This is a genomic window from Actinoplanes sp. TBRC 11911, from assembly GCF_012933445.1.
In the GTDB taxonomy this organism is placed as follows: domain Bacteria; phylum Actinomycetota; class Actinomycetes; order Mycobacteriales; family Micromonosporaceae; genus Actinoplanes.
This window is the reverse complement of sequence record NZ_JABBNC010000045.1, coordinates 1-57,033: the sequence shown is the minus strand read 5'-3', so window position 1 is coordinate 57,033 and position 57,033 is coordinate 1. Positions and strand designations below refer to the sequence as shown.

Below are 57,033 nucleotides of genomic sequence, written 5' to 3'. Positions count from 1 at the left end.
CCTGGCCGTCTGGAACGAGACCGACCCGGCGGCGCGCCGGGCCGCGATCGACGACGTCTTCGCGGACGGGGTGCGCTATGTCGACCCGCTCGCCGCGGTCGAGGGCCGGGACGCCCTGGACGGGCTGATCGGCGCGGTGCAGCAGCAGTTCCCCGGGCTGACCTTCGCGCCGGGCGGGCCGGTCGACGGGCATCACGAGCAGGCGCGCTTCACCTGGAACCTGGGCCCGGCCGGCGCGGAGCCGCTGGTGGTGGGCTTCGACGTGGCGTCGGTGGACGGCGACGGCCGCATCCGCGAGGTGCTCGGCTTCATCGACAAGGCACCGGCGGCCTAGCCCAAAAATGTCATACCCCCTCGGCAGAATGAACCTCTATCCGATGAGGACCATGGGGAGGCCCTGATGGTGGAGATTCTGCCCGGCGTGGGCGTGCCGGCGGCGAGGGTGGGCGAGCATCGCGACGAGGTGGAGCGGCGGATCGGCAAGCCGCTCCACCCGGGCCGAGATAGCCGGGCGGTGTATGACCAGACACCGCTGCTGGTGCTGACCTACGCCGAGGACGAAACGGTCGAGGTGGTCGAGCTGGCCTATTCGGCCGACGGGGGCGAGCAGGTCTTCTTCGACGGCGTCCAGCTGACGTACCGCTTCCTGGACGAGGTGGTGGCCGACCTGGCCGCGCGCGGCTACGGCTACGAGCCGACCGACATCGGCTATCGCTTCGAGCCCGGCTTCGTCGTCTTCTCGATGGGTTCGCTGTGGACGGGCGAGTTGCTGCCGGACGCTTCCGAGGACGACGACGACCGCCCGATCTGCGAGGGCGTGGCGGTCGCCCCGTACGAGTATTTCCGAGAACCGTCCGACGAGGAGATAGAGGCGTATATCGAGGCGCGCCCCGTCCGTCAGGAGCGGAGGTGACGCACTCGACCGGCCACCTGTAGGACGACGGCACCGGCGACGAACCGCAGGGCCGGTGTGCGGCGGGGCTTCGGGCTTGAAGCGCCGTCGTAGCGCATCGCGGCTTCGCGCTCGGCCAGTTCGAGCGCGGCCAGGCGGGGCAGGGCGTCGCGGGCGAGCAGGTCTCGCGCGAGATCCCAGCCGTCGCGCAGTGAGCCCTGCGTCGGACGCGTCGCCGCCCACTCGGCGAACATCGTGTGCCAGCCGTCGCCGAGCCCCGCCGCCAGCATGGGCCACTGCCGCGAGACCTCACCGGCCCGCTTGCGCAACAGGGCCACGCGCGCGGCCTCAAAGCGAAAGGCATCAAATCCATCCGGTACGGGATTTCGGGAGGTGAGCGCTTCGACGAGGCCGGCTTGGCGGGTGGCCAGGCTCCCCGGCCCACCGCCGGGCTGTCCTGCATGGCCCGGCGGGCGGGCCGCCGTGTTCGGGCTGGCTTCGGCCGCGGTTGCCGACGGCATGCCGGTGGCCGCGGCGCCGACCGTGGGGCGGGCGTTCACGCGGTCACCCTCGGGGAGCCGGCCGCGGCGGCGATCGCGTCCAGCTCGGCGGTCAAGGCGCGGGCGGGTGGGTAGTCGCCGTCGCGTTCCAGCAGCAGGGCCGGTGGGCGGTGGCGGGCGCAGAGCTCGGTCACCAGGTCGAGGACCGGCTGCGGGACCGGGCTGGTGTGGGTGTCGTGGTAGAGGCCGCCGTGCTCGGCGCCGCCGGCCACGTGGACGTAGGCGACGCGGTCCAGCGGGAGGCTGTCGAGCAGGGTGAGCGGGTCGGTGCCGCGGTTGCGGGCGTTCGCGTAGACGTTGGCGATGTCCAGCAGCAGGCCGGCGCCGGTGCGGTCGAGGATCTCGGTGATGAAGCGGGCCTCGTCGAGTTCGTCGTCCGGCCAGTCGAACAGCGCGGCGATCGGCTCCAAGGCGATCGGCACCGGCAGCTCGGCCTGGACGCGCTTCACGTTGGCGACCATCGCGTCCACGGCCTCCCAGCTGCGCGGCAGCGGGAGCAGGTGGCCGGCCTCGATGCCGGCCGCGCGAACGAAGGCGATGTGCTCGCTGACCAGCGGCGCGTGCAGGCGCTCCGCGGCCGCGGCCAGCTGGCGGACCCGCGCGGGCTCGACCGGGTCGGCGCCGCCCAGCGAGAGGCGCACGCCGTGCGGAACCACGGTCACCCCGCGGTCCAGCAGCGCGGCCAGCCCTGCGGGCAGGTCACCGTCGGCGTGCACCGACTCGGCCACGACCTCGGTGAACCGCAGGCCCGGCAGCCCCGCGACGAAACCGGCGATCTCGGGCCGCCAGCCGATCCCCACGCCGTAGCCAGAAACAGCGTTCGCTACCGCCTCAGCCACCGCAACCTCCCCCGCCGCAGCCCCCGCCCCCGCCGCAGCTTCCCGTGCTGCAGCCGGAGGCGCTTCCCGTTGCGCCGGCGGTCGCGCCGCCGTCGCCGTAGCCGTAGGCGGCCACGCGCGTCACCTCGGCCTCGGCGGCGAACGCTGGGTCGATCGCGTAGAGCGACGCCGAACCGAACAGCGCCACGCCCATCGCCGAGCCGGCGACGCCGTACGTGGCGTACGCGGGAGATTGGCTTGGTTTGAGGTGGTCGTGGCTCCGGCGCAGCGTGCGTAACGCGCGGACGGCCGAATTCGTGGCCCGGCGCTTGACCCGGAGCAGGGCGATCGTGATGACCACCGACACCACCAGGCAGACGAAGAGATAGCCGACCGGCTTGTCGTTGGCCACCCCGATGACCAGGCGGGCCGCGCCGATCAGCGTCACCGCGCCGGCGACGAAGCCCCAGATGCGGGCCTCGCGCCGCTGAGCGGGGCTCACCGTCAGGCCGAGCCGCTCCAAGCCGTCGCGTATCTGGTCGAGCGCGGAGACCACCATGAAGTCGTCGTGGAGCTCGCGGGCCCGCACGCCGCGCCGGGCCGCGTTGTCGAGGGCGTTGTCGAGCGCTGTCGCGCCGGGCGGAAGCGGGCCGGTCTCGACCAGCGTGCCGCCCGGCCCGGTGCCGATCGTTCCCGCGGTGCGTAAGCCACCCATCGCGGCGTACACGGCCAGCCGCTCGCCGCCGCTCAGGTAGGCGACCTGCTGCGGGTTGAGGTTGTCGACGTGTACGTCTCGAGGCCCGCGGAACAGGATCCGGCGGTGGATCGCGGCCAGCACCACGATCGCCGCCATGGTGCCGATGTAGTAGGCGAGGAAGGTCGTGCCGGGGATGCCCCACGTGTTCGTCATGGGCTTGCCTCCCATGCTCGTCGCGGCTCTGGCCTCATTGTGCAGACGCGCGCAACGCCGCGGGATCAGCCGCGACGAACTGCTTCCTCCACCAGATCGAGGACGCGGCTCAGCTCACCGGCCGGGCGGCCGGTGGCCAGGTGCAGCACCAGACCGTCGTAGGCCAGCTCGAGGAACTGGGTCAGCACCTCGACCGGCACGTCGTCGCGGAGCACGCCGGCCTCGCGCTGGCGCTGCAACCGGTCGCGGGTGGCGTCGGCGATGGCCGCCGAGCGTTCCGCCCAGCGTTTGGCGAACGCCGCATCGGTGCGCAGGCGCCGCGACACCTCGAGCTGGCTGCCGAGCCAGCCGGCCGTGTCGCCGTCGCTGCCGCCGGCCCGGTCCAGCAGGTCCCGCATCACCTGCACGAGGCCGTTGCGGGCCACCGTCTCGACCATCGCGGCCGCGTCATCCTCGGCGACGGCCAGGAACAGCGATTCCTTGTCACGAAAATGGTGGAAAATCGCGCCGCGGGACAGCCCCGTCGCGTCCTCGAGGCGGCGGACCGTGGCACCCTCGTAGCCGAACCGCGCGAAGCAGTCGCGGGCGGCCGCGAGGATTTCGTGGCGTCGCGCTTCTAGCTGGTCCTGGCTTACTCTCGGCACGCCTGGATGGTGTCACGCAGGGCCTTCTCCTTGCAATCCGTACGTACGTCTTGTCAACGGTGTGTGGCATCACGCCCGGATGGTGCGTAATTCCACATCCCGCGCGCAATTGGGGACACTCCCGGACTGTTCGGTAGCCGGGTCGGTCACGTAAAGTGCCCGGGTGCCCCTCATCCTTACGGCTCTTGACGACACCCTGTTGGACCGCAGCGGTGCGTTCAGGCTGTGGGCAAAGGGGTTCCTCGAGGAACTCGGGGCACCACCGGATGATCTGAATTGGTTACTCTCCGTCGATGCGGATGGCCTCACGCCCCGTTGGGACCTCGCCGATCTGATTCGCGAGCGCTACCAGCTGTCCAACCCGTCGATCGACATCCTGGACGAGCTGCGCGAGGGCCCGTTGGCGTACGAGAAACTCGACCCGCTCGTGGGATGCGCCCTGCAGATCGCCGGTGACGCCGGGTTCGTCCCGGTGGTGGTGACCAACGGGCCGGTCGCGGTGGAGGAGACGCGGATCCGCCGCACCGGGCTCGATCAGTACGTCGCCGACTGGGTGATCTCGGAGCAGGCCGGGGTGAGCAAGCCCAACCCGCGGATCTTCGCGATGGCCGCGCAGCGGGTGCGGATGCGGCTCGGCGGCGCCTGGGTGGTCGGCGACAGCCCGGAGGCGGACATCGGCGGCGCGGCCGCGATGGGCCTGCCCAGCGTGTGGCTGCATCGCGGCCGGGACTGGATCGACGACCGGTTCGCGCCGACCCGCGTGGTGGGCAACGTGATCCAGGGTCTGTCCGCCATCATGGCGGCTCGTTAATTCGGTTGCGCCGGCCGGGCGACCTCCGGCACAGTGCGGAGAGTTCCGGCGAAAGAAGGAGGTGTGGGAGACATGGCTGTCTTGGTGATGCGTGCTGCCCAGACCTTGATTCCTTCTTTCTCCGAGGAGAACCTCCAGTGCGCGAGCACGACTCTTTCGGCTCCGGAACGATGCGCCGCGGCCGACGCAAGTTCGACGACGACGAACCTGACTTCGTAAAGCGCGGGCGGCTCGAGCCGCACCTGAGCGAAGATCCCGACCTGCCCGAGACCGGCGACGCCTGGTCCACCTGGGACGGCGCCGAGCACGGTCCCGAGCCCCGGCCCGAGTGGGTCCGCACCGAGCACGGCGCGGTCGACACCGAGCTGGGCATGCTCAAGACCGGCAAGGAAGCCGACGTCTATCTGGTCCGGCGCGCGGTGGCGGACACCGGCAAGGTGAGCATGCTGGCCGCCAAGCGTTATCGCGACGGCGACCACCGGCTCTTCCACCGCGACGCCGGTTATCTGGAAGGGCGCCGGGTGCGCCGATCGCGCGAGATGCGGGCGATGACCAACCGCACCTCGTTCGGCAAGGAGCTGATCGCCGGCCAGTGGGCGGCCGCCGAGTTCGGCGCGCTGTCCCACCTGTGGGAGGTGGGCCGGCAGAGCGGGCTCATCCGCGTGCCGTACCCGGTGCAGCTGCGCGGTACCGAGGTGATGCTGGAGTTCATCGGCGACTGGGAGACCGGCGAGGCGGCGCCACGGCTCGCCCAGGTGCGGGCGGACAAGGACACGCTGGCCGACCTGTGGCGGCAGATGACCGACGCGCTGTCGGTGCTGGCCCGGTCCCAGGTGGCGCACGGCGACCTGTCGCCCTACAACACGCTGGTGCACGAGGGGAAACTCGTGCTCATCGACCTTCCGCAGATCGTCGACGTCATCGCGAACCCGCAGGGCGCCGACTTCATCGCCCGGGACGTGCGCAACGTCGCAGCCTGGTTCGCCGCGCGCGGCCTGGACGTGGACGCGGACGCGCTGCTGGCGAGGCTGCTCTACGAGGCAGGCCTGCGGTGAACGACTTAAACGATGGGCACGGGCCGCGCTGCGGCCCGTGCCGGGTCACTGCAGGTAACCCTCGACCTCACCGACGCTGTGGGCCTGCTCGGAGTTCGGGTCGTTGCCCGCGGTGCGAGCGGCCCGGCGCCGGCGTAGCAGGTCCCAGCACTGGTCGAGGGCCTCTTCGAGATCCTTGAGCCGGGCGTGCTCGTCCTTCGAGGAGATCGTCCCGTCGCTCAGCTGCTGGCGCAGCCCATGCTCCTCGTTGACTAAGTCGTGGATGCGGCTCAGCACACTGTTGTCGTCCATAACCGCAGCCTATTCATCAGCCGGGGGCGGGGCGCGGCCGGAGTCTTGATCGTGGTGTGACGGTGGCGATACCCGCTCGCGTCGTGCCCGGATCATGATGCCTGCGGCGCCCCGGCGGGCGGGCCCCCTGGCCTGCGGTGTCGCGGATGTTGTCTACCGAGTGTGATGTCAGGGTTGCGCGAGTCCGAGCCTAGAAGTACGCATGTGTGCGGATGTGACTGGTCGTTTGCGGATGGCAACCTTTGCGGCGAGAGAAGCGCTCGCGCTGTGGTGTTCGGCCCGGTGCGCGCAGTCCGCGGGTGGAGCCCGGTCGGCCGCAAGGCCGGAACGGTACGCCGCGACGCCGGGGGGCGGCGTCGAGGGGTGCCGAAGCGACGGTGGGGCGTTGCTGGGGCCGCGGACTTTGGGTCGTCGAGGGAGTGGGGGCTTCCGACGACGACAGACGGGCACCGCCCGGATGCCCGCCAGCGTCCGGGCGGTGCCGTCACTCACTGTGTCGGATTCATGTCTTACCTAGCGTGGTCATGTTCAATTACTGTGCATAGACTCGCGCCCATGGAGGCTCAGCTCGACGAGACTGGCGGCATCATCGATCAGCTTGCCGAGGCGACCGTCGAGCGGTTGCACGCCCTTGACTCGTCCACATATCGCCTGCTCAGCATGGCTGCGGTGCTGGGTGAAACGTTTGAAGTGCACGATCTCGCGACGGTGCTGGGACGGCCCGCGTCCAGCATGGTGGACTCACTGGCAGAGGCGCACGCCGCCGAAATCCTGATCGAGACCAGCGACGGGCATCTCACGTTCCGTGGTCGAATCCTGTGGGACGCGCTGATCAACGAGTTGTCCTCGTCACTTCGGACCGCGCTGCACCGCCAGTTCGCCGAGGCGCTCGCCCACCGCGGTGCGGACTTCTGCAAGGTCGCCGACCAACTGCGGGCCGCGCCCGGACCGACCGAGCCGTGGGTGGTGCGCTGGCTGTCCGCGGTACCGGAACAGACGCTGAGCCGGATCGCCGAGCCGGCCGCCGATCTGCTGGAGTCGGCGGTGGAGAGCCCGGCCCTGCCGGCCTCGGACCGCGATGAGCTGATCTTCCGGCTGATGAAGGTGCTGCACAACCTGGACCGCGACACGGGGGCCGACGAGCTGGCCGTCGAGATGCTGCGGGACTCGGCCGACGCGCGGTACCGCGGGCGCGCCTGGCTGATCCGGATCGTCACCGCGAACCGGCAGCAGCGCCTCGACGAGTCGGTCGCCCTCGCGACGGCGTCGCTGGCCGATCCCGTTCTCCTACCCGGCACCCGTGCCCTGATCCGGGCACGCGCGGCCGCGGCGCTGACCAAGCAGGACGAGCTCGCGCGCGGCCGGGCCGAGGCGGCCCGGGCACTGACCGAGGCCGAGGAGGCCGGCGACGCGCTGGCCGCCGGTCACGCGCGGCTGGTTCTCTCGCACATCGACCGGGAGCCGGCGGCGGCGATCGCTCATCTGGACGCGGGCCTGGCCGCACTCGGCGCGAACGACGACCCGGACCTGCGGATGCTGCTGCTCGACAACCGGCTGGCGGCGCTGAACAACCTGGGCCGGGCCGAAGAGTTCCGGGCCACCGCGCACCAGGCGCCCGCCCTGGCCCGGCACGGCACTCCGAACCGGACGAGCCGCCTGCTCTTCGCGGCGGCGATGGGCAGCTACGACTTCGGCTGGTGGGACGAGGCGCTGCGGTACCTGGAGCAGATCCCCGAGGACATCCCCGGAGCGCCGAAGATCGGCCGGCACGGGCTGGCCGCGATGATCCACGCCCACCGCGAGCAGTGGGACGAGGTCGCGTGGCACCTCGCGATCACCAACAAGATCCCGGTCGTGTCCACCGACGCGCGGATCTGGTCCGGCTACATGGTGGCCGCCGACGCGATGCGCGCGGTCACCGACGGCGACCTGCGCAAGGCCGCCGACCTGCTGTCGATCTGGCTGAACCCGCCGACGCCGTTCGACGGCCGCGAGCGCTTCATGTGGCTGCCGCCGCTAGTGCGGGTGGCGCGCACGCTCGGCGACACCGAACTGGCCGAGTCCGTCGCGGTGACCGCCGAGGAGGACGCCCGCAAGCCGGACGCGCCGGTCATGCAGCGGGCGGCGGGCCGGTTCGGGCGTGCCCAGCTCACCGGCGACACGGGCGAGCTGCTGGCGCTGGCCAAACTGTACGGCGACCACCACTGGCTGCACCTGCGGGCGTTCGCGATCGAGGAGGCGGCCGTGCACTACGCCGCCGCCGGGCAGGCCGACGCCGCGCGGGCCGCGTTCAACGACGCGGTCCGCGGCTACTCCGCCCTGGGCGCGACCTGGGACGTGCGCCGCGTGGATGCCCGGTTGCGCCCGCTCGGCATCCGCCGCGGCAGCCGCACGCTGGACCAGCGCGCCGAGTCCGGCTGGGAGGCACTGACGCCGGCCGAGCGCCGGGTCGCCGAGCTGGTCGCCACCGGCCGCTCCAACCCGGACGTGGCCAGCCTGCTGTTCCTGTCGCCGCGCACGGTCCAGACCCACGTCACGCACATCCTGCGCAAGCTGGGCTACTCGTCCCGCACCGACCTGATCAGGGACGCCGGCCGCAGATAAGCGAGGAGTGTGTTGCCGCGTTGATGAGTTCAGGCTTCGGACGCCGCCGGCGAAGCCGTCGTCGGTCGCAGCCTGAACTCATCAACTCTCCGCGGCGCACACGCGATCGAGCGCGGCTAGCTCAGCATCTTCCGGAGGACGAACTGAAGGATGCCGCCGTGGCGGTAGTAGTCCGCCTCGCCGGGGGTGTCGATCCGGACGACGGCGTCGAACTCGACCCCGGTGTCCGTGGTGACCTTGACGGTGCGCGGGGTGTCGCCGTCGTTCAGCGCGGTGACCCCGGTGACCGCGAACGTCTCCGTGCCGGTCAGGCCCAGCGACTCGGCGCTCTGGCCCGGCGGGAACTGCAGCGGCAGCACGCCCATGCCGATCAGGTTCGACCGGTGGATCCGCTCGTAGCTCTCGGCGATGACCGCGCGGACGCCCAGCAGCATCGTGCCCTTGGCCGCCCAGTCCCGCGACGAGCCCGAGCCGTACTCCTTGCCGGCCAGGATGACCAGCGGAACACCGGCCTCCTGGTACGCCACCGAGGCGTCGTAGATCGTGGTCTGGTCGCCGCTGAGGTGGTTGACCGTGAAGCCGCCCTCGACGCCCGGCACGAGCTGGTTCCGCAGCCGGATGTTGGCGAACGTGCCGCGGATCATGACCTCGTGGTTGCCGCGCCGCGAGCCGTAGCTGTTGAACTCGTGCCGCGCGACGCCGTGCTCGGCCAGGTATTTACCGGCGGGGGAGTCCGGTTTGATCGAGCTGGCCGGTGAGATGTGGTCGGTGGTGACGGAGTCGCCCAGCTTGGCGAGCACCCGCGCGCCGGCGATGTCGGACACCGGCGCCGGCGACGCCGCCATGCCCTCGAAGTACGGGGGCTTCCGCACGTACGTCGAGTCGTCGGCCCAGGCGAACGTGTCACCGGTCGGGGTGGGCAGCGACCGCCACTGCTCGTCGCCCGCGAAGACGTCCGAGTAGGCCGAGCTGAAGCCGGTCGCGCCGATCGTCGAGGCGATGACGTCGTCGATCTCCTTGGCGCTCGGCCAGATGTCGGTCAGGAAGACCGGCTTGCCGTCCGACCCGGTGCCCAGCGGCTCGGTCGTGATGTCCAGGTCCATCGTGCCGGCCAGCGCGTACGCCACGACGAGCGGCGGCGACGCCAGGTAGTTCATCTTGACGTCCGGGTTGATCCGGCCCTCGAAGTTGCGGTTGCCGGAGAGCACGCTGACCGCGGTCAGGTCGTTCTCGTTGACCGCCGCGGAGATCGCCTCGGGCAGCGGCCCGGAGTTGCCGATGCAGGTGGTGCAGCCGTACCCGACCAGGTTGAAGCCCAGCTTGTCCAGATAAGGCGTCAGACCCGCGCGGTCGTAGTAGTCCATGACGACCTTCGAACCCGGCGCCAGCGTCGTCTTCACCCACGGCTTGCGCGACAGCCCGCGCTCGACCGCGTTCCGCGCGAGCAGCGCCGCGCCGATCATGACCTGCGGGTTCGACGTGTTCGTGCAGGACGTGATGGCGGCGATGACGACCGCGCCGTGGTCCAGCTCGAACTCGACCCCGTCGTCACCGGTCACCCGGATCGGCTTGGACGCGCGGCCGTTCGACCCCTCGGCGGCGCTGGGCACGTGGCGCGGCTTGTCCGAGTCGTCCTGCACGTCGTTGGCCGGGGCGTCGGACGCCGGGAACGACTCGGCGCTCGCCTCGTCCGCGTGGCCCTCGACGTCGACGTAGTTGACCAGCACGTCGCGGAACATCGGCTTCGCGGCGTTCAGCGGCACCCGGTCCTGCGGGCGCTTCGGCCCGGCCAGCGACGGCACGATCGTCGACAGGTCCAGTTCGAGCTTTTCCGAGTAGTTCGGCTCGGCCGCCGGGTCCAGCCACAGGCCCTGCCGCTTCGCGTACGCCTCGACGAGCGCGACCTGCTGCTCGGTGCGGCCGGTCAGCTTGAGGTACTTGATGGTCTCGTCGTCGATCGGGAAGATCGCGACGGTCGAGCCGTACTCCGGCGACATGTTGCCGATCGTGGCCCGGTTCGCCAGCGGGACCGCGCTGACGCCGGGCCCGTAGAACTCGACGAACTTGCTGACCACGCCGTGCTCGCGCAGCATCTCGGTGATCGTCAGCACCAGGTCGGTGGCGGTGGTGCCGGCCGGCATCTCGCCGGACAGCTTGAAGCCGACGACCCGGGGGATGAGCATGCTGACCGGCTGGCCCAGCATCGCGGCCTCGGCCTCGATGCCGCCCACGCCCCAGCCGAGCACGCCCAGGCCGTTGACCATGGTGGTGTGCGAGTCGGTGCCGACGACCGTGTCCGGATAGGCCTGCCCGTTGCGCTCCATGATGGTGCGCGCCAGATACTCGATGTTGACCTGGTGCACGATGCCGGTGCCGGGCGGGACCACCTTGAACTCGTTGAACGCGGTCTGGCCCCAGCGCAGGAATTGATACCGCTCGCGGTTGCGCTGGTATTCCAGCTCGACGTTGCGGGCGAACGCGTCCTCGCGGCCGAACAGGTCGGCGATCACCGAGTGGTCGATGACCAGCTCGGCCGGCGCCAGCGGGTTGACCTTCGAAGCGTCGCCGCCGAGCTCGCGGACCGCCTCGCGCATGGTGGCCAGGTCGACCACGCAGGGCACGCCGGTGAAGTCCTGCATCAGCACGCGCGCCGGGGTGAACTGGATCTCCACGCTCGGGTCGGCGCTCGGATCCCAGCCGCCGAGCGCGCGGATGTGGTCGGCGGTGATGTTGGCGCCGTCCTCCGTGCGGAGCAGGTTCTCCAGGAGGATCTTCAGGGAGTAGGGCAGCCGGTCGTGCCCCTCGACCTTGTCGATCGTGAAAATCTCGTAGCTCGCGTCTGCGACGGAAAGCTCACTCTTCGCACCAAAGGTGTCGAGGCTGGCCACGTCATCTCCTTCACACCCAGCGACTGGAAATCAAAGTCTTTCGCACCGATCGGGGGAGCCTTCGGCTTAGGCACGCCTAACCCTCGGTGGGTGTCTCTCGTAAACCGTACGTCCGTCTTGTAATGCCGCGCAAGGCGGGGTCAGGTTCTGGCGCGGATCGAGAATTCATTGCTTGCCGTGTACGCCGGTTGGAGCGCGACGCCGTCGATCCGCACCGAGGGCAGCACGAACGCGGCCCGCTTGTCCACGATGTCGTCCCGGAACCGGCCCAGGCGGACGGGCTCCGCCCCGGCGGCCGGACGCAGCCACAGCTCCCACATGCCGGGCGGCAGCGCGCCGACCGACCCCCGGAACCCGGCCCCGTCGGTCACGATCCGCAACGGCATGATCTGCTCGCCGTCACGGGCCTCCAGCGACGCGTCCTCGAAGTGCGCCCCGAACAGCCGGCCGGCGACGTGGACGCCCTCGGAGTCCGCGTCCACGTCGCCGACCTCCGCGTAGACCTCCCGGTCCCAGACGCGCATGCCCAGCACGCCGTCCGGACCGCGGAACGGCAGCTGGATCCGGGCGCCGACCGGACCGTCCAGCAGCGCTCTCGTGTCGCGCCGCCCGGCCTGCACCGGGGTGCCGTCGTCGCGCACCAGCCGGAACACGCCCGGCCCGTCGGGCTGCCAGGACACGCCTTCGGGCAGCGGCGCGACGCCGTCCCAGTCGAGCACCGGATCGGTCACCGACGGCGCCGGACCGAGCACGGTCATCGGACGCGGCCGCCGCCACCGGCGCTTGCCGCGGGCCAGCTCGTGGAACAACTCCTCGTACCGCTCGGCGATCGGGGCCGGGTCGTACCGCGCGGAGTTCGCCAGCGCGGCCGCGGCCATCGAGCGGCGCAGCTCGTCGTCGTTGATCACGCGGAGCAGCGCGTCGCCGAGCGCGTCCGGATCGCCGACCGGCGTGAGCAGCCCGTCCTCGCCGTCGCGCAGGATCTCGCCGGGACCCCACCGCGCGTCGGTGCTGACCACCGGCACGCCCGAGCGCATCGCCTCGACCAGGGTGATCCCGAAGGACTCCTTGTCGGCCGACACGGCGGCGATCGCCGCCTTCGCCCACTCCGGCTCGATCGGCGTGACCGGGCCCATCAACCGGACGTGGTTGTGCAGGCCCAGCTCGAGCACCAGCTCGCGGAGGACCGCGGTCTCCTTGCCCAGGCCGTAGACGCGCAGCGTCCAATCCGGCCGCTCGGCGACCACCTTGGCGAACGCGCGCACCAGCACGTCGTACCGCTTGCTGGGGATCAGCCGGCCGGCCGCCACGACGAGTTTCGCCCGTCCGTGTGACGGCGGCACGCCCGGCTCGGGCACCCCGTTCGGGATGTGCAGCAACCGGGTGCGGCGCAGGGACAGGTGGGCGCGATAGTCCGCGGCGTCGCGCTCGGAGACCGTGACGAAGGCGTCCAGCTTGCCGATGTGCTTCGGCATCAGCTGGCGCAGCGCCTTGCGGTGGGCGCCGCGCGTGAGGTGCTCCTGCCCGATGCGCACCATGCGTCTCGGGGCGAAGGCCGCCGTGTACGCGATGAGGCCCGGCCGGGTCGCGATGACCACGTCGGCATCGCTGCGGCGCAGGAACGCGCGGTAGCGACGCTCGACGAAACGGTCGTAACCGGCGGCGCGGACGTCCGAGCGCGGGTAGACCCGGGCCGGCTCGCCCCGGCCGCGGCCGTCCGGCTCGTGATCGGGATGCCCGGCCCGGGTCTCGATCAGAGACATCAGCCGGATCGCCGGGTCGGCGCGCAGGTGCGGCACGTCGCGCGGGCGCACGGTGCTGAGGACCTCGACGTCGTGGCCGCGGGCGGCGAGCGCGGCACCAAGATTGAACGTGGTCTTGATCGTCCCGCCAATGCCGAACGCGTCGTTGATCAGAAACAGCACCCTCATCGCCGGGCCTCCTTGCTCGGAAGGCTCGCCACGTTATCGGGTTGTGGGCCGCGGCGTTTACCCCTGTGGACAACGGGGCATCCGCCACCCGTGCAGGCACCCACCGATCTGGCTCGCCTGAGCGAGTTCTTCGACCGCTACGGCGTCGCGCTCACCACGGGTGACGTCGCCGCCGTGGCGGGCTGTTACGCGCTGCCCGGCATGGTGGTCGCGAACTCGTACAGCTTCACCTTCGCCACCCCGGCCGCCGTCGCGCTCTCCTTCCTCGGCGCCGCCCCGGCCTACCGCGAGCAGCGGATCGTCGCCGCGAATGCCCAGCTCACCGACGTGCAGCAGCTGTCCGGCGCGCTGATGATGGTGGCCGTCGAATGGGAGTATCTGGACAGCGGGGGCAACTCGGTGCCCGGCGAGAGCTATCGCTATCTGCTGCGGATCGAGGCGGACGGGCCGCGGATCACCACGGTGATCGCAGCCGACTGAAACTGTCGCACCGAGGTGCCAGGATGTCCCGGTGACCGAAGCCCTGGGCATTTTCGTCGACCGCACCACGATCGCCCTGCCGCCCTCGTTCGGGGATGCGCCGGGGCTGATGTTGATCAATGGCGCGACCGAGGTGCCGCTCACCCTGCGGCCCGGTGGCCTGTTCCAGGCACAGATCCGGAAATTCCGGCACCTTGCTGGATATCGGGCCTATTCGGTGCGCGAGCTGAGCGACGCCGCGCTCGGCGACCTGCTGCGCGGCGACCCGCACGTCGCCGGGGCGCGGGCCACGACCGGTGTCCAGATCGCCGGCGTCCTCGACGACCCGTACGCCGAGGCCGCCGACGCGGAACTCGGCCCGGTCATCGAGGACGGCGTGCCCCGCCTGTCGGTCTGGGCGCCCACCGCCCTACCGATACCGCGTCGAGGTCTGGCATCCCGGCGCCCGCGACGTGATCACCACCGAGGTCACCGATCCGTACTCGGTGGGGCTCACCGCCGACTCCACGCACAGCCTGCTCGTCGACCTGGACGACCCACGGCTCGCCCCGCCCGGGTGGGCGGCGCTGGTCAAGCCGCCCCCGGTCGCCCCGGCCCGGATGCAGATCGCCGAGGTGTCCGTCCGCGACTTCTCCATCGGCGACGAGTCGCTGCCCGCCGCCGAGCGCGGGACGTTCGCGGCGTTCACCCGCCCCGGCTCCACCTCGATGCGGCACCTGCGCTCGCTCGCCGGTGCCGGGCTCACCCACCTGCACCTGATGCCGGTGTTCGACTTCGCCGGCGTCCCCGACCGCCGCGCCGACCAGGCGGTGCCCGGCGTCGACCTGGCCACGTTCCCGCCCGACTCGGCCGAGCAGCAGAGCGCGATCGCCAAGGTGGCCGACCACGACGGCTACAACTGGGGCTACAACCCGTGGCACCACACCACGCCGGAGGGCAGCTACGCGCTCGACCCGGACGGCCCGGCCCGCATCCGGGAGTTCCGGGCGATGGTGGCCGCCCTCAACGCGGCCGGCCTGCGCGTGGTCCTCGACGTCGTCTACAACCACACCGCCGGCGAGAGCGTGCTCGACCGCATCGTCCCCGGCTACTACCACCGCCGCGCCCGGGACGGCTCGGCCGGCGCGGACACGGCCACCGAGCACATGATGATGGCCAAGCTCGTCATCGACTCCGTCGTGACCTGGGCGACGGCGTACCAGGTCGACGGTTTCCGGTTTGATCTGATGGGTCACCACCCGCGCGGCAACATCCTCGAGGTGCGCAACGCGCTCGACCACCTGCCCGGCGGCCGCGACATCGTGCTGTACGGCGAGGGCTGGGACTTCGGCGAGGTGCGCGGCGGCGCGCGGTTCGCCCAGGCGACCCAGCTCAACATGGCCGGGACGGGGATCGGCACGTTCAACGACCGGCTGCGTGACGCGGTGCGCGGCGGCGGAGCGCTGGACGCCGACCCGACCGCGCGGGGCTTCGTGACCGGAGACCCGGCCCCGGACACGCACGACGAGATCAAGGTGGGGCTGGCGGGCGGCCTCGCGTCGTACGAGTTCGTCACGCACACCGGCGAGCGGCGCCGCGGCTCCGAGATCGACTATCGCGGCGCCCCCAGCGGCTACACGGCGGCCCCCGGCGAGTCGATCAACTATGTGGACGCCCACGACAACGAGATCCTCTACGACGCGCTGGCGTTCAAGCTGCCACGCGAGACCGGCCCGGACGACCGGGCCCGCCTGCAGGTGCTCGCGCTGGCGCTGGTGGTGTTCGGCCAGGGCGCCGGCTTCGTGGCGCTGGGCAGCGAGCGGCTGCGGTCCAAGTCGCTCGACCGCAACTCCTACGACTCCGGCGACTGGTTCAACCGGATCAGGTGGGACCCGGCCGAGGGCAACGGCTTCGGTGCCGGGCTGCCCCGAAGCGACGAGAACGAGGCGCGGTGGCACTGGGCCCGGCCCCTGCTCGCCGATCCGGCCCTGGTTCCGCCGCCCGAGCTGATCGAGGCCACCGCCGAGCGCTACCGCGAACTGCTGCGCATCCGCCGGGAGTCGCCGGTCTTCGGCCTGCCCAGCGCCGAGGAGGTGCAGCGACGGGTGTCCTTCCCGCTCGGCGGCCCGGACGAGACACCCGGCGTCATCGTCCTGGACCTGGACGCGACCGGCATCGATCCACGCTGGTCACGGCTCGTGGTGGTGTTCAACGCCCGGGCGCAGGAGACCGTCCAGTCCCTTCCCGCCGCCGGACTGCGGCTGCATCCCGAGCTGACGGCGGATCCCTTACTGCGTACCGCGCGGGCCGGCGACGCGGGCTTGACCGTTCCGGCGCGGTCCGTTGCCGTATTTGTTACCGATCTCCCCTGATAGCTGAGCTGCGCTAACTCGCTGTATGGCGAACAATGACACTCTGAAAGTGTCGAGCGAAGGGACGAAGCTTTGCGCGAGGTGGACTACGACGAGCGGCAGTACCGCGTGTACGCGCAGGCACGCGCACTGCCGGAGACGACGATCGCCGGATGGATGAGCGCATTCGCCCGGCACGCCCCACCGGCACGCCCGCTCACCGTGCTCGACCTCGGGTCCGGCACCGGCCGCTTCACCCCGGCGCTGGCCGCCACGTTCGGCGGCCCGGTCTACGGCGTCGAGCCCTCGGGGCGGATGCGCGAGGTGGCGGAGGACCATGCGGCCGATCCCGCGGTGACCTACCTCGACGGATCCGCCGAGGCCATCCCGCTGCCCGACGCCGGCTGCGACCTGGTGCTCATGTTCCTGGTGCTGCACCACGTCCGTGACCAGGCCGCGGCCGCCGCCGAGGTGGCCCGCGTGCTGCGCCCCGGCGGCCGCGTGCTGATCCGCAGCGCCTTCCCGGAGCGTCTGCCGGAGCTTCTCCGGTACGACTACTTCCCCGGCGCGCGCACCGTCGACGAGCAGGTCTTCCCCCGGATGGACCACACCATCGACCTGTTCACCGGTGCCGGCCTGCGGTTCGTCGAGCTGGACGAGGTGCAGCAGGAGATCGCCGGCAGCCTCTCCGAGTATGCCGACCGCCTGCGCCTGCGCGGCTCGTCGACGTTCGAGCGCCTCACCGAGGAGGAGATCGCGGCGGGCTTCGCCGCGCTGGACGCGGCGGTGGCCGCCGAGTCCCGCCCGCGCCCGGTCATCGAGGACAGCGACATCCTCGTGTTCGAGCGGCGGGCGGAATAACGCCGAACGTCAGCCCGGGAGCCGCGGACCGGCCTCGCGCTGCGCCGCCAGCCACGCCTCGACCTGGCCGGAGGTCCGGGGCAGGCCGGCCGACAGGTTGCGATACCCGTCCGCGGTGACCAGCACGTCGTCCTCGATGCGCACCCCGATCCCGCGCAGCTCCTCCGGTACCAGCTCGTCCTCGGGCTGGAAGTAGAGGCCGGGCTCCACGGTCAGCACATAGCCCTCGGCAAGCGTTCCGTCCCGGTAGTTCTGCTTGCGCGCGTTCGCGCAGTCGTGCACGTCGATGCCGAGCATGTGCCCGAAGCTGTGCAGCGTCCACCGGCGATAGACGGTGCTCTGCTCGCTCATCGCCTCGTCCACACTGACCGGCAGCAGGCCCAGGTCGTGCAGCCCCTCGGCGAGGGCCCGCATGCACGTCCGGTGGATGTGCTTGAACTCGACACCCGGCTTGGTCGCGTCCATGCCGGCCTGCTGCGACGCGTGCACGATGTCGTACACCTGGCGCTGCAACGGGGTGAACGTGCCGGACACCGGGACCGTACGGGTGACGTCGGCGGTGTAGAAGTTGTTGCCCTCGACGCCCATGTCCATCAGCAGCAGGTCACCGGGACGGGTCTCGCCGGTGTTGCGGATCCAGTGCAGGATCGTCGCGTGCGGCCCGGACCCCACGATCGAGCTGTACCCGACGTCGTTGCCGTCGTGCCGCGCCCGCAGCCCGAACACACCCTCGAGCAGCCGCTCCTTGACCGGGCGGTCGGCCGGCAGGATGCGTGCCACGTCCTCGAAGCCGTGCACCGTCGCGTCGATCGCGGCCTGCAGCTGGCCGATCTCCCACTCGTCCTTGACCAGCTTCAGCTCGGAGATGACCCAGGCGAGCTCGCGGTCGCGCGGCTTGTCGCGGTCCGGCTCGTAGGCCAGCACCGTACGGTCGATGTTCGGGTCGAGACCGCGCAGGACCCGGGTGCGGCCGGGCGCGGACAACGCCAGCGCGGTGCCGAGCTCGCCCAGCGAGGCGGTCTCGATGCCCAGCTCCTCGGACTTCTCGCCGAGCGTGTGCGTGCGGCCGATCCACAGCTCGCCGTTGCGGCTGCGGAAGAAGGCGTCGGTGTCCTTGGAGTTGCGCTGGTGCGTGTAGAGCACCGCGTCGTGCCCCGAGCCGGACGGCCGCATCACGAGCACGCTGTCCGGGTCGCGGTCGCCGGTCAGATACACGAAGTCGCTGCCGGGCCGGAAGACGAAGTCGGTGTCGTTGGCCCGGACCTTCTCGTTGCCGGACGGGATGATCAACGTTTCGCCGGGGAACGCCTCGGAGAGCGCCGCGCGTCGCTTCGCGTAGTTCGGCGCCTCGGGCCGGGCCGTGACCGACAGCGGATCGTCACGCCACCCCTGGCGCATGAACTGCAGAAAAGCCTCGGGAAAGTCCGGGTCGTGGGACTCGGTCTTCGCCTTTTCGGCCATAGTTGTTTGCCTCCGCTCTTCGATCCCCTGACGACGTTACCGGTTGACCGGACGAGGGCCAGACCGTGGCGGAGACCACGAGGCCGGATCGAACCGAGGTGGTGGAGCCCACGGTTCCGGGACCCACCGGGACCGCGTTCGCGCAAGCGGTGATCATGGTGGCGGGGGCGACGAGCGCTAATGCTCAGAAACGGTACTTAACGGGCGCGTACTGGCGCTCGGCGGTCGGGGGCGGAAGGCTGACCGTAACCAGACTAGGGAGTCGCAATGGGATACGCGGTGGTGCTCGGCGAAGCGCTGATCGACCTCCAGGAAGCGGAGATGGACGGTGCCGCCGTCTACCGTCACGCGATCGGTGGCGCGCCGCTCAACGTCGCGGTGGGTGCGACCCGCCTCGGTGGCCAGGTGGAGTACGGCGGGACCCTGGGCGAGGACGTCCTCGGCAACCGGATCGCCTCGTTCCTGCGCAAGACCGGGGTCGGGATGCGGGCCGCCAAGCGGGTACCGGTCTCCACCACGCTCGCGGTGACCACCTTCGTGGGCGCCGACCCGACCTTCACCTTCTACGGTGAGCCGCCCTCGTACTCGCTGCTCGCGCCCAACGACGTCGACCCGCGGCTGGTGGGCGGCGCCGCGGTGCTCTACGCCGGGTCGATCGCGCTGCTGCGCGAGCCGTTCCGGGCGGCCGCGCACAAGGCGTGGACGACGCCCGGCCCGCTGCGCGTCTTCGACCCGAACGTGCGGCCCACGCTCCTTCCGGACGGTGCCGCGGTGACCCGGCTACGCGAGCTGGTCGAGGAATACTTCGCCACCGCCGACCTGGTCAAGCTCAGCTCGATGGACGCCGACGTGCTCTACGACGGCGCGCACCCGGCCACGGCCGCGGCGCGGATCCTGGGCCTGGGGGCGAAGGCGGTGGTGGTGACGATGGGTGCCCGCGGGGCCTACGTGGCCGCGAACGGCAAGAACGCGACGCTGCCGGCCCCGGTGGTGAACGCGATCGACGCGACCGGTGCCGGCGACTCGGTGATGGGCGCGCTGGTCTACCGGCTGCTCGACGGCGGGATGCCCACCGACCTGGACGGATGGACCAGCGACGTACGGTTCGCGCTGGCCGTGGCCGGTCTCGTCTGCGAGCGCCGGGGCGGCGCCGTGGCGATGCCGACGCAGGACGAGCTGAAGGCGCGTTTCGGAGAAGATATCTAGAGGTCGCCGAGGGCGCGGGCGATGAACCGCTGCCGATCCAGCAGCATCCGCTCCACCCGCACCTCGGCCACCAGGGTCTCACCCTCCCGGACGATCACCTCGAACAGGAGCTTGCGCCCGTCCACTTTGGCGAGCGTGGCGAGCGCGGTGACCGTGTGGCCGACCGCGGTGGGCGCCCGGTGTTCCACCTCGGCGCGGACGCCGACCGTGGTGACCCCGCCGGGCATCTGCCGGGCGGTCGCCGCAACGGTGGCCGCCTCGGCCAGCGCCAGCACCCGTGGGGTCGCGAGCACGGGCACGTCGCCCGACCCGAGCGACTGGGCCGTGTCGGCATCGGTCACGGTCAACTCCACCCGGGCGGTCAGACCCGGGGCGAACTCCGGAAGCTCCATGCCAAGAGCTTAAATCTGCCGGGCCTGGCGAGCCCGCACCGCGAGCTGCTCGGCCAGCGCCCAGGCCTCGGAAAGATCACGGTCCTTGGCCTCGCCGGACCGGCCACCAGCCGTGTCCGCGTAGACGGTGGCCAGCCCGAGGAGCCGCTGCAACGGTCCCTGGATCACCCGGACGCTCTGCAGACGGGCGTACGGGACCAGGCTCATCTCGCGGGTGAGCAGGCCCGAGCGGGTGACGAAGACCTCGGGCGTCAGCCCGGCACCCAGGAAACGCAGGGCGAACGGGTTGAGCCAGCGGGCCCGCCGCGGTGGTGGCGTGGTGGCGAGCGCGGCCAGGTCGACGCCGGGCAGCACCTCCCAGACCAGGGCCCGCGCGGTGCCGAACTCGCCCACCGGGAGCAGCCGGTCGGATCGTTTGCTGTCGCCGCCGCCCTCGCCCGCGTACCCGGCGATGTCCAGCCGCATGTGCAGCCATTTCTTCGCCCGCCAGAGCAGCGGCCAGGTGACCCGCACCGACTGCACGCGATGCAGCGGCACCACCTGGCTGCGCGTCTCCAGCAGGCCGAAGCGCACCACCAGGCGGTCGCTCGGGTCACGCGCCAGCCGGAAATCCCAGTCCTGCAGCACGCGGCGCACCGGTTGCAGCAGCACACCGGCCATCGCGGTCACCGTGCTCGCGATGCCGATGAAGGTCCACGAGCCCTCCAGCACCGTCTGGGTGATCACGAACGCGATACCGAGCGGCAGGAAGAACGCCTGCGGGGTGAGCAGCTGGCTGATCAGCAGGTCACGGTTGTCGACCCGCAGCAGCGGACGTTCGAGGGCGGGCACGCTGGGTGCCGCGGCCGCCGGCCCGGTGGGGGCTTGCGCCGCCGCTTGCGTACGCCCCGCCAGCTCCAGAAGTCGTTCTCGCAACGCGGCGGCGTCCCGGACCGTGAGGTATGCCAGCGGCGCCTCGGTCTTGCTCCCGCCGACCACCTCGAGGCGTAGCTCGGCGAGCCCGGTGAGCTGGGCCAGCAGCGGCCGGCGCAGCTCCACGGCCTGTAACCGCTCCAGCGGGATGGCCCGGTTACGCCGCCAGATCAGCCCGTCCTGGATGCGCAGCTCCCGGCCGACCACGTGATACCCGGTGGTCAGCCAGCCGACGATCGAGAAGACCACGGTGCCGATCGCCAGCACCAGCACCACCAGCGCGAAGCGTTCGAACCCCACCGAATTGAGCGTCTGCCAGGACAGCGCCGCGATGATCACCGCGATGGTCTTGGCGCCGTGCAGCAGCGGGCTGAGCGGGTGCAGCCGCCGGCGCGGCTCGGCGGCCGGGACCTGCGGCGGCGCCTCCACCGGCAGCGACGGTCCGGCGGACGGGGGTGGGCCGGGCGCGGTCACAGGCCCTCGGCCCGGTCCTCGCCGAGGGCGGTGAGCCGGTCACGCAGCCGGGACGCCTCGGCGGGCGGCAACCCCGGCACCCGGGCGTCGCTGCCCGCGGCCGCCGTGTGCAGCTGCACCGTGGCCAGGCCGAACGCGCGCTCCAGCGGGCCCGCGGTGACATCCACGTACTGCATGCGGGCGTACGGGACGATGGACAGCCGGCGGATCAGCAGGCCGTGGCGGACCAGGAGGTCGAGATCGCGCTCGGCGTAGCCCCAGGCGCGCACCGCGCGGACCGTGATGATCGCGCGCCAGACCGCGTAGACCACCAGCACCGCCACGCCGGCGAGCCACCAGCGCGAGCCCTGCAGGCTCCACCCGACCAGGACGCCGGCCAGCAGCACGAGGAACCAGGTGCCCCGGCTGATCAGCTCCACTGTGATCAGCTTGCTCGACACCGGGCGCCACTCGACGGTGTCCGGCCAGGGTTCGAGAGCGTCGGCTGCGGGAACGGGGTCGGTCACACCTGAACCCTACGAGATCTGCGCATCCGTCGCCGCACCGAAGGGCGTCACTTCGCGCAGGAATCCGCGCATCTCCAAGAACGAGGAAAGATGCTCCCGATGGTCATCGCAGGCGAGCCAGGTCTTTCGATACTCCGGCGCGTGCAACTTCGGGTTGTTCCACCGCAGCATCCACCCGGCAGACGCACGACACCCCTTGGCGGAGCACTGCGGGAGGAGTTCGTCGGTCACCTGCCAACCATAGGGCAGCACCGACACATAGAGCGCCGGGCGACCACGGGGGAAGTCGCCCGGCGACGAGAGGAATGTTACACGCTTCACCCGCGTACGCATCCACCCGGCGTCGGTGCCTGTTCGAGCGCATCGCGCAGAAAGATCGACATGACCGGACCATGGCGGGTAAGCACGGCGGCGCGTATTACGGCACCCTGAGCGAGCTCTCAGACAAGTCGTGTAAGTCTTGGTGGTCGGCATCGAGCCGGCACCCCGTAACCGTGTGGAGGACCGGTGGCCCAGCCGCTCACGCCCGAGACCGACTCCAGTTCCGGCATCCCCGCGCCGGTGCCACCCGCCCAGGACGCGTCCCACCTAGAGCGGGCCATGTTCGAGGTCAAACGCGTGATCGTGGGCCAGGACCGGATGGTCGAGCGCATGTTCGTGGCGCTCCTGGCCCGCGGCCACTGCCTGCTCGAGGGCGTGCCCGGCGTGGCCAAGACGCTCGCGGTCGAGACGCTCGCGCGGGTCGTCGGCGGGACGTTCTCCCGCGTCCAGTTCACCCCCGACCTGGTCCCGGCCGACATCGTCGGCACCCGGATCTACCGGCAGTCCAGCGAGAAGTTCGACGTCGAACTAGGCCCGGTGTTCGTCAACTTCCTGCTCGCCGACGAGATCAACCGGGCGCCGGCCAAGGTCCAGTCGGCGCTGCTCGAGGTGATGGCTGAGCATCAGGTGTCGATCGGCGGGCAGACCCACGAGGTGCCCAACCCGTTCCTGGTGATGGCCACCCAGAACCCGATCGAGCAGGAGGGCGTCTACCCGCTGCCCGAGGCCCAGCGCGACCGGTTCCTGATGAAGATCCTGGTGGGTTACCCGACCGACGCCGAGGAACGCGAGATCGTCTACCGGATGGGCGTGAGCGCGCCCGAGCCGAAACCGATCTTCACGCCGGAAGACCTGCTGGGCCTGCAGCGCCGCGCCGACCAGGTGTTCGTGCACAACGCCCTGGTCGATTACACGGTCCGGCTGGTGCTCGCCACCCGTGACCCGGCGGGGCACGGCATGCCGGACGTCGCGCAGCTCATCCAGTACGGGGCGAGCCCGCGTGCCTCGCTGGGCATCGTGCGCGCCACCCGGGCCCTGGCGCTGCTGCGCGGCCGCGACTACGCCCTGCCGCAGGACCTGCAGGACATCGCGCCGGACATCCTGCGGCACCGGCTGGTGCTCAGCTACGACGCGCTGGCCGACGACATCCCGGCCGACCACATCGTCGCCCGGATCATGCAGAGCGTCCCGATGCCGTCGGTCTCCGCCCGGCAGGGCACCTCGCCGACGAACGGCGGACCGCCCCCGGCACCGGTCAGCGGCGTTCCCCAGGCAGGTGGCGGATGGCCGGCGCCGCACCAGTGACCGACACCGGCGAGGCCCGCGCCGAGGCGGTGCTGTCCCGGCTGCAGCTGCTCGTGACCCGCAAGCTGGACGGTCTGCTGCAGGGCGACTACGTGGGTTTACTGCCCGGGCCGGGCACCGAGGCGGGCGAGTCCCGGGAGTACCGGCCGGGCGACGACGTGCGCCGGATGGACTGGCCGGTCACCGCCCGGACCACCCTTCCGCACGTGCGCCAGACCGTCGCCGACCGCGAGCTCGAGACGTGGATGGCGATCGACCTGTCCGCGAGTCTCGAGTTCGGCACGTCCCGCTGGCTCAAGAGCGACCTGGTGATAGCGGCCGCGACCGCGATCGCCCACCTGACCGTGCGCGGCGGCAACCGGATCGGTGCGGTTGTCGGCACCGGCAGCGGCGTACCGGGAAAACGGCGGAAAGCGGAAGCGGACCACCCGGCCGTGCGCCGGATGCCCGCCCGGCCCGGCCGTAAGGAAGCGCAAGGGCTGCTCCGCGCGATCGCCCGCACCGAGGTCCGGCCCGGCCGCGCCGACCTGGGCGCGCTGATCGACATGCTGAACCGGCCGCCGCGACGCCGGGGGATGGCCGTGGTGATCTCCGACTTCCTGGCGCCGGTCGAGCAGTGGTCGCGGCCGGTGCGCAAGCTCGGCGTGCGGCACGACGTCCTCGCCATCGAGGTGGTCGATCCGCGCGAGCTGGAACTGCCCGACGTCGGCGTGCTCACGCTCGCCGATCCGGAGACCGGCGCGCTGCACGAGGTGCAGACCGCCGACCCCAAGCTGCGTCACCGCTACGCCGAGGCCGCGGCCGCGCAGCGTGGCGCGATCGCCCAGGCCCTGCGCGCGGCTGGTGCCGCTCACCTGCGCCTGCGTACCGACACCGACTGGCTGCTGGACATGGTCCGTTTCGTGGCCGCCCAGCGACACGCACGCACCCGGGGGACCACTCGATGATCCGTTTTCTGGAACCCGGCTGGCTGCTGGCGATGCTGCCCGTGCTGGCGGTCGCCGGGGTCTACGTGTGGCGTCAGTTCCGCCGCCGCCAGTACGCGATGCGCTTCACCAATGTCGACCTGCTGCGCACGCTGGCGCCGCGCGGGCTCGGCTGGCGCCGGCACGTCTCGGCCGCGGCGTTCCTGCTCAGCCTGCTCATCCTGGCGGCCGCGCTGGCCCGGCCCTCGGTCGACAAGGAGGAGCCGCTGGAGCGGGCCACGGTGATGCTGGCCATCGACGTGTCGCTCTCCATGGAGGCCGACGACGTGGCCCCCAACCGCATCGAGGCGGCGCAGGAGGCGGCGAAGCAGTTCGTCAACGAGCTGCCCCCGTCGTACAACCTGGGCCTGGTGTCGTTCGCGAAGTCGGCGAACGTGCTGGTGTCGCCGACCAAGGACCGCTCCGAGGTGATGGCCGGGATCGACGGCCTGACGCTGGCCGAGGCGACCGCGACCGGTGAGGCGGTGTTCACCTCGCTGGACGCGATCCGCTCGGTGCCGGCCGACGGCGCGGACGGCGCCCCGCCCGCCCGGATCGTGCTGCTCTCCGACGGTTACCGCACGTCGGGCCGCTCGATCGAGGACGCGGCGACCGCGGCGGCGCAGGCCAACGTGCCGGTGTCGACGATCGCGTTCGGCACCGACAGCGGCGTGGTCGACATCCGCGGCCAGTTGCAGCGGGTGCCGGTCGACCGGTTGTCGTTGCAGCAGCTAGCCGACCAGACGAAGGGCTTCTTCTACGAGGCCGCCACGGTGGGCGAGCTGAAGAAGGTCTACCAGGACATGGGCAGCTCGATCGGCCACCGGGTGGAACCCCGCGAGGTCACCCAGTGGTACGCCGGTTTCGCCCTGCTCCTCGGCCTGGCAGCAGCCGGGGCATCGATGATCTGGACCAGTCGGTTGCCGTGATTCCTGGGGTCTGTCCGGCCGCTCACGGACGCCGTGAAAGGCGGGACAGACCCCAGAACAACTCAGGCGTTGCTGTGGATGACGACAAACAGAATCACCACCCAGGCGGCGGCGATCGTGAAGCTGATGGGCGCGACGAAGTTCTTCATCATTGAGCTACTTCCGCTCGAGTCGGACGAGGAAAGCGCACACATGATGTCGCGGCCGGCACCTCGCTTCCGGCGTCGCGGTGCACACGACAAACCCGGCACGTGCCGTCACATAACGGGCAGACCGGTGGAAACGAGGCGGGTGACAGTCAGCGGTCAGACGCGCTGAAAGGCGGCCCGGCCACGACTAGGAGGATCGCTATCTCGCACAGCGATCACCTCCCTGATGTTGTCGTGCCGGTGTCAGGACCGACGGGAATCGTACTCCTTAAGTCGGACTTAAGAAACGTCGCCCGGCGCGTCGTGCCCGAGACCACCCGAGAGGACGATGTCGGTCACTGATCGCAGCGTCGCGCTGCCCGGCACGAGGTAGTAGTCGTGGCCCGCGACACCCCCGGTGGGCAGGGCGGTCGCGCCGAATCCGGCCGACGACGGGCGCTTGCCCAGCCCGATCCCGAAGAGCCGCACCTGCGGGATGCGCCGGATCCAGTCGTGCGGCGCGAGCGCGGTCCAGACCCGGGCGCCGCCGAGGTCCGCGGCCTTGCCCACGCCCATCCCGGGCGAGCCCAGCGCGATCACGTCGGACACCTCGGGCAACCGCTTGGCGGCGAGGCCGACCACCATCGAGCCGTAGCTGTGGCCGATCAGCGTGACGTCCACGTCCGGCCGCTGCGCGAGCAGGTCGCGCACGAAGGTCGTGAGCGCCCGGGCGCCGGTCCGCGCGCGACCCTCGGTCGCCGCGTCCCAGCCGATGCCGTTCGGCGGGTCGTAGCCCAGCCACGCGATCACGGCGGTGTCCGTGCTGCGCTTGGCGAGCTGCTGGTAGAGGGCGCGGGCCTGCACACCCGGCGCGCGGCGGGGCACGCCGCCCAGCCCGCGGTCGAAGTCGGCCAGTGTGGTGTCCACGCCCGGCACCAGGATCGCCACCCGGTGAGCCCGGGTCAGGTCGCCCAGCACCTCGACGGCCTGCCCGTCGCCGGCCGGGTCGAACTCGAGGAAATGCCGGCCCTGGGCGGCCCAGGTGGCGTACGGACATCCGGTCGCGAGCATGCGAACGGCGCTTTCCCGGTACGCCTCGGAGATCGCCGGCAGGTGCTTCGCCGGCGATGCGTGCGACGGGAGCGGAAGCAGCAGGAAGACGGTGAGCAGGGCGACGGCGGTGATCGGCAGGTTTCGCATGGGGCGCAGCGTCCGATCGCGACGGCACCCGGATCGTCACCCCACGGACCGGTCTTGCCCGTGCTACCCCGGTATGACGAGCCCCGTCTCGTACGCGAAAACCACCGCCTGCGCCCGGTCCCGTAGCCCTAACTTGGCCAGGATCCGTCCGATGTGGGTCTTCACGGTCTGCTCGGCGACCACCAGCTCCTCGGCGATCTCCTGATTGGACCGTCCGCGTGCGATCAGCCGCAGCACGTCGGTCTCGCGCGGGGTGAGCGCGTTCAGCGCGGCCGGCCGTGGCCGGTCGCGGTGCGGCCGGGCGGCGAACTCGGCGATCAGCTTGCGGGTCACCGACGGCGCGAGCAGGGCCTCGCCGGCCGCCACCACCCGCACCGCGTTGATCAGATCGGCGGCCGGAGCGTCCTTGAGCAGGAAGCCGCTGGCCCCGGCACGCAGCGCCTCGTAGACGTAGTCGTCCAGGTCGAAGGTGGTCAAGATGAGGATCCGGGGGCCGCCGGCCAGCCGCCGGGTCGCCTCGAGGCCGTCCATCTCCGGCATCCGGATGTCCATCAGCACGACGTCCGGGGCGAGGTCCCGGCATCGGGTGACCGCGGCCGCGCCGTCCGCGGCGTCACCCACCACGACGATGTCCGGCTGGGCGCCGAGCAGCGCGCCGAAGCCCTCGCGGACCATCGCCTGATCGTCCGCGATGAACACCCGAATCATGAAGCGCTCTCCAGGGGCAGCCGGGCCAGTACCACGAAATCGGATTCGTCGGACGTGGCGGTAAGTGATCCACCGAGGAGCGTCGCACGCTCGCGCATCCCGACCAGTCCGTGGCCGGTGGTTCCGGCGGCGACACGCGCCACGAGGCGGTTCCGGACCGCGATCTCCAGCGCGTCCGGCCGGACCCGCACGTCGACGGAGACGGGCTGGCCCGGAGCGTGCCGGGCGGCGTTGGCGAGCGCTTCCTGAACGATCCGATACGCCGCCAGACCCGCCGTCTCCGGAATCGAGACCTCGGGCAGGGCCAGCGTGACCGGGACGCCCGCACTCCGGGCCGTCTCGACCAGCTCCGCCAGGTCGGCCAGGCCCGGTTGCGGTGCTGTTCGGACGGTCTCCTCCTCGGCCCGCAGCACGCCCAGCAGGCGGCGCATCTCGGAGAGGGCCTCGCGGGCCGCCGTCGCGATCGCGGCCAGTTCCTGCTGTGCGGGCTCGGCCAGGCCGGTGAGCCGGAAGGGCGCGGTCTCGGCGCGTACCGCGATCATCGACATGTGGTGGGCCACGACGTCGTGCATCTCGCGGGCGATCCGGGTCCGCTCCTCGAGCACGGCGCGTTTGGCCCGCTCGAGCTCGGTGAGCTCCTCCTTCTCGGCGATCAGTTGCCGGGTACGCCGTCGCCGGTACACGATGTCGCCGATCGCCGCGACCGCCACCAGCAGGACGGCCGGCCCCCACTTGTTGACCCCCGGCGGGTAGACAATGGCCGGGACGAGGCTCAGCACGGTCGCCCAGACGGTCACGGCGGTGCCTCGTGTGCCGGCCAGCCGGAACATCACGAGCAGGAACAGGGGAATCTGGACGGGGTTCCAGGGCCACACCTCGCGGGGCGTCGCGTTGATGGCGCCGACGAACAGCATCACGAAACCGACGCGCCAGCCCCACGTCGGATATCGGTAGGCGACCGCGGCCTGGAGCACCGATCCGATCGCCATGATCACAATCACGATCTGGGGCAGCACGCGGGTGTCGCTCAGGTACTCCGCGGCGGCGAAGCCCAACCCGATCAGTGCGAGTAGACCTAACGGCACGGCGTACGCGGCGGCACGCCGACGCAACGGGGGCCGCGGCACCTCGCCACTCCAGAGAAGCTCGCGGAGAGGCCCCATGGCTCGGTGCCTGGTCGAGGGCCGGATAGTCTCCACGCGGGCAGGTTACGGCGCGCATCCGGCGATGTCGTGCCCCCGGGGTGCTATCCCGCACCCACTACCTGGGTATGAGGGAGTGTTGGTCGTGGCTCGCACGGTATTGGTGACTGGCGGCAACCGTGGCATCGGTTATGGCATCGCGCAGGCCTTCGCGAAGCAGGGGGATCGGGTCGCGGTCCTGCACCGGGGCGGAACGGCGCCGGAGGGCATCGAGGGCGTCCTCGGCGTCAAGGGCGATGTCACCGACACCGCCTCCGTCGATGCCGCCTTCACCGAGGTGGAGGAGAAGCTCGGACCGGTCGAGGTCGTCGTCGCCAACGCCGGGATCAACCGCGACACGCTGCTGCTGCGCATGAGCGACGAGCAGTGGGACGAGGTGCACAACACCAACCTCAAGGGCGCGTTCCGGGTGGCCCGGCGGGCCAGCAGCAAGATGCTGCGCGCCCGGTGGGGCCGGATCATCTTCATCGCGTCGGCGAGCGGGCTGGCCGGTAACGCCGGTCAGGTGAACTACACGGCGGCCAAGGCGGGTCTGGTCGGCATGGCCCGCAGCATCACCCGCGAGCTGGGCAGCCGGAACATCACCGCGAACGTGGTGTCGCCCGGCTTCACGCACTCCGAGATGGCGCACGCTACGCCGCAGAAGGTGCTCGACGAGGCCATCAAACAGATCCCGGCGGGCCGCTTCGCCGAGCCCGAGGAGATCGCCTCGGTGGTCACCTTCCTGGCCAGCGACGCCGCCGCGATGGTGTCCGGCAACGTGATCACGGTCGACGGCGGCATGACCATGGGCCACTGACAAAGCCCGTAAAAACATAGAAGGAGCGATATTTCGTGTCTGGACTGCTGGCCGGCAAGCGTCTGCTCGTCACCGGCGTGATCACCGACTCCTCGATCGCGTTCGGGGTGGCGAAGGTGGCCCAGGAGAACGGCGCCTCCGTGGTGCTGACCGGCTACGGCCGGCTCTCGCTGGTGGAGCGGATCGCCAAGCGGCTGCCCGAGACGGCGCCGGTGATCGAGCTCGACGTGACCAACGCGGAGCATCTGGCCGCCCTGCCGGACAAGGTCCGCGAGCACATGGACGGGGTCGACGGCCTGGTCCACTCGATCGGGTTCGCCCCGCAGAGCGCGCTCGGCGGCCAGTTCCTGAACGCGGGCTGGGACGACGTGTCCACCGCCCTGCAGGTCTCCACGTACTCGTACCAGTCGCTCGCCGTCGCGTGCCTGCCGCTCATGCAGCCGGGCGGCTCGATCGTCGGGCTGACCTTCGACGCGACCAAGGCGTGGCCGGTCTACGACTGGATGGGCGTCGCCAAGGCCGGCCTCGAGTCCGCCTCCCGTTACCTCGCGCTGCACCTGGGTAAGCAGGGCATCCGGAGCAACCTGGTCTCGGCCGGTCCGCTGCGCACCATGGCGGCCAAGTCGATCCCCGGCTTCGAGCAGTTCGAGGAGGCGTGGTCCGAGCGGGCGCCGCTCGGCTGGGACCTGTCCGACACCGAGCCGGCCGCCCGTGCCGTCTGTGCCCTGCTGTCCGACTGGTTCCCGGCGACCACGGGTGAGATCGTGCACGTCGATGGGGGCTACCACGCGCTCGGCGCCTGACGCGAGGGAGGATGGGCCGGTGGTTTACGACGCGTTCGTCCTGATGTCGTTCGGTGGGCCGGAGAAGCCCGATGACGTGATGCCGTTCCTGCGCAACGTGACGCGCGGTCGCGGCATCCCCGAGTCCCGATTGGCCGACGTCGCCGAGCACTACATGCACTTCGGTGGCGTGTCGCCGATCAACGAGCAGAATCGGTCGCTGCTCGCCGCGGTGTCGTCGGATTTTTCGGCCAACGGCATCGATCTGCCGACATATTGGGGCAACCGCAACTGGCAACCGATGATCGAGGACACCGTCGCCCAGATGCGCGACGACGGGATCACGCACGCGCTCGGCTTCGCCACCAGCGCGTACGGCGGCTACTCGTCGTGCCGGCAGTACTGGGAGGACATCGACCGGGCGCGCCAGGCGGTCGGCAAGGGCGCCCCGATGATCTCCAAGCTGCGTCAGTTCTGGGACCACCCCGGCTTCGTCGCGCCACACACCGACGCCGTACGGGACGCTCTGGGCACGTTGGATCCGGCGCGGCGCGCCACCACCCGGCTGGTCTTCACCGCGCATTCGATCCCGGTGTCGATGGCCCGCACGGCCGGCCCGGAGGGCGGGCGGTACAACGCTCAGCTCGAGGAGACCGCCCGGCTGGTGCACGCCGGCGCGGCACCGGACCTGTCCTGGGACCTGGTGTGGCAGAGCCGGTCCGGCCCGCCGCAGGTGCCGTGGCTGGAACCGGACGTGAACGATCACCTCTCCGCGCTGGCGGAGCAGGGCGTCACCGATGTGGTGGTGAGCCCCATCGGTTTCGTCTCCGATCACCTCGAGGTCATCTGGGACCTCGACAACGAGGCTGCGGAAATGGCGAAGAAGCTGGGTCTGGGGTACGCCCGCGCGGCCACCCCCGGAACCGACCCGCGCTTCGTCGCCATGGTGCGCGAGCTGGTCCAGGAACGCACGTCGGATGCGCCGCGCCGGCGGCTCGGGACGCTCCCGGTCTGGGACGCCTGCCCGGTCGGCTGCTGCACACCACCACAGCGACGAGGAGCATGATGCCCGAACGCAAGGCCATCGAGAGCTGGCTCACCGACATGGACGGGGTTCTCGTGCACGAGGGTGAGCCGGTCCCCGGCGCGCCCGAGTTCGTGAACCGGATGAAGGAGTCCGGCAAGCCGTTCCTCATCCTCACCAACAACTCGATCTACACCCCGCGCGATCTGCAGGCCCGGCTCAACCGCATGGGCTTCGAGGTGCCCGAGCAGTCGATCTGGACGGCGGCGCTGGCCACCGCCCAGTTCCTGGCCGACCAGCGGCCGGGCGGCTCGGCGTACGTGATCGGCGAGGCCGGCCTGACCACGGCCATGCATGCCGCCGGGTACGTGCTCACCGAGTTCGAGCCCGACTACGTGGTGCTCGGCGAGACCCGCACGTACAGCTTCGAGGCGATCACCAAGGCCATCCGGCTGATCGACTCCGGGGCGAAGTTCATCTGCACGAACCCGGACGCGACCGGGCCGTCCAACGAGGGCGCGCTGCCGGCGGCCGGCTCGGTGGCCGCGATGGTCTCGAAGGCGACCGGCGTGGAGCCGTACTTCGTGGGCAAGCCGAATCCGATGATGATGCGGTCGGCGCTGAACACCATCGAGGCGCACAGCGAGAGCACCGCGATGATCGGCGACCGGATGGACACCGACATCCTGTGCGGGCTCGAGGCCGGGCTGGAGACGATTCTGGTGCTGACCGGCATCAGCACGCGGCAGGAGAGCGAGCGGTACCCGTTCCGCCCGTCGCGGATCGTCAACTCGGTCGCCGACCTGATCGACGAGATCTGACCGTTTTGGGCGTTTAGTCTGGAGGGGTGCCGCGCCCCCACCACCGCCGCCGCGCGACGGCCGGCCTGTTGGCCCTCGTCGCCGGCGGGGTCTTCCTCCGTCCCGGGGCCGCCGCCGATGTCCGCCGGCCGGCCCCGCGTGCCACACCGCCGCCCACGGCCGTTGTCGTCCCGGTCGCCGCGCCGGCGCCCCGGCACCTTCCGAAGATCGACTATTTCGGCGTCCCGGCCGGGTTCCCGGCCGATCCCCGGCCCGGCTCGACCACCGCCGTCACCGAAGGGCTGCACCCGGCTCGGCACCTGCCCGTCTACGACGCGCCCGGCGGCCGGCCCCGCGCCTTTCTGCCCCGCACGATCAGCGAGCTGCCGGTGGTCGCGCCGATCGTGGCGCGCCGGCCGGGCTGGGTGGCGGTGCTGCTGCCGTCGGCCAACCGGCGGATCGGGTGGCTGCCGGCCGGCGGGTGGACCCCGATCGCCCTGCGCGACCACGTCGAGGTGAGCCTGCGCGAGCATCGGCTGACCTGGCTGCGCGACGGCCGCCGGCAACGCGCATGGACGGTCGCCGTCGGCGGGAAGCGCACACCCACGCCGTACGGGCGCACCTTTGTCTTGGGCCGGACCGGGACGCACGGGGCGGTCTACGGCGGGCTGGACGCGATTGTGCTCGCGGCGGTGCCGGAGCATCGCGGGAACCTGGCGCCCGGCCTGCGCGACGGGCACACCGGCATCCACGGCTGGGCGCGCACGTGGGCGTTCGGGCGCAGCGTCTCCAACGGGTGCGTGCGGATCCCGCCGGAGGCCCAGCGCATCCTGCTACGGCACCTGGGGCCGGGCACCACCGTCCATGTCCGATAGCGGGCGCTACCGTTGCGGCATGACCCCCGCCGAACGTCTGACCGTTCTTCTGGAGGCGCTGCCGTCCGAGGAGCGCCGCGAGATCACCGCCTGGCTTCTCGACCGGCATGCCGCTCAGCCGTCCCGCTCGTGGGTGACCCTGTCGAGCGGGCCCGGCCAGCGGCAGGCCGGCGCCAGCCTGCTCGAGGCCGGCGAGGACACCCAGCTCGTCGGGATCCGGCTCACCGCCGACCGGCACGCCGAGCTGCGCGACTGGTGCCTGGCGCACGGTTTCACCATGGCCGCCGTGGTGCGCGGCCTGATCGACCGGTTCCTGGACGAGGAGGCGGGCCGGTGAGCCAGGTCATCGCGGCGGCCTGGGTCTGCGTCCGGGATCGGCGGGTGCTGGTGGTGCGGGCCACCGATTCGGACGCCTTCTACCTGCCCGGCGGCAAACCCGAGCCCGGCGAGACGTACGCGGAGGCGGCCGCGCGCGAGGTGAAGGAGGAGGTCGGCCTGGTGCTGGACGCCGCGTCGCTGCGCCTGTTCCGGGACATCGTGGCGCCGGCGCACAACCGTCCACCCGGTACGACGGTGCGGCTGATCTGCTTCACCGGCGGCACCCACGACGGCGAACCGCGCCCGGACGCCGAGATAGCCGAGCTGGACTGGTTCACCTCGGCCGACTCGGCACGCTGCGCGCCGGCGATCCGGGTGCTGCTCGACGAGCTGGTCGCCGCGGCCCTGATCGACTAACGCCGATAGCGCTCGCTATCGGCGAACCAGCGGTCGGTCACCGCGGTATGCAGGTCGAACCCCAGCGGTCCCGGGGCTCGCAGGATCTCCCAGCCGTGCGACTCGTCGTTGCGGGTGGACGAGGGGAGGTCGTCCACCTTGGCCGGCGGGAACAGACCGAACACCAGCAACGTGCCGTCGGGCGCGCTGACCGTGTCGTACAGGCGTACCGAGGAAGGATCTGAGCGCAACCCGGTCTCCTCGCGCAACTCCCGCGCCGCCGCGGCCTGCCACGTCTCGCCCATCTCGATGTAGCCGCCCGGCAGGGCCAGGCGGTCCGCGGCGGGCGGAATCGCGCGCCGCACCACCATCAGGCCGGCGTCGACCGGCTGGACCGCCACCGCCACCGGCGACGGGTTGAGATAGCTCACCTCGCCGCACGCGGCACACCGGCGCGGCCACGGCTGATTGACGGTGAATCGCGCCCCACAGAAGGTGCAGTGGGCGAATTTGTCAGGCATGCAACGGACTGTTGCAGGCGGCCACCAGCGCCACCCGGCACGCCGTCGTCAGCGGCCGCAGCGCGGCGTCACGTTGCTGAGCCTCGTAATTGTTGATGGCGCCGCCCGGAGCGCTCGTGCCGGCCAGGGCGAGCACCTGGTCGAGGACGCTGGCCCGGGCGAACAGGCGACGGGCCCGCGGGTCGAACCCGCGCGGCAGGGTGGCCGTGCTTTCCGGGCGGCGCAACGCCTGCAGCGCCCCGGCCAGCTCGGGCTTCCACTGTGCGACGTCCAGCTTGGTGAGCTGCTCGGTGGCCTCGCCCAGCGCGGCGGTCAGCTCGCTCTCGGCCTCGGCGGCGCCCATCTGGAAGACCGGCCGATATTCGTTCACCGGGTAGACCCGCCAGAGCACCGTCTCGAACTCCACGCCCGACCCGGACGTATGCCGGCGCACCTCGGGAACCACGCCGAACGACGGTGTCATCACGGCCTCGCCGGCCAGCAGGGCCGCGCCGGTCAGGTCGGCCGAGCCGGGACCGGGCAGGCCGCGCGGGTCGCCGGGGGCCGGCAGCACCAGCCGGATGTCATCCGGGTGAACCTTGGCGAACATGGGCAGAGCCTGCGACAGAGGCACGTCTTTCCACGTGCCGGGGGCGTCGGCGACGAGGTGTTCCTCGCCGGCCGCGATCTCGTCGGCCAGCTCGTCGAACGGCACCAGCCCGGCGCGCCACGCGCGCACCCAGGCAACGAACCGGGTGGAGCGCCGCGCGGTGCGGGTGGCCGCATCAGCTGCGGGGGACATGCGAGCAAGGGTACGTGGCAGTCGGGAAGTCTGTCTCGGTCGGAGCGTCAGAAACGTGGTGTCTCAACGCACGGGTTACCGTGCGTGGCATGTATGGGGAGGACGTGCTCAAGGGCGACTGGCGGCGACGCAAGGTGGTTCCCGAGGTCGACGCCGAACGTGACCTGGTCGTCGAGGATGTGGAGTCCGGGTTCTGCGGCGCGGTGGTGGGATTCGAGCTCGGCGCGGTCGTTCTGGAGGACCGGCACGGCAAGCGGCGTAACTTCCCGCTGTCACCCGCTGCGTTTTTGCTCGACGGGAAGCCGGTCACCCTGCGTAAGCCGCAGGTCAAAGCGCCGCCGCAGCGAAAGATCACAGCGTCCGGGTCGGTCGCCGTCGCGAACCAGAAAGCTCAGGTCGCCAAGGCCAGCCGGATCTGGGTCGAGGGCATCCACGACGCCGCGCTGGTCGAGCGCATCTGGGGCGACGACCTGCGGGTCGAGGGCGTCGTGGTGGAACCGCTGGACGGCATCGACGATCTTCACCAGGCGGTGCGGGAGTTCGGGCCGCGGGCGGACCGCCGGCTCGGCGTCCTCGTCGACCACCTGGTGCCCGGTTCCAAGGAGAGCCGCATCGTCGCCGCCGTCACCGACGCGAACGTGCTGGTCACCGGCCATCCCTACATCGACATCTGGCAGGCCGTGAAGCCGGCGCGGGTGGGCATTCGGGAGTGGCCGGTGATCCCGCCGGGACGCCCGTGGAAGGAGGGCATCTGCGCGGCGCTGGGCGTGCGTGAGCCCGCCGACATGTGGCGGCGCATCCTCGGCTCGGTCTCCAGCTACAAGGACGTGGAGACGCCGCTGATCAACTCGATGGAACGGCTGATCGACTTCGTCACGGTCTGAACGCCCGGCCCAGCAATGCCGCGGCCTCGGCGAGGCGGTCCGGCGCATGCGCCGCATACCCCAGGACGAGCCCCGGCGGGCCCGGCGTCAGGCGGTGCCACGACAGCGGATGCACCAGTACGCCGGTTTGTGCGGCCCGCCGTGCGAGGACCTCGTCGTCCGGGCCGCCGGGCAGCATGATCAGCAGGTGCAGACCGGCCGCCACGCCGGTGACCTGGGCGTCCGGCAGATGGGCACGCAACCCGGCGAGCAGCGCGTCCCGCCGGCGGCGCTGCCGGTCGCGTACGTGCCGCAGGTGCCGCTCGTAGTCGCCGTTCGCGAGCAGCCGCGCCAGCACCAGTTGCGGCAGCGCCGGATTGCCCAGGTCGCTGTCGTGCTTGGCGGCCAGCAGCTCGGGTTGCATCCGGCGCGGCGCGATCAGCCAGCCGAGCCGCATCCCCGGCGCGAGAGACTTCGAGACACTTCCCGCGTACGCGACGTGGTCCGGCGCCGAGCCTTGGAGGGCGGCCACGGGTGCCCGGTCGTAGCGGTGCTCGGCGTCGTAGTCGTCCTCGATCACCAGCCCGCCCCGGTTCAGCAACGCGCGCCGCCGCGCCGGGCTGAGCACGACCCCGGTCGGGAACTGGTGGGCCGGGGTCAGCAGCGTGACGTCCTGCTCGATGTCGGCCACCCGGATGCCTTCGTCGTCCACCGGGACGGGGCACGGGCGTACCCCCCAATGGGTCATCTGATCGCGGGCCCCACGCGAGCCCGGGTCCTCGACCGCCGCCTCCCGGGTGCCGGCCGCGTACAGCGTCTGTGCCAGCAACGCGAGGGCCTGCGCCACGCCGCCGACCACGATCACGTCGTCCGGGTCGGCCCGCACGCCCCGGGTCCGGGCCAGCCAGCCGGCCAGCTCGGCGCGCAACCGGGGACTGCCGCCCGGGTCGCCGTAGCCCAGATCGGCCGAGGTGACCTCGTCGAGCACCGTGCGTTCGGCGCGCAACCACTGCGTACGGGGAAAGGCGGCCAGGTCCGGCACGCCGGGGGAGAGGTCGATGTCGATGCCCTCGGCCGGCGGCAGCGGCAGTTGCAGACCGGCGAGCGCGTGCCGCCGGTCGGACGGCGGCGACATCGGCGCGGGGGAGGCGATCACCGTGGTGCCGGCGCCGGTCCGGGCCGCGGCCAGGCCCTCGTCGACCAGCCGCTGGTAGGCGTCGACGACCACGCCGCGGGAGACCTCCAGCTCGGCGGCGAGCCGGCGGGTGGCGGGCAGGCGGGCGCCGGGGGAGAGGCGACCGGCGATGATCGCCGCCCGCAGTCCCTCGGCCAGCCACGTGGTCAGCCCCTTGGCCGGCGCGCGGTCCGGGTCGAGCTGGAGGAAGTCGGAAATTGGTCCCCCTCGGCACGCTCCGATTGGTCCTTCAACCGGACCATACCCGTTGCGAGCATCGAGGGGTGAAAACCTTGGCCGGGGCACTCGGCATGATCTTCGTCGGCGGCAGCGTCGCCGTCTCCGGTGCGCTCGCCGACGCGCCGGTCCTGACCGTCCAGGCATTGCGGTACGCCGTCGCCTGCCTGCTGCTGGTGTTGTATGCCCGGTTCTCGAGGGCGCGGCTCGCGTGGCCGCACGGCACCGAGTGGCTGTGGCTCGGCGGGGTCGTCGCCACCGGCATGGTGATCTTCAATCTGGCCCTGGTGCACGGCGCCGCGCACGCCGAACCGGCCGTGCTGGGCGTGGCCGTGGCGTGCGTGCCGATCCTGCTCGCGGTGGCCGGCCCGATCCTGGAGGGCCATCGCCCGGCGGCCCGGCTCGTCGCCGCCGCGCTGACCGTGACCCTGGGAGCCGCGCTGGTGCAGGGCTTCGGCCGCGCGGACGGCATCGGCCTGCTCTGGGCCGCGGTGACCTTCGCGTGCGAGGCCGGGTTCACCCTGCTCGCCGTCCCGGTGCTGGGCCGGCACGGGCCGATCGGCGTCTCGGTGCACTCCACCTGGCTGGCCGCGGTGGTGTTCGGCGTGCTCGGCCTGGGTGTGGAGGGGCCGCTCGCGGTGACCACATTGCACCGTGACGACGTGCTCGCCGGGTCCTATCTGGCCGTCGCGGTCACCGCGCTCGCGTTCGTGCTCTGGTACACGTGCGTGGCCGGGATCGGCGCGGCCCGCGCCGGGCTGCTCACCGGCATCGCCCCGATCGCGGCGGCCGCGACCGGGGTGCTGCTGGGCGGGCCGATCCCGGGTTTCTCGGTGTGGCTGGGGGTGCTGGTGGTGGCCCTGGGAATGGTTCAGGCCAGGCGGAACGGGTCGCGGGTGAAGACGAAGGTGGCGATGTCCAGCGCTCGGACCGAGTCGTCCGGGTCGCGCAGAATGTCCAGCACCTCGCCCTCGTTGTCGCCGTCGACGCCGCGCCAGCGGTCCGGCGCCTCCCGCGCGAACACCGACCGGTGATGCGGCCCGGTCATCGTCAGCTCGTCGCCCTCGGTCCGTACGTGATACTCGCGCCCCATCCACCACCAGCGTCCGGACAGCTCCCCCGGCGGCGCACTGGAAGGCCGCCATGGCTGCGGCAGGTCCGGTTCGGCGTTCACCGCCGCGGTCAAGGCTCGTAACGCGACGTCCTGGATCGTCGTGCCGCTCAGCCCGTACGAGTTGGCGAACGCGACGACGCCGAGCCGGCTGCGCCGATGAACCGCGAAATGAGCGACATATCCAGGCATCGACCCGCCGTGCCCCACGTAGATCCGCTCCCCGACCCGGAAGAGCTGCGGGCCCAGGCCGTGCCCGCCGGTCCACGACTCCAGGTCGCTGATCACCACCGGCGTGCACATCTCGTCGACCGTCTCGCGGGACAGCACCGCCGGGGCCGGGTCGGCCAGGAACGCCACCCACTTCGCCATGTCGGTCACCGTGGACCAGAGCTGCCCGGCCGGCGCCATCGCCCCGGCGTCCAGGCGCGGCTCCTCGTGCATCGAGCCGTCCAGCTGATGCACCACGTACCCGCGGGCGAACGGCTCCATCGGCGCGTACGTGGTCCGTTTCATCCCGAGCGGGTCCAGCACCCGCTTGGTGACCAGGGCCGGCCAGCTCTCCCCGGTCGCCTTCTGCAGGACCGCGCCGAGCAGCCCGTACGCCAGATTGGAGTAACGGAAGCGGCGGAACGGCGGCCCGCACACCTTGTCGTACCCCAGGTCGGCGAGAAGTTTGTCCACGTCGCCGCCGGTGGCCCGCTCCCACCACGGCCCGTCCGGCTCGCGCTGCAGGCCGGAGACGTGCCCGAGCAGCTGGCGCAGCGTCACCCCGCCGATCGGGGTGCCCGGCAGATGGCGGTAGAGCAGGTCGTCCAGGGCGAAGAACCCCTCGTCCCGCAACTGCATGACCATCGCGGCGGTCATCGTCTTGGTGATCGACCCGATCCGATACTGGGTCTTCGCGTCCGGTACCGGATTTTCCCCGGCAGCCGCGAAATGCAGCACGACCCGATCCCGGACGATCGCCAGGGCCAGCGACGGGGTACGCCCTCCGGCCTGCGCGCGAGTGGCGATCTCATCGACCTGACGGCCGGTTTCCGGCAGCAACGACAACGCCTGCACCCTTCTCCACAGCGACTGATGGGACTAACTGCGATACCTGCGTATCCGTGACGTCGCCGTAGGTGCACGCACGTGTCACGATCTAAGGGTGGAAGCGATTCTGTGGATCGTGCTCGGCATCGCGCTGGCGGTCGCCGAGGCTTTCACCGCGACCTTATTGATCATCTTCTTCGCGGCCGGAGCGTTCGCGGCCGCCGGTGCCGCCGCGCTCGGAGCGCCCCTCCTCCTCCAGGTGATCATCTTTGCGCTGGTCTCCGGCCTGTCCGTGGCCGCGCTCCGCCCGATCATCCTGAAGCATGCGAAGGCCGCTCTCGAGCCGGGTGAGACGCCGTTCGGGCTCAACGCCCTCGAGGGCAGCCACGGTACGGTCCTCGAGGAGGTCGACGGCGACAACGGCATGATCAAAATCGGCGGTGAGATCTGGCAGGCCCGCGCGTTCGACCATCAAGAGAAATACCTTCCCGGTGAGCGCGTCCGGGTCATCAAGCTCAGTGGCGCCACCGCCATAGTGTGGCGCGACGATCTGCCCAACATATAGAGAGGCGCCATGGAAGCCGTGATCGGTGTACTCATCATCGTCATTCTGGTGTTCGCCATAGTGACGCTGCTCCGGTCCGTCCGTATCGTCCCGCAGCAGCGGATGGACGTCGTCGAGCGTCTCGGCAGGTACAAGAGGACCCTCAGCCCGGGCCTCAACCTGCTGGTCCCCTTCGTCGACTCGGTGCGGAGCAAGGTCGACATGCGCGAGCAGGTCGTCTCGTTCCCGCCCCAGCCGGTGATCACCTCGGACAACCTGGTCGTCTCGATCGACACGGTGCTCTACTTCAAGGTCGTCGACCCGGTCCGGGCCACGTACGAGATCTCGAACTTCCTCCAGGCCATCGAGCAGCTGACCGTCACCACCCTGCGGAACGTCATCGGTTCGCTCGACCTCGAGCGCGCCCTGACCAGCCGCGAGGAGATCAACCGGCACCTGTCCACGGTGCTCGACGAGACCACCGGCCGCTGGGGCATCAAGGTCACCCGGGTCGAGATCAAGGCGATCGAGCCGCCGCCCAGCATTCGCGACTCGATGGAGAAGCAGATGCGCGCCGAGCGGGAGCGTCGCGCCACGATCCTGAACGCCGAGGGTCACAAGCAGGCCCAGATCCTCACCGCCGAAGGTGAGAAGCAGGCCGCGGTGCTCAAGGCCGACGGTGACCGGCAGGCCCGGATCCTGCAGGCCGAGGGCCAGGCGAAGGCCATCCGCACGGTGTTCGACGCCATCCACACCGCGAACCCGTCGCAGAAGGTGCTGGCGTACCAATACCTGCAGGCCCTGCCGCAGATCGCCAACGGCACGGCCAACAAGGTCTGGATCGTGCCGACCGAGCTCAGCCGGGCCCTGGACGGTCTCGGCGGCGCGCTGGGCGGCCTGGCCAACATGGCGGGCGACGTACCGAAGGCGGGTCTGGACACAGAGTCGGTCGAGCGCGAGGCGGAGGCCGCGGCGGCCTCGGCCGCGGCCGAGGCGGAAAAGGTGAACAACCAGGTCCGCGAGGCCGAGGAGCAGGTCAGCGGCGGTCCCAACTCGCCGTCGGCGTTGCCCGCGCCGGAGCCGATCCCGCCGTCCGCCGCGCTCGGCGGCGCCGACTACAACGGCGTGGCGGATCGCGAACGCGCCTAGAGAACACCGAAAGGGGCCGGCCTCGTACGAGGCCGGTCCTTTTCTGTGAATCGCCTGCGAATCCGGTGCTTCGTTTGCCATGCTCGGGCCCGAGGATCGCGATCCAGGCGAGGCGCCCGATGAGCATCAGCCACCACCACACGGCCAGCGGCAAGCCGCTGCGTGTCGCGCCCGCGTGGGTGGGTGGCGCCGGAGACGGCAGCCGAGACCATCTGCCGGTGCGCGAGGCCGTCTGGATCTGGTCGGTACGCCGGTACGCCCGTCTCGCCCTCTGGGCCCTGCCCGCCTCGGCGGTGCTGAGCGGCTGGGCCACCCTCGGCGTCGCCACCCCGCCCGGCCCGCTGGTCATCCAGCTCGGTGCCGCGTGGCTGTCGCTGATCGCGATGATCGCCCTGGCCGGGCTGCTGAGCGGCACGCGTAACCGCCGCAGCGCGCTGGCCGGCCTGCTGGTCGGTCTGGCGGCCTTCCTGACCGCGGTGCCGCTGGCGGCGTTGCCGGACGACACGGTGGCCGCCGGCGCCCCGCTCACCGTGTCCCAGCTGCGGCTGGTCGAGGTGGGTGCGGCCGCGGCGACCGGGCTGGGCTGGCTGCTGCTGGGCTGGGCGGTGTTCCGCTGCAAACTGGTGAACCCGGCCGACGGCGTGCTGCTCATGCTGGCAGCGGTGGCGATCGGAGCCGGAACGCACGCGCGGCAGCCCCTACCGACGGTGGGGGCTTTACTTTTGGTGGCCGCCGGCACCGGGCTGGCCTGGACCGGCGGCCGGTTGATCCCGCGCCACTGAAATGTCGTACCCGCGTGGCATGCTGCTTCGCATGGCAAAGGTGGTCGCCGACATCTCGGTTTCGCTGGACGGTTTCGTGACCGGCCCCGATCCCAGCCCGCAGCAGGGCATGGGCCGTGGCGGTCTCGCGCTGCACACCTGGGCGCTCGAACCGGACGCGATCGAGCAGGCGGTCCTCGCCGAGTCGGTCGACGCCACCGGCGTGGTGATCATGGGTCGCCGCTTGTTCGACGTGGTCGACGGGCCGCACGGCTGGACCGACGAGATGGGCTACGGCGCGCGAGCCGGCCGCGGCGCCCAGCCGCCGGTGCTGGTGGTGACCCGCACCCCGCCGGAGAAGGTGCGGCTGGTCGACCGGTTCACCTTCGTCGTGGACGGCCTGCGCAGCGCGATCGCCAAGGGCATTGCCGTCGCCGACGACCGCGACGTCGTGATCATGGGCGGCGGCGAGACGATTCGGCGCGCGATCGAGGAGGGCGTGGTCGACGAGCTACGCCTGCACCTGTCGCCGGTGCTGCTCGGCGGGGGCACGCCGCTGTTCGCGGGCGCCACCCCGGGCGAGTTGCGGCAGATCCATGTGCGCCCGTCCGGGCACGCCACCCACCTGACTTACCGGCTGAGCTCGTAAAAGGCGATCGCCGCCGCGGTCGCCACGTTCAGGGAGTCGACGCCGTTCTGCATGGGGATCGACACCCGCAGGTCGCTGGCGGCCAGAGCGGTGCGGGTGAGGCCCGGCCCCTCGGCGCCCAGCATCAGGGCCGGGCGTCGCCGGTCCTCGCTGCCCAGCGTCGCGATCGGCACGGCGTCGTCGGCCGGCGTGAGCGCGAGCAGGCGGAAACCCGCGGCGCTGACCTCCTTCAAGGCCCCCGGCCACGCCTCTGCCTTGGCGTACGGGATCGCGAAGACCTCGCCCATGCTCACCCGGACCGATCGTCGGTAGAGCGGGTCGGCACAGTCGGGCGAGAGCACGACGGCGTCGATGCCGAGGGCGGCGGCGCTGCGGAACAGCGCGCCCAGATTGGTGTGCGTGTTCAGCCCCTCCAGCACGACCAGGCGGCGGGCGTTCGCCAGCAGCTCGCTCAGCGACGGCAGCGGCCGCCGGTGGAACGAGGCGAGCACACCGCGGTGCACGTGGAAGCCGGTGATCGACTCCAGCACCGGCGGGGGAGCCGCATAGACATTTCCGCTTATATCGGCAAATTGGTCCACCCGCTTGGCGTCGACCAGGATCGAGCGCAGCTCGTACCCGGCCCGCAGCGCACGCCGGATGACCAGCTCACCCTCGGCGATGAACAGGCCGTTCGGCGGTTCCCACTTGGTCCGCAGGTCGACGTCGGTCAGCGCGCGGTAGTCGCCGATCCGTTCGTCGTCGGCACTGTCGAGGTCAAACACGGGCATCCGAATATTCTGCCGTAGGGTCGTCGGGTGCCCCCTCTCCGCACCGAACGCCTCGTCCTTCGTCAATGGCAGGACGACGACCTGCGGCCCTGGGCCGCCATGAACGCCGACCCCGAGGTCCGCGAGTTCTTCCCGACGGTGCTCAACCAGCAGGAAGCCGCCGACTCGATCGCCTACTTCCGCCGCGAGCTGGCGGAACGCGGCTGGGGTTGGTGGGCCATCGAGGAAAGCGCAACCGGCCTGTTCGTCGGCATGGCCGGCCTCGACCCGGTCGACGAGGAACTGCCGTTCAAGGGCGTCGAGGCCGGCTGGCGCCTGGCCCGATGGGCCTGGGGCAAGGGTTACGCCACCGAGGCGGCGCGGGCGGTTTGCGAGTACGGCTTCACCCAGCTCCACCTGCCGGAGATCCTCGCGATCGCGGCCGCCGGCAATGTGCGCTCGCACGCGGTGATGCGACGCTTGGGCATGACCCACGATCCGGCCGACGACTTCGACGACCCGACCGCGCCGGCTGGCCCGTTGCGGCATTCGGTCCGGTACCGCCTGCGGAACCCGCATGGATGAGCTGACCGTCGCCCCGCTCGCCACGCTGCGGCAGCGGCAGAGCGAGAAGTGGCAGACCTTTCCGGACGACGTGCTGCCGATGTTCGTGGCCGAGATGGACTACGACCTGGCGCCCGCGGTGAGCGAGACGCTGCTCGACGCGGTGCGCCGGTCCGACACCGGCTACCCGACGCCGTCGCTCGCGCTCGGGAACGCGTACGCGGGATTCGCCGCCCGCCGCTGGGGCTGGGACGTGGACCCCGCCCAGGTCACGGCGGTGGGCGACGTCAGCGCCGGGGTGACCGAGACGCTGCGGTTGTTCACCCGCCCCGGCGACCCCATCGTGATCAACCCGCCGGTGTATCCGCCGTTCTTCGACTGGGTGCCCGAGGCCGGCGGCCGGTTGCTGGAGGTGCCGCTGCGCTCCGGCCGGCTGGACCTGGCCGCGACGGAGGCCGCGTTCGCCAGGCACCCGGCGGCCTATCTGCTCTGCAACCCGCAGAACCCGGTCGGGCGCGTCCACACGTACGACGAGCTGGCGGCCGTGGTGCGCCTGGCCCGCCTCTACCGGGTCCCGATCGTCAGCGACGAGATCCACGCCCCGCTGGTCCTGCCCGGCGCCACGTTCACGCCGCTCCTGTCGGTGCCCGGTGCCGCCGAGGTCGCGGTGGCCGTCCTGTCCGCGAGCAAGGCCTTCAACCTGGCCGGCCTGAAGTGCGCGATGGTGGTGACCGCGTCGCAGCGCATGGCGACGGCGGTGCAGCGCTTCCCCTTCCACCCCAACGACCGCCTGGGCCACTTCGGCGTGCTGGCCACGCTGGCGGCCCTGACCGAGGGCGACGACTGGCTGGACGCGCTGCTGGCAACGCTGGACGCCCGCCGCACCCAGCTGGCCGGGTTGCTGCGGGAGCGCTTACCCGAGGTGCGCTGGACGCCCCCGTCCGCGACGTATTTGGCCTGGCTGGACTGCTCGGCGTACGGGGAGGACGCGGCGCCGCGGGAGCGCTTCCTGACCGAGGCGAGGGTGGCGGTGGAGCCGGGCACGCGCTTCGGCGCGGCCGGGGCGGGCTACGTCCGCCTGAATTTCGCCACCAGCCCCGAGATCCTCGACGAGGCAGTCAACCGCCTTTCCCGCGTACGCGTCCCCGCCTGACCCAGCCGCACACAGTCGCCGCGCCAGGCGGGTCGCGTGCGGCGGCACCCGTTCGCCCCCTACGTCGCCCAGCCCCGCGCTGATGCGGGTGCGGCGGGCGTCGGGTAGGAAAGACGGGAGGCGGGGGACAGCAGTACGGTTGTCCTGTTCGCGTGGTTCGCCGAAAAGGGGTGTGCGAGTGTCGTCCGGATCGAGCTCGGGTTCGGGGGCGGACCAGCACCTGTTGGCGTTGTTGCGGGCCATTCGCCTGCGTCAAGCGGCGCCGGACGCGGTGGCCGCGGGTGCGACGGACACCGCGGCGGCACTCACCGAGCTGGATCGCCTGGCCTCCCTGAACGAGGACGACGAATCGCTTTCATCCGACATTTCGGGTGGCGCCACGGGCATCCCGGCGCCGGGCGGGCCGACGGTTGGTCCCGCCACGCGTGGTCCCGCCGTCCGGCCCGGATGGGCTGCTGCGAGGGACATGGAGGAAGCGGGCGACGCGCCGGCAACGGGCGATGCCCCAGCAAAGAGCGATACTCCAGTAACCGGCGACATTTCGGTAACGGGCGACATTTCGGTAATAGGCGGCATTTCGGGACCAGACGGCGAAGCAACCGACTCCTTGAGCAGCCGAACCCATGACCAGCACGCTGGCGACGATCACCCGGACGGCGCCATCCACATGCCCGGCAAAGACTTCTTCGGGCGCCCCAAACCGCCCCCCACCAATCGCGACCCCGGCACCGACCTGCTCCCCGGCGAGGTGCTCCCCGGCGAGGTCGACGAAGTGGGCCGGCCCAGCCGGAACCTGTTCGCCGGCCTCACCCCCACGCGGAAACCCCGCACCCAGCAACCACCTGACGAACCGGGCGCACCCCCGACCCGTCCACTGTGGGCTTCTGGCGAAACCGGCGCGCGGCCCACGGGCGTACACAAGGAACCCCCGCACCCCGCGCCCGGCCGGCGATATGTCGCCTCGGCGGATGGGATGGATCCGGCCGATGATGAGCTGTTGCGGGAGACGCAGCGGCTGCTCAGCACCAGCCTGACCTACGCGGGCGGGCCGGACGAGGTGGCCGAGCGTTTCCGGCAGGCGTTGCTGCAGGCCCATCCGGCGCTGGTCGCGGTTCTGCCCGGCGGCGAGGCGGATCAGGACGAGTTGCTCGCGCGAGCAATCACTTGGCTGGTCCACCATCTGGATCAGCCGCCGGTGCTGGTGGACGGTTGCGCCAGGCTGGGTGCGGCGTTGGATGCTTCCGGTGTACGCCCGGACGAGTTCCGCATGGTCGGTGCGGCTCTGGTCGAGGCGATCCGCGCGGGTATGCCGCCCGGCACCTGGCGACAGGATTTCGACGTCGCCTGGCGGTCGACGTGGCAGCACGTGTACGAGTGGATCCGGCACGGCGAGATCGCCCACGCCACCGAGGCCGGCATCTGGGACGCCGTCGTCGTCGAGCATGACCTGCGGCGGCACGATCTCGCCGTGGTGAAGTTCCGGCCGTTGCTGCCGATGCCGTACGAGCCCGGACAGTACGCGCGGATCGAAGTGCCCGAACTGCCCGGCATCTGGCGGCCCTACTCGCTGGCCGGGGCGCCGCGCCGGAACGACATTCTCGAATTGCACGTACGGGCGAAGACGCAGAGCGGCGTGAGCGGCACACTCGTCTACCGCCTCCGGGAGGGCGACCTCGTGCGCTTCGGCCGCGCGGAGGGGACGATGACGCTGCCGCCCCCGCCCGGCCGCGACCTGCTGATGATCGCCGGGGACACCGGGGTCGCGCCGCTGAAGGCGTTGCTGATCGAGCTCGTGGACACCGGCGATCCGCGCTCGGCGGTGCTGTTCTGGGGCGTGCGCAATCTGGACGAACTCTACGATGTCGACGACCTCACCGACATCGCTCGCTCAGGCCGGCGCATCACCGTCGTGCCGGTGGTCTCCGAGGGCAACCCCGGCCCGTACGCGTCGGGCCTGGTCATGGACGCCGTCGCGGCGTACGGGGAATGGTCTCGGCATGAGGTCTATCTGGCCGGCCCACCGATCATGCTGGCGGCGACCAAGGCGGCGTTGTCCCAGCTGGGCGTCGACCCGTCGCGGATCCATCACGACGCGCCGGAGTGACCGGGCCGGCGGCTCGCGCCCGACGACCGCGATCGCGCACATTTGACTCGCGGGTCCGCGCGACGTCGATCGTGAGCCGGGCTCAGCTCGCCACTTTGTACCCCGCGACGGACGGCCAGCGCACGGTCACCACGACCGAATCCTCGGCCGCGAACCATGAGTGATCGTCGCCGCGCCCCCAGACCACATAGTCACCCGGCGTGGTCAGCACGACATCACGGTCCGGCAGCTCGACGTGAAAGCGCCCGCTGATCAGCATGAGCAGGGCGGTGCGCTCCTCGCCGCTGACCCACTGCGCGCGGCGGTCGCCCTTGGCGTGACGACCCCACTTGATCTCCACATCGGCGCTGTGGCGCGCGTCCCCGACCGGCTTGAAGTGCCCGAGCAACCAGCCATGCTCGGCCGGCGCGTCCTCGTCAGCGTTCCCCACATAGATCGTCACAAGGCATCATTCAAGATCTTCGCGTACGCCGCCGGCACGTACGTCGCCCCGCCCGGCGTCATGACCATGTCCCGTGAGGCCGCCGCCCACGCCTGAGCCGGGACGGCCTTGCGGAGCGCGACCAGCACCGGGGCGTCGTCGTCCAGCATCGACAGGGCGACCACCGACTCCTCGACCTCGCCCACGCATTCGAACGGCTTGTGCGCGTCGATGCCGAGCAGCTCCAGGTAGCCCGGCACCTGCGCCTCGTCCGCGAACAGGTCGTGGGAGAAAATCTTGGTGAGCCGCGCGCGGTCCATCGCCGGTGCCATGGCCAGGAAGACGAACCGGCACTTCGGGCAGTCACCGCACCACCGCGCCGTAGGGTCGTGCAGCTTGAACGCCTTGTTGCAGCTGGTGACCACATCGTCGTACGCGGTGTAGCGCGCGAACAGCTGCGCGATGTGCAGCTCGGACAGCGACCGCAGCAGCGAGAAGTACGGCTCGGTGACTCCCGCGTGCGCGGTGACCGCCTCGCGGAGCAGCCCCTCGGCCTCGACGCCCTTGGACCACTGGTGGTTGACCTCGTGCCCGTTCCAGATGAGGTTCGGGTCGCTGGCCGACCGCTCGTTCGACATCACGACCGGCCCGAGCCCGTGCCACACCGCCGTCGCGATCGCGATCAGCGAGTTGATCGCGGTGACCGGAATGTGCCCGTTGAGCGCGCCCGCCTCGTTGAGCTCGAACAGCCGCGGATCCAGCTGCCGCCGCGCCGCGAGCGCCTCGAGCCCCGACGCCGCGTTCACATTCTTGATCACCGCGTTGGGGTTGACCGAGAACGGCACGGGGTCGAGCCCGGCCGCACGCAGTACCTCGAGCGTGACGATCGAGTCCTTGCCACCCCCGACCGCCGACAGCGGCCGCCGCCCCGAGTTGTCGACGGGCGCCGCGTCGTCGCCGACCCCCGGCACCTCAACCCGGAGCTCCAGCACGTGCGGGAGCTGGTTGCGGTAGGCGTACTCGGCCATGCCCTTGGTGTAGATCGCACTGAAGTAGTCAGCCGCGGCGGTGGGGAAGGCCTTGGGCGCGACCACGCGGGCGGGCGCCCCGACCTTGAAGTAGCTGACCCCCGCTACAACGTGAAGCAGCTCAAGCACCCGATAAAACGCCTCTGGCACCGGAGTGCCCGCCCCACCGCCGCCCCCACCCGATTTTTCCGGATTTTTGGGCATACCTGGGACGGGGAAAGTGATCGTCTCGGTGAAACTCAGCGGGGTCGGGCCGTCCAGCACGTAGTCGAACGTCGCTTTCCCCGTGGCCGGGTCGAAGGCGTACGAAGGGAAGCGCATGACGTCGAACTGCACCCGGAACTCCTTGCGTAGGGACGACCGGCAATACTAGTGCGACTCCGCATTCGTGGTCGTTCCGGTGCAGTTTGCCGGTGTTTGGGCGGGCCGTTGCTCCGGTGCCGCCCCGATAGGAGGCTCGACGTGCGTCTGACTGACCTGCGCGGACGGTCGGTGGCGGTCTGGGGGACCGGCCGCGAGGGCCGGGCCGCGGTCAACGCGATCGCGCCGCACGAGCCGTCCCGGCTGATCGCGGTCGACGACAGCGCCAACTTCCTGTCGATCGCGTGGGAGGGCGATCTCGCCGAGCGTGCGCCGCTCGCCGGCGGAGATCACGCGTTCCCGGCCTTGGTGACGGCTGACGTCGTGGTGCGGTCGCCCGGCGTCCCGTCCACGCACCCGTGGATGAAGGAGCTGCGGACCCGAGGCGTACCGGTGACTGGCGGTAGTGCCCTCTGGATGGCCGATCACGCCACGCGCACGATCGGCGTCACCGGGAGCAAGGGCAAGAGCACGACGTCGAGCCTGATCAGTCATCTGCTGGCGGCGGTCGGCCGGCCCAACATCTTCGGCGGCAACATCGGCGTGCCGCTGCTCGATCTTCCACCCGCCGAGCTGTACGTCCTGGAGCTGTCCAGCTATCAGTGCGCCGACCTGACCGACTCGCCGCGGGTGGCCGTGGTGACGGCGCTGTTCCCGGAGCACCTGGACGCGCACGGCGGCGAGCTCGAATATTATCGGGACAAGCTCAACCTGCTGCGCCACGAGCCCGAGATGATCGTCGTGAACGGTGCCGACGAGCGCCTCCGCGACCACATCCGGGACGACGCCGACGCGAACGGCTTCCCCCCGATCCCGGCCGGCGCCGACGACTCCCGGTTCCGCGTCGAGGACGACATCGTCTTCTGCAGTGATGACGTTCTGTTCCCGCGCTCGGTGCTGCGGTTGCGCGGCGCACACAACGGCCGCAACCTCTGCGTAGCGCTCGCGGTGCTCGACGGCCTCGGCGTCGACGTGCTCGCCGCCAAGGACGAGCTGCGCGAGGCGGTCGCGTCCTTCGAGGGCCTGCCGCACCGCCTGACCGAGATCCAGGACCAGTCCGGCGTGATCTTCGTCGACGACACCCTGTCCACCAGCCCGTACGCCACCATCCATGCCATTGACGCGTACGCCGGTCGCCCGCTCACGGTCCTCGTCGGCGGCCAGGACCGCGGCGTCGACTACGGTCCGTTGCGCGACTTCCTGTCCGATCGTCAACTGACCGTAATCGGCATGCCAGACAGCGGCCCACGCATCCTGGGCGAGCTGGCGGGCCTGCCCGGGATCCGCACGGAGAACGCCCCCGACCTGCCCGCCGCCGTGCGGTTGTCGCGCAAGCTGACCCCCGAAGGCGGCGTCATCCTGCTGTCCCCGGGCGCACCAAGCTACGGCCAGTATCGAAACTTCGAACACCGCTCCGAGGTCTTCCTCAAGGCCATCCAAGACTCAGCGCCGTAGCCCCCTCCCCCCAGCGGCGACCGGCCCCGTCATCCCGCCCCTTCCGGGCCGTAAAAGCCGCGATTCCTCTCAAAGCAACCGTCCTGTTCGGACGATCGCCCACGATTCGGAACCGTTCAGCCGGTTCCGTCGGCCGGGAGTCCCCGTGCGAGGCGACGTCGCCAGGCCCGGGCAGGTCCCAGCTCCCCACAACGGGCGCCCCACCCGGGTGTGGGCAGTAGCGACGCCGGGGAGGCTGTGGCTGCCCACACCGTGGCCACCCCCACCCGGGTGTGGGAAGTCGCGACGCCGGGGAGGCTGTGGCTGCCCACACCGTGGCCACCCCCACCCGGGTGTGGGAAGTCGCGACGCCGGGGAGGCCGTGGTTCCCCACACTGCGACCACCCCCACCCGGGTGTGGGGAGTCGCGACGCCGGGGAGGCTGCGGCTCCCCACACTGCGACCACCCCCACCCGGGTGTGGGAAGTCGCGACGCCGGGGAGGCTGTGGCTCCCCACACCGCGACCACCCCCACCCGGGTGTGGGGAATCGCGACGCCGGGGAGGCTGTGGCTCCCCACACCGCGGCCGCCCCCACCCGGGTGTGGGAAGTCGCGACGCCGGGGAGGCTGTGGCTCCCCACACTGCGACTTCCCCCACCCGGGTGTGGGAAGTCGCGACGCCGGGGAGGCTGTGGCTCCCCACACTGCGACCACCCCCACCCGGGTGTGGGAAGTCGCGACGCCGGGGAGGCTGTGGCTCCCCACACCGCGGCCGCCCCCACCCGGGTGTGGGGAATCGCAACGCCGGGGAGGCCGTGGCTCCCCACACCGCGGCCACCCTCACCAGGTGTGGGCACCCGCCACGGCCGGAACCGTCCCAGCTCCCCACAGCGACGGCCCTCAGGTCAGCCACGCAAGGCCAACGCATCGGAGGGTGAGCGGCGCGAGAACCAGCTGAACAGTTCCACGATGCAGGACTTTGCGCTCGGATAGTGAGACGTCCGCCTCGCGCCAGTCAATCCCCTCAGGCAGAAGGTCTGAGCTGGCGAGAGCAAAGCAGGCGGCACGCGCGCGTGTCGGGTCACCGCCGCGCTCTGTGCGCGACAAATCGACACGAAAGCTGCCGAACCTGACGGCGGGAACTCGCGGCAACCAGCGGGACCCGGCACCGCCCGCCCGCGATGGTCGCCCGCCCCAGCCACCCGCTGCCGCAACGCGGCCGCATCCAGCGAACCCGCATCGCCGCGCGCGATAACCGCTCGCCCGGCCGGCCCGCCATCGGAACGGCGACCCGGCCGGCGTTACGGGACGCACCGGCCGGAAGCCGGGGCAACGGGCGTGCGGGGCCGCTCAGAGTGGCCGTAAAAACACGGGGCGTCGCTGGTGCGGTTGGGGCGGCGCACGCCGTACCGGGGGCGGGATTTTCAAAGATTGTTTTGGACGCGCCACGAGATGGGCCTAACGGACCACATGGCGTCATCCGAACGGGCCTGGTTCTGTCGGTCTGAAGGCCTATGACAAAACAGCCGGAAATCGGTCATGTGATTGCTGTCACGTCGTAACTGGCTATATGCGGATTGATGGCTGCCAACTGGCTGCGGCGAAACGGTCGTTCATCCGCGCTGGTCAGGTCACGGTTTGAAAACTTCGCTCACAGTCTTGACACAAGGGGGTCATTAGTAAGAACTTTTACCGCGACAGTAAACAGTCCTTCCTGAAGAGGTGGCTAATGAGCGAGCCGGAGATGGACGGCGCCGCGCCGACAGCGGTCGTCGACTCCCTGGTTCGCGGCGCCGGGGGCGATCAAGCCCGCGACCAGGCCACGGAACAAACCCGGGAACCGCACCAAGAGCAAGGCGGCGTCCTCGTCCGCGTCCGCTCACTCCTGCCGGAATTCACCGGTGCCCTCCGGCGCGTAGCCGAGCAAGTGCTCACCGACCCCGCCGCCGCTTCCCGGGCCACGATCGTCGAGCTCGCCGAGCGCAGCGGAACCAGCCCGGCCACCGTCACCCGTTTCTGCCGCGCCCTGGGCTTCGACGGGTACGCCGATCTGCGCCTCGGCATCGCCGCCGAGACCGGGCGCGCCCGCAGCGCCGGCTGGACCGTCGACATCGGGCGCGAGATCCAGCCGGGCGATCCACTCGAGCGGGTCCTCGGTCAGATCATGGCCGCCGACACGCAGGCCATGCACGACACCGCGGAGCTTCTCGACCTGGCCGAAGTGGAACGAGCCGCGGTCGCGATCGCCGGCGCCCAGCGCGTCAACATCTACGGGGCCAGCGGCTCCGCCCTCGTCGGCGAGGAGATGCAGTTCAGCCTGCACCGGATCGGCGTGCCGGTCTGGGCCTGGAACGACGTCCACAACGGCCTGGCGAGCGCCGCGCTGAGCCGCCCGGGTGACGTCGCGCTCGGCATCTCGCACAGCGGCGAGACGGGCGAGACCATCGAACTTCTCGCCGAGGCCTCGTCCCGTGGCGCCGTGACCATCGCGTTGACCAGCTTCCCCAAGTCCCCGCTAGCCGAGGTCGCCGACATCGTCCTGGTCACCGCGACGCAGGCGACCACCTTCCGGCCGGACGCGCTCAGCGCCCGGCATCCGCAACTGGTCGTTCTCGATCTTCTCTATGTCGCCGTCGCGCAGCGGACCCACGAGCGTTCGCACGCGGCCTTCCAGCGCACCGCCCAGGCCGTACACGGTCATAAGGCCGTAAAAGACGCGGGAGGTGGCTAATCCGTAATATTCACCACTTACTCTCCCCCCTGAGCAAACCACTGAGCGGATAACCAAGGAGAAGTTTGATGTCCGAGATATTCAAGCCGGAGGTCGACCGCCGTACCCTGCTGCGCCGTGCGGCGGCCGTCGGTCTGCTCGCCACCCCCGCGGTCGGCCTGCTCAGCGCCTGTGTGAGCAGCGATGACGGCGACACCGACACCTCGAACGCGGGTGGCGGCGCCAAGTCGGCCGACAACCCGCTGGGTATCGACCCCAAGAAGCCCGTCGAGATCGTCATCTTCAACGGTGGTCTCGGCACCGCGTACGCGACCGACGTCGACACCCCGCTGTTCAACAAGAAGTGGCCGGACGCCAAGATCACGTACTCGGCCACCGAGCAGATCGCGACCGTCGTCCAGCCGCGGATCAACGCCGGCGACGCGCCCGACATGATCAACAACTCGGGCTCGAACCTGATGGACATGGGCGCTCTCGTCACCGCGGGCCAGGCGGCCGACCTGACCGACCTGTTCGCGGCGCCGTCGCTCGACATCCCGGGCAAGACCGTCGGCGACACGCTGGTGCCGGGCGCGATCGAGCAGGGCACGTACGAGCTCAACGGTGCCCGCAAGCCCTACGCCGTGAACTACTCGTTCACCGTGTTCGGCCTCTGGTACAACAAGAAGCTCTTCGACAAGAACAGCTGGACGGCGCCGGCGACCTGGGCCGACTTCACCGCCCTGTGCGACAAGATCAAGGCGGCCGGCATCACGCCGTTCGGCTACGCCGGTGCGAACGCGTCGTACTACATGGTCCGCGCCCTGCTCACCAGCGCCGCGAAGATCGGCACCGAGCAGGCCCTCAAGGACATCGACAACCTCAAGCCGGGTGCCTGGACGGCCGCGCCGGTCATGCAGGCCGCGCAGGCGTGGGGCGAGATCGGCAACAAGTACATCAACAAGTCGTTCCTCGGCCTCAAGCACACCGAGGTCCAGCTCCAGCAGAACCAGGACAAGGTCGCCTTCTACCCGAGCGGCTCCTGGCTGGAGAACGAGCAGTCCAAGGACACCCCGCCGACCTTCGAGTACGCGATGGCGGCGTACCCGAGCGTGACCACATCGGACCAGCTCCCGGCGACCGCGGTCAACGCGGCGGCCGGCGAGATCTACTTCGCGGCGGCCAAGGGCAAGAACCCGCAGGGCGGCAAGGAGTACCTGCGGACGATGCTCTCCAAGGAAGCGGCGCTGGGCTTCACCAAGGCCACCAAGTCGCTTACCGTGGTCTCGGGTGCCGCCGACGGCGTGACGATCTCCCCCGGTCTGACCAGCGCGAACGATGCCCTCGGCAAGGCCGGCAAGGACATCTTCATGGGGTACCTGTTCGACACCTGGTACAAGAAGCTCGACGACGAGTCCCGCTCGGCCGTCAACGAGCTCATGTTCAAGGGTGGCGACGCCAAGAAGTTCTGTGACCGCATGGAGGCCGCGTCCCAGGCCGTCGCCAAGGACTCGTCCATCAAGAAGCAGACCCGTAGCTGATCAGTCCTCAAGAAACAGATCCGAGGTAGTCGCCATGCGGCACGGCAAGTATCCCTTCATCATCGGCTTCCTTGCCGTGCCGGTGGCGCTCTACTGCGTCTTCGTCGTTGCGGCCTACGTCCAGACCTTCAAGCTGTCGCTCTACAGCTGGTCGGGCATCGGGCCGATGGATTTCATCGGCTTCGACAACTTCGTCAAGCTGTGGCACGATCCCTTGTTCTGGCGGTCGATCCGGCACAACCTGTTCGTGCTGATCCTGCTGCCGATCATCACGATCACCATCGGCCTGGTGTTCGCCTTCCTGCTCAACGTGGGCGGTGGACACAAGGGCGGCACCACCCGGGGCGTCTGGGGCTCCAAGATCTACCGGATCATCTTCTTCTTCCCGCAGCTGCTCGCCCTGGCGATCGTCGCGGTGATCTTCGGCCGGGTGTTCGGCCCGGACAAGAGCGGCATGCTCAACGGCCTGATGCCGAACTCCTGGAAACCCTGGCTGTTCCTGGCCGACAGCCGCTGGGCGCTCACCTGTGTCCTTCTGGTGCTGGTCTGGCAGGCGATCGGCTTCTACGTGGTGCTCTTCTCGGCCGGCATGGGCTCGATCTCGTCGGAGATCTACGAGGCCGCCGCGCTGGACGGCGCCAGCCGCGTCACGCTCTTCTTCCGGATCACCATTCCGCTGCTGTGGAACACGATCCAGGTCGCGTGGGTCTACCTGGGCATCGCCGCGTTCGACTGCTTCGCGCTCGTCAACATCATGACCGTGGACCGCGGTGGTCCGGACGGCGCGACCTCGGTGCTCAGCATGATGATCTACCGCAACGCCTTCGAATACTCGCAGGCCGGCTACGCCTCCGCCCTCGGCGTGGTCCTCTTCTTCCTGACCCTGACCTTCGCCGCGCTGACCTTGCGGGTCACCCGGCGCGAAGCCGTCTGATCGAGGCCGCCCATGTCCAACGTCACCAGCACTCCCGCACCCGTTGCTCCGGCCTCGTCGTCGTCGCGGCACGCCGGGCGCAAGCCGGACAAGAGGCGCGAGGTCAACGGATTCACCGGCCTGGCGCACGTCGCCCTGGTCATCTGGGCCCTGGCCACCGCGGGCCCGCTGATCTGGGTCGTCCTGGCATCCTTCAAGGGCAACACCGAGATCTTCCTGGGCGCGCCGTTCGCGCTGCCGAAGCATTTCTCATTCCAGACGTACGTCGACGCCTGGTCGACGGCACACGTGGGCCGCTACTTCCTCAACAGCGTTTTCGTGGTCGCCGTGAGCACCGCCGGAACGATGCTTTTCGGGTCGATGGCCGCCTACGTCCTGGCGCGCTACCGGTTCTTCGGCAACCGTTTCATCTACTATTTGTTCGTCTCGGGCCTGGCGTTCCCGACGTTCATGGCGTTGGTGCCGCTGTTCTTCATCCTGAAGGGCTTCGGCCTCATCAACACGTTCACCGGCCTGATCCTCGTCTACATCGCCTATTCGCTGCCGTTCACCGTCTTCTTCCTATCGGCATTCTTCAAAACCCTGCCGAACGAGATAGACGAGGCAGCCACCATGGACGGCGCCTCACACACCCGCAAGTTCTTCCAAATCATGATGCCGATGGCCAAGTCCGGCCTGATCAGCATCACCATCTTCAACATCGTCGGCCAGTGGAACCAATACCTGCTCCCGGTCGTCATCATGCAGGGCGCCGGCGCCGACAAGAACTGGGTGCTGACCCAGGGCATCGCGAACATCAGCGTCTCCGCGGGCTACCACGCCCAGTGGAGCACGCTTTTCGCCGCCCTGACCTTGTCCATCCTGCCAATGATCATCGTCTACGCGATCTTCCAGCGCCAGATCCAGGCGGGCTTGACGGCGGGCGCGGTGAAGTAGTTTTTTAGCTTGTACGCCCGTGCGAATGGTCCCGTGACACTCGCAGGGCCGATTGCAACAACATCTCCTCACGCCCGACCGGGCTGTCCCGCCGGTCACCGCCCGGTTGGTTGCGCTCCCCGCGCCGGCCCCAGCCGGCGGGTGGGTGCGGGGTGCACGGGTGGCGGGCGGCGCGGCAGGCGCGAGCGCCGCCGAGTGCTTGCCGGGCGCTGAGTGCTTGCCGGGCGCTGAGTGCTCGCTGGGAGCCGAGCGCTTACCGGGAGCCGAGCGCTGCTGCGCGCCGCCGAGTGACGCCGAGCGCTGCTGCGCGCCGCCGAGTGACGCCGAGCGCCGCCGAGTGACGCCGAGCGCTGCTGCACGCCGCCGAGCGCCGCCGAGTGACGCCGAGCATGCGAGTGCCGCGGGCGGCGGGCAGCGCGGGTGCGGCGGCCAGCTGATGTCGCGGGTTTGCAGGCGAGCGATCCCACCATTCAGCCACTGGCGACCGCATCG

The 57,033-nt window shown here is 70.7% G+C and carries 53 protein-coding genes and 2 pseudogenes (1 of these 55 only partly in view); 33 read left to right on the top strand and 22 right to left on the bottom strand.

All coding sequences use genetic code 11. The features are described from left to right. Both HH310_RS38735 and HH310_RS38730 read left to right on the top strand, forming a co-directional pair. Positions 1-334 carry the 3' portion of a nuclear transport factor 2 family protein gene (locus tag HH310_RS38735; protein ID WP_169180735.1) on the top strand. Its footprint begins 32 nt before the window's first position, so only the last 334 of its 366 coding nucleotides appear in the window; the start codon falls outside the window, past its left edge; the stop codon is at positions 332-334. Positions 335-400: 66 nt separating this feature from the next. Then, positions 401-913 carry a hypothetical protein gene (locus HH310_RS38730; RefSeq protein ID WP_211193171.1) on the top strand — a complete coding sequence of 171 codons (513 nt, stop codon included), beginning with the start codon at positions 401-403 and terminating at the stop codon, positions 911-913. On the opposite strand, the gene HH310_RS38725 is transcribed toward HH310_RS38730, so the two are convergent. The 4 genes from HH310_RS38725 to HH310_RS38710 all read right to left on the bottom strand — a co-directional run bounded on the left by HH310_RS38725 (position 898) and on the right by HH310_RS38710 (position 3,824). Beyond that, positions 898-1,413, bottom strand: coding sequence for a hypothetical protein (locus tag HH310_RS38725; RefSeq protein ID WP_396027571.1), 516 nt, complete (start codon positions 1,411-1,413; stop codon positions 898-900). The two genes, HH310_RS38730 and HH310_RS38725, sit on opposite strands and share 16 nt — an antisense overlap. Positions 1,414-1,448: 35 nt before the next feature. Continuing rightward, the gene (locus tag HH310_RS38720) at positions 1,449-2,291 is read right to left on the bottom strand and encodes a DUF692 domain-containing protein (protein ID WP_169180734.1); all 843 of its coding nucleotides are present in this window, start codon (positions 2,289-2,291) and stop codon (positions 1,449-1,451) included. Next, entirely contained in the window at positions 2,284-3,180 is an 897-nt protein-coding gene (locus HH310_RS38715; RefSeq protein ID WP_169180733.1) for a TIGR04222 domain-containing membrane protein, read from the bottom strand. The genes HH310_RS38720 and HH310_RS38715 overlap by 8 nt, the downstream gene beginning before the upstream one ends. Positions 3,181-3,245: 65 nt before the next feature. After that, the gene (locus tag HH310_RS38710) at positions 3,246-3,824 is read right to left on the bottom strand and encodes a TetR/AcrR family transcriptional regulator (protein ID WP_169180732.1); all 579 of its coding nucleotides are present in this window, start codon (positions 3,822-3,824) and stop codon (positions 3,246-3,248) included. A 163-nt stretch (positions 3,825-3,987) separates the two neighbouring features. Between HH310_RS38710 and HH310_RS38705 the strand changes: the two genes are divergently transcribed. Next, positions 3,988-4,635, top strand: coding sequence for an HAD family hydrolase (locus HH310_RS38705; RefSeq protein ID WP_169180731.1), 648 nt, complete (start codon positions 3,988-3,990; stop codon positions 4,633-4,635). Positions 4,636-4,772: 137 nt separating this feature from the next. After that, the gene (locus tag HH310_RS38700) at positions 4,773-5,690 is read left to right on the top strand and encodes a serine protein kinase RIO (RefSeq protein WP_396027568.1); all 918 of its coding nucleotides are present in this window, start codon (positions 4,773-4,775) and stop codon (positions 5,688-5,690) included. A 45-nt stretch (positions 5,691-5,735) separates the two neighbouring features. On the opposite strand, the gene HH310_RS38695 is transcribed toward HH310_RS38700, so the two are convergent. Then, entirely contained in the window at positions 5,736-5,981 is a 246-nt protein-coding gene (locus tag HH310_RS38695) for a DUF2630 family protein (RefSeq protein WP_169180730.1), read from the bottom strand. Between the two features lie 555 nt (positions 5,982-6,536). On the opposite strand from HH310_RS38695, the gene HH310_RS38690 reads away from it, so the two are divergent. Further along, complete coding sequence (locus HH310_RS38690) at positions 6,537-8,585, top strand: helix-turn-helix transcriptional regulator (protein ID WP_169180729.1); 2,049 nt, start codon at positions 6,537-6,539, stop codon at positions 8,583-8,585. 116 nt (positions 8,586-8,701) lie between these two features. On the opposite strand, the gene acnA is transcribed toward HH310_RS38690, so the two are convergent. Beyond that, entirely contained in the window at positions 8,702-11,473 is a 2,772-nt protein-coding gene (acnA, locus tag HH310_RS38685) for an aconitate hydratase AcnA (protein WP_169180728.1), read from the bottom strand. A 140-nt stretch (positions 11,474-11,613) separates the two neighbouring features. Further along, positions 11,614-13,404 carry a glycosyltransferase gene (locus HH310_RS38680; RefSeq protein WP_169180727.1) on the bottom strand — a complete coding sequence of 597 codons (1,791 nt, stop codon included), beginning with the start codon at positions 13,402-13,404 and terminating at the stop codon, positions 11,614-11,616. Positions 13,405-13,494: 90 nt separating this feature from the next. Here HH310_RS38680 and HH310_RS38675 point away from each other — a divergent pair, with 90 nt between their 5' ends. From HH310_RS38675 to HH310_RS38665, 3 genes and pseudogenes are all read left to right on the top strand, one after another. After that, positions 13,495-13,884: a hypothetical protein gene (locus HH310_RS38675; protein ID WP_169180726.1), complete on the top strand. Its 390-nt coding sequence runs from the start codon at positions 13,495-13,497 to the stop codon at positions 13,882-13,884. Positions 13,885-13,936: 52 nt separating this feature from the next. Beyond that, a pseudogene (gene pulA / locus HH310_RS38670) lies at positions 13,937-16,235 on the top strand (pullulanase-type alpha-1,6-glucosidase); the annotation flags it as partial. Positions 16,236-16,316: 81 nt separating this feature from the next. Further along, the gene (locus HH310_RS38665) at positions 16,317-17,075 is read left to right on the top strand and encodes a class I SAM-dependent methyltransferase (RefSeq protein WP_312034603.1); all 759 of its coding nucleotides are present in this window, start codon (positions 16,317-16,319) and stop codon (positions 17,073-17,075) included. Between the two features lie 9 nt (positions 17,076-17,084). Here the strand turns inward: HH310_RS38665 and HH310_RS38660 are convergent, their stop codons facing one another. After that, positions 17,085-18,536, bottom strand: coding sequence for an aminopeptidase P family protein (locus HH310_RS38660; protein ID WP_169180724.1), 1,452 nt, complete (start codon positions 18,534-18,536; stop codon positions 17,085-17,087). A 267-nt stretch (positions 18,537-18,803) separates the two neighbouring features. On the opposite strand from HH310_RS38660, the gene HH310_RS38655 reads away from it, so the two are divergent. After that, positions 18,804-19,742 carry a carbohydrate kinase gene (locus HH310_RS38655; protein ID WP_169180723.1) on the top strand — a complete coding sequence of 313 codons (939 nt, stop codon included), beginning with the start codon at positions 18,804-18,806 and terminating at the stop codon, positions 19,740-19,742. On the opposite strand, the gene HH310_RS38650 is transcribed toward HH310_RS38655, so the two are convergent. The 4 genes from HH310_RS38650 to HH310_RS38635 are packed head-to-tail and all read right to left on the bottom strand — an operon-like array spanning position 19,739 to position 22,257. Next, positions 19,739-20,134, bottom strand: coding sequence for a thioesterase family protein (locus tag HH310_RS38650; RefSeq protein ID WP_169180722.1), 396 nt, complete (start codon positions 20,132-20,134; stop codon positions 19,739-19,741). The genes HH310_RS38655 and HH310_RS38650 overlap by 4 nt on opposite strands. A 9-nt stretch (positions 20,135-20,143) precedes the next feature. Further along, positions 20,144-21,520 carry a PH domain-containing protein gene (locus HH310_RS38645; RefSeq protein ID WP_169180721.1) on the bottom strand — a complete coding sequence of 459 codons (1,377 nt, stop codon included), beginning with the start codon at positions 21,518-21,520 and terminating at the stop codon, positions 20,144-20,146. Then, a complete protein-coding gene (locus HH310_RS38640; RefSeq protein ID WP_169180720.1) occupies positions 21,517-22,026 on the bottom strand; it encodes a PH domain-containing protein in 510 nt (169 codons plus the stop codon). The genes HH310_RS38645 and HH310_RS38640 overlap by 4 nt, the downstream gene beginning before the upstream one ends. A gap of 9 nt (positions 22,027-22,035) precedes the next feature. Continuing rightward, positions 22,036-22,257 carry a hypothetical protein gene (locus tag HH310_RS38635; protein ID WP_169180719.1) on the bottom strand — a complete coding sequence of 74 codons (222 nt, stop codon included), beginning with the start codon at positions 22,255-22,257 and terminating at the stop codon, positions 22,036-22,038. Between the two features lie 276 nt (positions 22,258-22,533). On the opposite strand from HH310_RS38635, the gene HH310_RS38630 reads away from it, so the two are divergent. From HH310_RS38630 to HH310_RS38620, 3 genes are read left to right on the top strand one after another with little or no spacing between them, the layout of a single operon-like run. Then, complete coding sequence (locus tag HH310_RS38630; RefSeq protein WP_169180718.1) at positions 22,534-23,652, top strand: MoxR family ATPase; 1,119 nt, start codon at positions 22,534-22,536, stop codon at positions 23,650-23,652. Beyond that, positions 23,631-24,599 (top strand): DUF58 domain-containing protein, encoded by a 969-nt coding sequence (locus HH310_RS38625; RefSeq protein WP_169180717.1) that lies wholly within the window; start codon positions 23,631-23,633, stop codon positions 24,597-24,599. The genes HH310_RS38630 and HH310_RS38625 overlap by 22 nt, the downstream gene beginning before the upstream one ends. Then, positions 24,596-25,546: a VWA domain-containing protein gene (locus HH310_RS38620; protein ID WP_169180716.1), complete on the top strand. Its 951-nt coding sequence runs from the start codon at positions 24,596-24,598 to the stop codon at positions 25,544-25,546. The genes HH310_RS38625 and HH310_RS38620 overlap by 4 nt, the downstream gene beginning before the upstream one ends. 428 nt (positions 25,547-25,974) lie before the next feature. Here the strand turns inward: HH310_RS38620 and HH310_RS38615 are convergent, their stop codons facing one another. The 3 genes from HH310_RS38615 to HH310_RS38605 all read right to left on the bottom strand — a co-directional run bounded on the left by HH310_RS38615 (position 25,975) and on the right by HH310_RS38605 (position 28,745). Further along, positions 25,975-26,874 (bottom strand): alpha/beta hydrolase, encoded by a 900-nt coding sequence (locus HH310_RS38615; RefSeq protein ID WP_169180715.1) that lies wholly within the window; start codon positions 26,872-26,874, stop codon positions 25,975-25,977. A 63-nt stretch (positions 26,875-26,937) separates the two neighbouring features. Beyond that, on the bottom strand, positions 26,938-27,582 hold the full coding sequence (locus tag HH310_RS38610) for a response regulator transcription factor (protein ID WP_169180714.1): 645 nt from the start codon (positions 27,580-27,582) through the stop codon (positions 26,938-26,940). After that, entirely contained in the window at positions 27,579-28,745 is a 1,167-nt protein-coding gene (locus HH310_RS38605; RefSeq protein WP_169180713.1) for a sensor histidine kinase, read from the bottom strand. Before HH310_RS38605 ends, HH310_RS38610 begins: the two co-directional genes overlap by 4 nt. Positions 28,746-28,869: 124 nt before the next feature. On the opposite strand from HH310_RS38605, the gene fabG reads away from it, so the two are divergent. Genes fabG through HH310_RS38575 form a run of 7 tightly spaced genes read left to right on the top strand, consistent with a single transcriptional unit; the run spans position 28,870 to position 33,799 of the window. After that, positions 28,870-29,583, top strand: coding sequence for a 3-oxoacyl-ACP reductase FabG (gene fabG / locus HH310_RS38600; RefSeq protein ID WP_169180712.1), 714 nt, complete (start codon positions 28,870-28,872; stop codon positions 29,581-29,583). Positions 29,584-29,618: 35 nt separating this feature from the next. Then, positions 29,619-30,386, top strand: coding sequence for an enoyl-ACP reductase FabI (gene fabI / locus HH310_RS38595; RefSeq protein WP_169180711.1), 768 nt, complete (start codon positions 29,619-29,621; stop codon positions 30,384-30,386). Positions 30,387-30,405: 19 nt separating this feature from the next. Next, positions 30,406-31,431, top strand: a complete 1,026-nt coding sequence (locus HH310_RS38590) for a ferrochelatase (protein ID WP_169180710.1) — start codon at positions 30,406-30,408, stop codon at positions 31,429-31,431. Next, entirely contained in the window at positions 31,377-32,210 is an 834-nt protein-coding gene (locus tag HH310_RS38585; RefSeq protein WP_396027570.1) for an HAD-IIA family hydrolase, read from the top strand. Before HH310_RS38590 ends, HH310_RS38585 begins: the two co-directional genes overlap by 55 nt. 26 nt (positions 32,211-32,236) lie before the next feature. Continuing rightward, positions 32,237-33,064 (top strand): L,D-transpeptidase, encoded by an 828-nt coding sequence (locus tag HH310_RS38580; protein WP_312034600.1) that lies wholly within the window; start codon positions 32,237-32,239, stop codon positions 33,062-33,064. 19 nt (positions 33,065-33,083) lie between these two features. Next, the gene (locus HH310_RS43360; RefSeq protein WP_211193169.1) at positions 33,084-33,401 is read left to right on the top strand and encodes a hypothetical protein; all 318 of its coding nucleotides are present in this window, start codon (positions 33,084-33,086) and stop codon (positions 33,399-33,401) included. Beyond that, positions 33,398-33,799 carry an NUDIX domain-containing protein gene (locus tag HH310_RS38575; RefSeq protein ID WP_312034599.1) on the top strand — a complete coding sequence of 134 codons (402 nt, stop codon included), beginning with the start codon at positions 33,398-33,400 and terminating at the stop codon, positions 33,797-33,799. Before HH310_RS43360 ends, HH310_RS38575 begins: the two co-directional genes overlap by 4 nt. Here the strand turns inward: HH310_RS38575 and HH310_RS38570 are convergent. Next, positions 33,796-34,299, bottom strand: coding sequence for an NUDIX domain-containing protein (locus HH310_RS38570; protein WP_169180707.1), 504 nt, complete (start codon positions 34,297-34,299; stop codon positions 33,796-33,798). The genes HH310_RS38575 and HH310_RS38570 overlap by 4 nt on opposite strands. Then, entirely contained in the window at positions 34,292-35,080 is a 789-nt protein-coding gene (locus HH310_RS38565; RefSeq protein ID WP_169180706.1) for a hypothetical protein, read from the bottom strand. The genes HH310_RS38570 and HH310_RS38565 overlap by 8 nt, the downstream gene beginning before the upstream one ends. Before the next feature lie 89 nt (positions 35,081-35,169). Here HH310_RS38565 and HH310_RS38560 point away from each other — a divergent pair, with 89 nt between their 5' ends. After that, complete coding sequence (locus HH310_RS38560; RefSeq protein WP_169180705.1) at positions 35,170-35,964, top strand: DUF3097 domain-containing protein; 795 nt, start codon at positions 35,170-35,172, stop codon at positions 35,962-35,964. On the opposite strand, the gene HH310_RS38555 is transcribed toward HH310_RS38560, so the two are convergent. Further along, positions 35,954-37,423: a PLP-dependent aminotransferase family protein gene (locus HH310_RS38555; protein ID WP_312034598.1), complete on the bottom strand. Its 1,470-nt coding sequence runs from the start codon at positions 37,421-37,423 to the stop codon at positions 35,954-35,956. The genes HH310_RS38560 and HH310_RS38555 overlap by 11 nt on opposite strands. 5 nt (positions 37,424-37,428) lie before the next feature. Here HH310_RS38555 and HH310_RS38550 point away from each other — a divergent pair. Beyond that, positions 37,429-38,166: pseudogene (locus tag HH310_RS38550) on the top strand (DMT family transporter); the annotation flags it as partial. A 59-nt stretch (positions 38,167-38,225) separates the two neighbouring features. Here the strand turns inward: HH310_RS38550 and HH310_RS38545 are convergent. Continuing rightward, positions 38,226-39,521, bottom strand: a complete 1,296-nt coding sequence (locus HH310_RS38545; protein WP_169180703.1) for a serine hydrolase — start codon at positions 39,519-39,521, stop codon at positions 38,226-38,228. A gap of 97 nt (positions 39,522-39,618) precedes the next feature. Between HH310_RS38545 and HH310_RS38540 the strand changes: the two genes are divergently transcribed. The 4 genes from HH310_RS38540 (at position 39,619) to HH310_RS38525 (ending at position 42,606) form a co-directional block, all read left to right on the top strand. After that, entirely contained in the window at positions 39,619-40,068 is a 450-nt protein-coding gene (locus tag HH310_RS38540) for an NfeD family protein (protein WP_169180702.1), read from the top strand. 9 nt (positions 40,069-40,077) lie between these two features. Then, positions 40,078-41,196, top strand: a complete 1,119-nt coding sequence (locus HH310_RS38535) for an SPFH domain-containing protein (protein WP_169180701.1) — start codon at positions 40,078-40,080, stop codon at positions 41,194-41,196. Positions 41,197-41,315: 119 nt separating this feature from the next. After that, entirely contained in the window at positions 41,316-41,978 is a 663-nt protein-coding gene (locus tag HH310_RS38530) for a hypothetical protein (RefSeq protein ID WP_169180700.1), read from the top strand. A 31-nt stretch (positions 41,979-42,009) separates the two neighbouring features. After that, the gene (locus HH310_RS38525; RefSeq protein WP_169180699.1) at positions 42,010-42,606 is read left to right on the top strand and encodes a dihydrofolate reductase family protein; all 597 of its coding nucleotides are present in this window, start codon (positions 42,010-42,012) and stop codon (positions 42,604-42,606) included. Here HH310_RS38525 and HH310_RS38520 read toward each other — a convergent pair. After that, a complete protein-coding gene (locus tag HH310_RS38520; protein WP_169180698.1) occupies positions 42,588-43,376 on the bottom strand; it encodes an RNA methyltransferase in 789 nt (262 codons plus the stop codon). The genes HH310_RS38525 and HH310_RS38520 overlap by 19 nt on opposite strands. A gap of 27 nt (positions 43,377-43,403) precedes the next feature. On the opposite strand from HH310_RS38520, the gene HH310_RS38515 reads away from it, so the two are divergent. The 3 genes from HH310_RS38515 (at position 43,404) to HH310_RS38505 (ending at position 47,176) form a co-directional block, all read left to right on the top strand. Further along, positions 43,404-43,940 carry a GNAT family N-acetyltransferase gene (locus HH310_RS38515; RefSeq protein WP_169180697.1) on the top strand — a complete coding sequence of 179 codons (537 nt, stop codon included), beginning with the start codon at positions 43,404-43,406 and terminating at the stop codon, positions 43,938-43,940. Continuing rightward, entirely contained in the window at positions 43,933-45,072 is a 1,140-nt protein-coding gene (locus HH310_RS38510) for a MalY/PatB family protein (protein WP_211193168.1), read from the top strand. The genes HH310_RS38515 and HH310_RS38510 overlap by 8 nt, the downstream gene beginning before the upstream one ends. Positions 45,073-45,679: 607 nt before the next feature. After that, a complete protein-coding gene (locus HH310_RS38505; RefSeq protein WP_248294841.1) occupies positions 45,680-47,176 on the top strand; it encodes a globin in 1,497 nt (498 codons plus the stop codon). Positions 47,177-47,258: 82 nt separating this feature from the next. Here HH310_RS38505 and HH310_RS38500 read toward each other — a convergent pair whose 3' ends face one another. Continuing rightward, positions 47,259-47,618, bottom strand: coding sequence for a signal peptidase I (locus HH310_RS38500; RefSeq protein ID WP_169180696.1), 360 nt, complete (start codon positions 47,616-47,618; stop codon positions 47,259-47,261). Further along, a complete protein-coding gene (locus HH310_RS38495) occupies positions 47,615-48,946 on the bottom strand; it encodes a hypothetical protein (RefSeq protein WP_169180758.1) in 1,332 nt (443 codons plus the stop codon). The genes HH310_RS38500 and HH310_RS38495 overlap by 4 nt, the downstream gene beginning before the upstream one ends. Positions 48,947-49,087: 141 nt before the next feature. Here HH310_RS38495 and murD point away from each other — a divergent pair, with 141 nt between their 5' ends. The 5 genes from murD (at position 49,088) to HH310_RS38470 (ending at position 56,541) form a co-directional block, all read left to right on the top strand. After that, positions 49,088-50,440 carry a UDP-N-acetylmuramoyl-L-alanine--D-glutamate ligase gene (gene murD / locus HH310_RS38490; RefSeq protein WP_169180695.1) on the top strand — a complete coding sequence of 451 codons (1,353 nt, stop codon included), beginning with the start codon at positions 49,088-49,090 and terminating at the stop codon, positions 50,438-50,440. Between the two features lie 1,709 nt (positions 50,441-52,149). Then, on the top strand, positions 52,150-53,151 hold the full coding sequence (locus tag HH310_RS38485) for a MurR/RpiR family transcriptional regulator (protein WP_169180694.1): 1,002 nt from the start codon (positions 52,150-52,152) through the stop codon (positions 53,149-53,151). Between the two features lie 68 nt (positions 53,152-53,219). Further along, positions 53,220-54,671, top strand: a complete 1,452-nt coding sequence (ngcE, locus tag HH310_RS38480) for an N-acetylglucosamine/diacetylchitobiose ABC transporter substrate-binding protein (RefSeq protein ID WP_169180693.1) — start codon at positions 53,220-53,222, stop codon at positions 54,669-54,671. Between the two features lie 34 nt (positions 54,672-54,705). Beyond that, on the top strand, positions 54,706-55,605 hold the full coding sequence (locus HH310_RS38475; protein WP_169180692.1) for a carbohydrate ABC transporter permease: 900 nt from the start codon (positions 54,706-54,708) through the stop codon (positions 55,603-55,605). A 12-nt stretch (positions 55,606-55,617) separates the two neighbouring features. After that, positions 55,618-56,541 (top strand): carbohydrate ABC transporter permease, encoded by a 924-nt coding sequence (locus HH310_RS38470; protein ID WP_169180691.1) that lies wholly within the window; start codon positions 55,618-55,620, stop codon positions 56,539-56,541. Positions 56,542-57,033: the final 492 nt, after the last annotated feature.

Excerpts from the sequence above, each read along its gene's own strand:
- HH310_RS38725 (WP_396027571.1), bottom strand. The coding sequence starts at position 1,413 with ATGCCGTCGGCAACCGCGGCCGAAGCCAGCCCGAACACGGCGGCCCGC.
- HH310_RS38470 (WP_169180691.1), top strand. The coding sequence starts at position 55,618 with ATGTCCAACGTCACCAGCACTCCCGCACCCGTTGCTCCGGCCTCGTCG.
- HH310_RS38560 (WP_169180705.1), top strand. The coding sequence starts at position 35,170 with ATGTATGGGGAGGACGTGCTCAAGGGCGACTGGCGGCGACGCAAGGTG.
- HH310_RS38475 (WP_169180692.1), top strand. The coding sequence starts at position 54,706 with ATGCGGCACGGCAAGTATCCCTTCATCATCGGCTTCCTTGCCGTGCCG.
- HH310_RS38695 (WP_169180730.1), bottom strand. The coding sequence starts at position 5,981 with ATGGACGACAACAGTGTGCTGAGCCGCATCCACGACTTAGTCAACGAG.
- HH310_RS38625 (WP_169180717.1), top strand. The coding sequence starts at position 23,631 with ATGGCCGGCGCCGCACCAGTGACCGACACCGGCGAGGCCCGCGCCGAG.
- HH310_RS38570 (WP_169180707.1), bottom strand. The coding sequence starts at position 34,299 with ATGCCTGACAAATTCGCCCACTGCACCTTCTGTGGGGCGCGATTCACC.
- HH310_RS38690 (WP_169180729.1), top strand. The coding sequence starts at position 6,537 with ATGGAGGCTCAGCTCGACGAGACTGGCGGCATCATCGATCAGCTTGCC.
- HH310_RS38620 (WP_169180716.1), top strand. The coding sequence starts at position 24,596 with ATGATCCGTTTTCTGGAACCCGGCTGGCTGCTGGCGATGCTGCCCGTG.
- HH310_RS38605 (WP_169180713.1), bottom strand. The coding sequence starts at position 28,745 with ATGGGGCCTCTCCGCGAGCTTCTCTGGAGTGGCGAGGTGCCGCGGCCC.
- HH310_RS38615 (WP_169180715.1), bottom strand. The coding sequence starts at position 26,874 with ATGCGAAACCTGCCGATCACCGCCGTCGCCCTGCTCACCGTCTTCCTG.
- HH310_RS38535 (WP_169180701.1), top strand. The coding sequence starts at position 40,078 with ATGGAAGCCGTGATCGGTGTACTCATCATCGTCATTCTGGTGTTCGCC.
- HH310_RS38525 (WP_169180699.1), top strand. The coding sequence starts at position 42,010 with ATGGCAAAGGTGGTCGCCGACATCTCGGTTTCGCTGGACGGTTTCGTG.
- HH310_RS38660 (WP_169180724.1), bottom strand. The coding sequence starts at position 18,536 with ATGGCCGAAAAGGCGAAGACCGAGTCCCACGACCCGGACTTTCCCGAG.
- HH310_RS38495 (WP_169180758.1), bottom strand. The coding sequence starts at position 48,946 with ATGCGCTTCCCTTCGTACGCCTTCGACCCGGCCACGGGGAAAGCGACG.
- HH310_RS38565 (WP_169180706.1), bottom strand. The coding sequence starts at position 35,080 with ATGTCCCCCGCAGCTGATGCGGCCACCCGCACCGCGCGGCGCTCCACC.
- HH310_RS38510 (WP_211193168.1), top strand. The coding sequence starts at position 43,933 with ATGGATGAGCTGACCGTCGCCCCGCTCGCCACGCTGCGGCAGCGGCAG.
- HH310_RS38485 (WP_169180694.1), top strand. The coding sequence starts at position 52,150 with ATGAGCGAGCCGGAGATGGACGGCGCCGCGCCGACAGCGGTCGTCGAC.
- ngcE (WP_169180693.1), top strand. The coding sequence starts at position 53,220 with ATGTCCGAGATATTCAAGCCGGAGGTCGACCGCCGTACCCTGCTGCGC.
- HH310_RS38530 (WP_169180700.1), top strand. The coding sequence starts at position 41,316 with ATGAGCATCAGCCACCACCACACGGCCAGCGGCAAGCCGCTGCGTGTC.
- HH310_RS43360 (WP_211193169.1), top strand. The coding sequence starts at position 33,084 with ATGACCCCCGCCGAACGTCTGACCGTTCTTCTGGAGGCGCTGCCGTCC.
- HH310_RS38655 (WP_169180723.1), top strand. The coding sequence starts at position 18,804 with ATGGGATACGCGGTGGTGCTCGGCGAAGCGCTGATCGACCTCCAGGAA.
- HH310_RS38730 (WP_211193171.1), top strand. The coding sequence starts at position 401 with ATGGTGGAGATTCTGCCCGGCGTGGGCGTGCCGGCGGCGAGGGTGGGC.
- HH310_RS38520 (WP_169180698.1), bottom strand. The coding sequence starts at position 43,376 with ATGCCCGTGTTTGACCTCGACAGTGCCGACGACGAACGGATCGGCGAC.
- HH310_RS38650 (WP_169180722.1), bottom strand. The coding sequence starts at position 20,134 with ATGGAGCTTCCGGAGTTCGCCCCGGGTCTGACCGCCCGGGTGGAGTTG.
- HH310_RS38715 (WP_169180733.1), bottom strand. The coding sequence starts at position 3,180 with ATGACGAACACGTGGGGCATCCCCGGCACGACCTTCCTCGCCTACTAC.
- HH310_RS38610 (WP_169180714.1), bottom strand. The coding sequence starts at position 27,582 with ATGATTCGGGTGTTCATCGCGGACGATCAGGCGATGGTCCGCGAGGGC.
- HH310_RS38680 (WP_169180727.1), bottom strand. The coding sequence starts at position 13,404 with ATGAGGGTGCTGTTTCTGATCAACGACGCGTTCGGCATTGGCGGGACG.